Origin of the sequence: Nitrobacter winogradskyi (assembly GCF_006539545.1) — a bacterium.
GTDB classification, from domain to species: Bacteria; Pseudomonadota; Alphaproteobacteria; order Rhizobiales; family Xanthobacteraceae; genus Nitrobacter; species Nitrobacter winogradskyi_A.
This window is the reverse complement of the sequence record NZ_BJNF01000016.1, coordinates 1-57671: the sequence shown is the minus strand read 5'-3', so window position 1 is coordinate 57671 and position 57671 is coordinate 1. Positions and strand designations below refer to the sequence as shown.

The window sequence follows — 57671 nt, the reverse complement described above, 5'->3', positions numbered from 1 at the left end:
CCGCCGATTTTGCCGCCAGGAACGGCAACAAGGCAGGTTTCGTTCAATTGCAATCGGCTTTCGCCGACCGCTTTTTCCTCGTGGCCAATGTCCGCCAGGATTCCAACGACCTGTTCGGCGGCCGCATGACTTACCGGATCGCGCCGGCGGTCATTGTTCCCGTCACCGAAACCAAGCTGAAAGCGAGCTACGGCACGGGCTTCAAGGCGCCCTCGCTGAGCCAGTTGTTCCGGGATTATCCGACCTTCAATTTCTTCGCCAATCCCAACCTGCAACCCGAAGACAGCCGTGGCTACGACGCCGGTTTCGAGCAGCCTTTGTTCAACGATCGCGTGCGTTTCGGCTCGACCTACTTCCGAAACGACATCACCAACCTGATCGACTACAATGCCACGTTCACCTCACTGGTGAACGTGAACAGCGCGACGACCGAAGGCACCGAGACTTTCGTCGCGGCGCAGATCACCGAACGTTTCGGAATCCGCGCGGATTACACCTTCATCCGCGCCGTCAATGCCGCCACCGGCATGCAACTGCTGCGCCGACCCAAGGAGAAATGGAGCGCAACCGCGACCTGGCTTCCGCTCGATGCGTTGACGTTGTCGGCAACTTTGGTCCGCGTCAACGACTGGCTCGATGTCACCCGCGACGGGATGGCATCCGGAATCACCGCGCCCGGCTATACGCTGGTGAATTTGCGCGGCGATTACGCACTCAATGATCAGGTCAAGGTATTCGGGCGGATCGATAATCTCCTGGACTTCCGCTACCAGAATCCGACCGGATTCCTCGCGCCGGGCCTCGCGGTTTTCGGCGGCATCCGGGTGGCCAGTTACGGGGTGCGATAGCTTTCGATTGCCGTTTGGCCGGAGAGAGGCGATTTCCTGAAGCAGGATGAAATCTGATTGGAATCGTCTTGCCCGGCTTTATGCCGGGCATCCACGTCTTGAACCTGGATCTGATCAAAGACACCGATGGCCGGGACCATAGGCGAGCGAAGCGACGCCGTTCTTCGAACGGCTATGCCGGGCCATGACCGAAATAAACACGCCTCGACGATCCCGGCATGATCGGAAAATGCTCTGAATCCACGCAACAAAAGATCCCGCTAATCGATCGGCCGACCGGTCAGGGCAGCAAGCTCGCGTATGAGGCGATCCGACATCTGTCCGGTCACCGGCATCCGGCGCGCCTGCTCGAATTTCCGGATCGCGGTCTGGGTTTCGGTCCCGACCGTTCCTGTCGGCTTCAATTGACCAAAGCCATATTCCGTCAGCGCCCGCTGCACGGCGGCGATGCGGCGATTTGCATTGATGATGTCGGCAACGGGATCGCTATGCGGCCCGGCCTGTTTGACGGGATTGGCGGATGCATCCGCCGCACTCGCGCGCGGTTCGGCCCGTCCCGCCTCATCCGCCTCGACCGGGCGAGGCCGCGGCAACGGATTGCCCTGCTGCACCGCGTTGCCCTGCCGCACCGGAGAAATCGTGACAGCCGATCCGAATATCGGCGACGGATGATGGCCGGCCTGCATGAACATGGCGTTGGCGATGATTGCGCCGGCGGCGGCAAAAGCCATGCTCCCGGCGACCAGATCTTTCGGGCTGTGCATGAGAATGCGCATCGCCAGACCACGCTCCTCGTCAGCCCCGCTCTTTCCGGTTGCCACGCTGCGACGGCGTGGCCGCATCCCATCCTCTCCAACAACTTTTCTAGGCACTCTTCCTCACCCGATAACCCTGGTCCTGCTTGCCGGAGCGGGAGGCCGGCGTCAGCGTCGCGATGTTGTTCGACAGCGGTTCGGCGACGGGCACGAGCGTCAACGGCAACATGACGGTGACCGTGGTCCCCTCTTCCACCTTGCTCTGCACGTCGATCTCGCCCCGGTGCAACGCAACGAGACTCTTGACGATCGACAGTCCGAGTCCGGTCCCTTCATGACGGCGCTGGTAGGTTTTTCCAGCCTGGAAGAAGGGGTCGCCGATCCGCTTGAGATCTTCCTGCGCGATGCCGACGCCGTTGTCCATCACCCGCAGCACCATGCGCGCCGCCTCGACGCGAGCGGAGATCGTGACGCGGCCGCCACGCTCCGTGAACTTGATCGCGTTCGATACCAGATTCAAAACGATCTGCCGGAACGCACGCGGATCGCCGACCATCTGCGGCAGATTCTCCGGAACACGCGTGACCAGTTCGATGCCGTTGTCGCGCGCCTTGAGCGCGAGCAGATTGCTGCCGCTGAGCAGCACCTCGCGCGGCGCGAACGGCTCGGGCAATATCTCGAAACTTCCGGATTCCATTTTCGACATGTCGAGAATGCTGTTGACCACCGATAACAGATGCTGGCCGGAATCGTTGATGAGCTGGGCATATTCCTTGCGGCGCGTGGCATCGAGCGGCAGGGTCGCCTCCTGAACGATCATCTCCGAGAATCCGATGATCGCATTGAGAGGCGTTCGCAGTTCGTGACTCATGGTCGCGAGAAACCGCGTCTTGGCGGCGTCGGCGCGCTCGGCCGCGGTGCGCGCCAGATCCAGCGCGTGCTCCTGCTGCTTCCGGTCGGTAACGTCCCGCATCACCGCGACGACTTCCGGTTCGGCCGGAGAGGACGGCTCAAGCGGCTGACAACGCATCTCCACCCATATGAAATTCCCGGAAGCATGCGCCTCGAAATTCGCATCGGACGCGGCTTCGCGCCTGAGCCTGAATTCGACGCTCTGCGCGCCCTTGCCCAGCGCAGCCGCCGCGAGCGTGGTGAGATAGGCCGGGCGATCAGCAACGTGGACCCGGTCGAACAGACCATGGCCCTGCAACTCCGACACCGGCACGCCGAGCAGAGATTCCGCGGCCGGCGAAATGAACTGCACGGCTCCGTTGCGCCTGTGGCGCGAAATCACATCGCACATGTGGCGCGCCAGCAGGCGATAGCGGTCTTCCTCGACGTTCAGCAGCGAGGCGCTGGTGCGCATCAAGGCTTCGCTGCCGAACGCGACGCCAGCAGCGTAGATCATGGCGGACGCAATGCCGAACGCCATGAAAACGCCATGCGCCGCCGCGCCGGCATCGGGCGGCAGAACATCAAGATAACTCATCGCGATCAGCGCGAGCAGGCATGTCCCCGCAAGCATCGAGGCGAAAGCGACGACGCGGCGGGATGCGGACAGCGCCGCCTCCAGCGGAATCACCACGAGCCACACGGCAGCGAAGGATCCAATCCCGCCGGTCGGAATCGCGATCATCATGACGAGACCGGCGAGCGCGATCGACGACAGCATGTGCGCGCTTTCGTAGCGGCCGGTCCGCGACAGGAAATAGGACAGCAGAATCGGAACGACGAGCCAGGCGAACGCCGTCACTTCCAGCGCCGACGGCGCACCGCGGATAGCCAGATACATCGGAAACGCCGCGAGCGCGGCCAGGCTCCCGAGCAGCCTTGGCGCCATGAAAGTTCGATGCCGCGCCCGCGTCAACGCGTCGTATCGCGCCGACGGATGCAGCAACGCGTCGAGACGGTCCTTGATGATGCTCAATGCATTCACGTCTTCTGCGCTTCAGCTTACGTCGCACTCGACGTGCCGGAACGCCCCCATTTTGTGGGTCCAACGTGTCAGAGCGAACTTAAGCGAACGCTAAGGCGCACCTCGCTTCGTCACGAAACGGCACAGGCGGATGGCTCTTTATCACCTCGCAACGCCTTCTTCGGCGCGGATGGTGAACGCAAGGTTTCCACCATCTCGTACCGACGGTGCAGAGAACCGACGGCGGCGAGCGGTCGTCAACACGCATCAAGCAAAAATTTACGCCGAATCGAATTCGAGCGCCGTTTACGGGATTTTGTTGGCCCGGCGGCGGCGGACAAACGGGGGATTCAGGACCATTTGATACGGAAGGGAACAGATTGCGAAATTCAACGCAACGCGACGAAGATCAAAGACGCATGGGGACGCGACATGTTTTTCCTGCTTCGCATGGCATTCTGGCTCGGGCTCGTGCTCGTGCTGCTGCCGAGGGATGAGGCGCCCGAGGCCAACAAGGCTCCCCGGATCGGAGCTTCCGAGGCTGTATCGGCCGCCACGGCCGCCGTATCGGACATGACTCAATTCTGCACGCGGCAGCCTGCCGCCTGCGAAGTCGGTGGCCAGGCGGCCGCCGTCATCGGCCAGCGCGCGCAAGACGGTGCCAAAAAGCTCTACCGGATCATCACCGACAAGCGCCCTCCCGACCATACGGGGTCGATCGACACCGTCCCGGCGGTCGAAACGGCGGCTTCCGGCGACACGCAGCACGACACCCTGACGCCGGAGGACCTGCAGGCGGAATGGCGTCTCACCACTCCCAACGCCGTTCCGAGGGAACAATTCCCGTAGATCGCCCGGGACCACATCGATTTAATGCGTCCTTGGCCCTATATTAGGGGGCCGGGACACGCTACACACGAGCCGTGATGACGATCGACGAGATCAGGGACAACTTTGAACTCCTGGAAGAGTGGGACGACCGCTACCGGTACGTCATCGAGCTCGGGCGTACCCTTGAGCCCATGAGCGAGGCCGAGCACTCCGCGGCCAACAAGGTGCAGGGCTGCGCCAGTCAGGTCTGGCTGTCGCTCAAGACCAGCCGCGACCCTGACAGCGCCCCGGTGCTGACCTATGTCGGCGACAGCGACGCGCATATCGTGCGAGGGCTGATCGCGATCCTGCTGACGCTTTATTCGGGCAGGAAGCCGCAGGACATTCTGGACACCGACGCCATCGCCGTCTTCGACGAACTCGGCTTCCGCGAACATCTCACGCCGCAACGTTCCAACGGCCTGCGCGCCATGGTCGAGCGCATTCGCAGGGACGCGCGCGAAGCGCTGGCCGCGGCCGCCTGAAACCGATCAGAACCGATTTCCGTTTCGCTTCCGCAATCATGCACAAGCGGAAGCGAGAGGGAATGCGAGGCGCACGCGCGACAAGCAGTCCCGCCTGTTCGAACCGCCTCTAAAGCATGTTTCTTTTGGATGAACTCAACAGCCCGTCATACCCGGCCCTGTGCCGGGCATCCACGTCTTGGAATTTCAGCGAAGAAAGAAGTAAAGACGTGGATGGCCGGGACATGCCCGGCCATGACGGAGCAGAGTGTTTCCGTCAAAATGCAAGCCGCTCTAGCCACTCGTGAACCTTGCATCGCTCGCCAGCCAGGTCCGTACATGGGCACTGGTTTCCCCGCGCGCCTGAATGCCGTAGTGCCTGGCGAGCCTGTCCAGCGCCAGTTGCAGGACCACTTTCGCCGATCTCGAGGGCCAGCCGCGCTCACGCTCGACATCCTCAAGTCCGCGAAGAAAGCAGCAGACATCCATCAGCAGGCCGGAGAATTCCGGTCCGCACGCCTCCAGCGCCAGCCGCACCCGCTGCCGCGCCGCGACGATCAGATCGGTCATCTCGCAGGGGCCAACCCCGGACCCGCGCGGGCGTCCTCCGGTCGGCGCCGACCAGTTCGAGGTCACTCGCGGCGTCAGGTTCCCCCGCGTGAAATCCGCGCGCAGTCTTTCACCGGCCGCGAACTGATCCCGGCTGATCATGGCGCGTCCGTCACGGCCCTTGCGGCGCGCGAGCCAGGCGAGAGGGCTCTCGCTGTCATCGACCATCACGGTCGCAACGCCCGCGTCGGTCATGATCTCGCGCTCGGCCAGCGCGAGATGCTGCGCGCGGAACCGGTCCACGATTTCCGCCGGCCTGCTCTTGGAGCGGCGCGACGATTGCCGGCTGCCGCGATCAGACGCCGGCATCGGACGCTCCTTCGAAGCGTTCATCACAAACCGCGCACATCGCCTCGAGCGCCGCGAGCCGGCGATCAAGTCCGGCATCGTCGCGACTGTCTTCCACGACGCGGCAAGCATGAGAGACCGTGGTGCGATCGCGATCGAAGACACGGCCGATCGCCTCGAAACTCAAAGCGAAACCAACGTGCGCGAGATACATCGCGACCTGTCGGGCATATGCGGCGCGTGGCGCGCCGCGGGTCGGCGCTATCACCACAGCAGCGTCGAGTTCAAACTCCTCGGCGACCAGTCGCGCGATAGTGTGACAGATTCGCGTTGCCGAGGTTGGCGAGCGTCGAACAGACGTCGGTGAAGCGGATGGATGGATCAGAAGCATGGAGCGGCCCCTCTAGGAATATAGTCATATCCTAGAGGCTATTACCTCCCCGGGGATAGCATTTTCATCAAAATTTGACAGTCGAATGCCGCGCCGGGTAACGGTTTTGGATAATAATCCTAACGTTCGGTAGTCAGCGGCCCCTTATTTTCGGCGTCGGCGCTGCTGACCGAGGCCCATGTTCTTGGCCAGCTGCGATCGCGTGACCGCGTAGTTGGGAGCCACCATGGGATAGTCCGCAGGGAGCTTCCATTTGTCCCGATACTGCTCGGGACTCATGTTGTACTGCGTGCGCAGATGGCGCTTGAGCGATTTGAACCGCTTTCCGTCCTCCAGGCAGATCAGGTAGTCGGCGGTCATCGATTTCCTGACCGGAACGGCCGGCTTGGCCGGTTCCACCGGCAATTCGCCGCGGCCGGAAGACACGCGCGTCAGCGCCGCATGCACCTGATTGATAAGGGCGGGAATTTCCGAGGCGGGCGTGGCGTTGTTACTAAGGTAGGCGGACACGATCTCCGCCGTGAGGTCGAGAAAGCTTTTACCGGCTGAATCACTCATGATTTCAATTTTCCGGATCGCAAGGCATCGGCACACTCCGAATGCGATCAGAATCGGCCTTTACGCAACCTGCATGATATGAGCGGATTGCCGGGGGCATGACAAGAACGACACGGACACACACAGAGTTTATTTTGAGCATTTTCCGGCGAAGTGGATGCCGGTTCGCCGCAAGGAAATGCGACCAGACAATAGCTTCTGGAGTATGGTCCGATTCAGCTGATCGGATCATGCTCCTGGAGACGATCCGCCGGAACCCTGATCGAGATGCGCGCGCAATTGATCAATCGACGCAAATCGCACCACTCCTTCCGGGAGTTGGGCATCGATCGCGCCATCTGAATAGAGCGAATAGGCCATTCCGTTGACAACACCCGACCTCAGCACAGTGGTTGGAGAAACAGTGGCCGGAGAAACAGTGGCCGGGGAAACGTTACGATCCGCAGCGCCGGCCAGTTGATCGCCTCTCGTTGCCGGTCTCGATGCCGGCCTGGGCATTTCATGATCGGCAGGATGGACCGCAGGCGCGGACAGGCCGGACCGTTCCGCGCGCCCCTGCTCGCGCTCCCTGACCGTGGATGCAAACAGAAGATTGCGCCGTGGCTTCGGCTGCGAAGGCTGGTCGGAGGATGCCTGGAATTCGGCATCCGGGACGGGAGCAACTGTCGCGCGATCGCGGTCGGCGGGCGCGTGATCGCGCTCGGGCGCTTGCCCCTGCCGGCGTTGCGACAGGACAGAGGGGGCGGCGCGCAGATCACTTCCCGCAGCTGGCGCTAGCCGACCGCCGTCCGCCAACGGTGGACTATCCGCGATTGGCCGGCCCGGTGGAATGGGCACGCGGACATCTTCTGCATGCATGCTACTGTGGTGGACGGTAACCGCTCCGGAGCCGAACCGGTCTCCTGAGCCGAACCGGTCTCCGGAACCGAGTAGGTCCGCGACCTTTTGCAGTTCGCGGACAACGACCGACAGGCTGACCATTATCAGACCGGTACAGGTCACGACCGCGCCCGATACGATCATGGTATCGCCGAAGCTGAACTCCTTGATGGGAATTCCGAAGGCGACCATCACCAGACCGGTCACGAACACACCGAACCCGGCGATCGAAAGTACGCTCATCCAAAGCTCCCCCTGACGAGCGCGCCTGGCCGCCATGCCATCCGCCCCGCCGCCTACCGATCCAGCCGCCATTATCGGCGACACGATGGCGAAGGGGTTAACTTCGGGCGGCGAAAATGGTTCAATTCAGCGGCATCGAAGTCTTTCACCGCATCATGGAAACGCTGAAAGACTCTGTTTTGACGCGTTTTCGAGCGAGGCCCATCCGAACTTGTCTGGCGGCGGATTTGATGTAGGCTCGGCCATCATCCCTCTGCACGTCGACTCCAGCGCCGCCCAATTCCGGGCGGCGTTGTCACATGCAAGATAGCTTCAACGCGGCGCCTCGGCCAGCGCGGCGAGAATCCGGGCCCACGACCGGATTCCCTTGTGAAAACTTTTCAGGTCGTACTTCTCGTTGGGCGAATGGATGTTGTCGTCTTCAAGGCCGAAGCCGACCATCACGGTGTCGAGCCCCAGCGACGTCTTGAAATCGGCAACAATCGGAATCGACGCGCCGCAGCCGATCAACAGCGCTTCCTTATTCCATTCCTCGGTCAAGGCCTGCTTCGCCGCCGCCAGCGGCTTCATATTCCAGTCCAGCGCAATCGCGGGCGCGCCGGCGTGATCGAGAAACGCGACGGAGCAGTCGGCCGGCACCCGCTCCTTCACGAAAGCACGGAAGGCGTCGCGTATCCTGCCGGGCACCTGACCCTCGACGAGGCGGAACGAGATTTTCGCCGACGCCTGCGCGGGAATGACCGTCTTGGAACCTTCTCCCGTATAGCCACCGACAATTCCGTTGATGTCGCAGGTCGGCCGCGACAACAGCTGCTCGATCAGCAGGCGATCCTTTTCACCGGCAGGGATCGAAAGCCCGATCGGCTTCAGGAATCGATCCGGCGTCAGATCGAGTTCAGCCCATTGAGCGCGGATTTGGGGCGGCAAATCCTTCACGTCATCATAGAAACCGGGAATCGCGATGCGGCCGTCATCATCATGGAGATCGCCGAGGATTCGCGTCAGGATCCTGATCGGGTTCTGAGCGCCGCCGCCGAAAAGGCCGGAATGCAGGTCGCGGTTCGCGGCCTTGATGATCACTTCCTCATAGACCAATCCGCGCAGCGACGTGGTGATCGCCGGCGTGTCGGGATCCCACATGCCGGTGTCGCACACCAAGGCAAAATCCGCGGCGAGATCCTTCTTGTTCTGTTCGAGGAACGGCACGAAGTTTTTCGAGCCCACCTCTTCCTCGCCCTCGATCAGGATCGTCACGTCAAGCGGGAGTGAACGGGTCACCGACATCCAGGCGCGGCAGGCCTCGACGAACGTCATCAGCTGGCCCTTGTCGTCTTCCGCGCCGCGCGCCACGATGATCTTGCGCCCGTCCGCATGGCTGGTGACAACCGGATCGAACGGCGGGCGATGCCACAGATCCAGCGGGTCGACCGGCTGAACATCGTAGTGGCCATAAAACAGAACATGCGGCCGTGACCCGGTGTTGCCTTTGCTTTTGGCCACGATCGCGGGATGGCCCGCGGTCGGGCGAACCTCGGAAGCAAAATTCAGCGTCGCGATATCGGCCGCGAGATGATCGGCGGCCGCCTTGCAGTCGCCCACGAACGCTGGATCGGCCGAGATCGATTTGATGCGCAGCAGCGCGAACAGCCGCTCCAGGCTGTTGTCGAAATCCGCATCGATGTGGTCGAGGACGTTTTGCAGTTGCGATGTACCGGACATTCTGTTTCCCCTCGAATTGCGGTCGGACAATCTTTCAGATTCGCGGTTGCGCGGTCGAATGCGGATCGCGCGCCGGCGGCGGATTGAGAATATGCCAGACCAATGCGGCCACCAGCACGAAAGTCGCGGCGATGTTGTTTCCGGCGGCCTGAAGAATCTTCGGAAATACCGGCAGCGACAGCGCCATCAACGCAAATGATGCGCCAAGCGCCAGACGCGAGATCGCCCGCGCCTTGGGCCGGCCATCGAGCGCGGCGCGATGAAACAGAACCGTGATCGGAAAGAACAGCCACACGAAGTAATATTGACGCGCCAGCGGCGAAGCGAGCGTCATCAGGCAGAACAGAATCCCGACCTCCTCGGCGATCGATCTCTGCGTCATGTTCGCCCGCGCGGGAATGATGGCGATGAAGCCCAGCCCTATCGCGGCGAAGACGGCGAGCACGATCCAGTTCGCCGTCCTGTAATCGACATCCGCGACATTCATGTATTGCGCCGGCTTGGCGGGATCGATCTGGTTATAATTGACCGGGCGCACCAGCCGGTGCGTGACCGCGACGATGGACTGATTGACCCAGGACCAGTTCTGGGCGTCACGCTGCCCGAACCCATGCTCCGAGTTCGATCCGATCATTCCACGGTACCATGTGGTCAGTTCCGAGACGTTGCGGTCGAAACCACGGATCGGAGCCGGCGCCAGAAGCAGCAAAACGCCAAGGAACGCGACCATGCTTATCGCGCTTTTCCAATGGCGGCGCCAAAGCAGATACGGCAGCACGGCGACGGGAAAGACCTTGATGGCCGCCGCGAGCGCGAACATGCCTCCCGACAGCCACCCGCTCCCGCGCCACAGGCACCAGAACCCGAACAGCATCATCGCAAGCAGAACGAGGTTGGGCTGCCCGAGATCGAACATGTCAAAGACGAAGGGAAGCGTGACGATTCCCGGCAAGGCCTCAAGCCATGGATCAGGGGTCTTGCCCGACCCCGTCATGGCGTTGGAGAACTGCGCCGTCATCCACCATGCGACGGCATTGAGAAGGCACAGGCCGAGATAAAGCGGAAGCTTTCCGAAGGCGCTCGGCAGGGCGAGCAGAATGGCCGACAGCGGCGGGTAAAGGAATGCAAAGCCGTCGTTCGGCCCCTGCGGATACAGATCGCCGCCGTGCAGGATCTGCTGCCCTGCCCAGTACCACAGCGGATAATCCTTCGTCTTGCCATGACCCCAGATCTCGGGGACAAGAACGTCGGCGGTCAGCAGGATGCAGGCCACGAGAAACAGGACATCCAGCGGGCGCCGGAGCGACGGCCATCTCAGCACGGGCATTTTTCCGTTGTCACGCGGCGGCATCGTCCGCGCGCTCTGCGTTATCAGATGCGCTCCCCGCTGCAAACGGTGTCGCTTGCCTCCGCCGAGGCGCAACCCTGCGGCGGAAGCCCGTAACCGCCCGCGCGCTCACCGCCGCAGCAGTCCTCCCAGCGCGCCGCGCACCAGCGCGCGACCGACCGAACCGCCGACCGAACCGCCGACCGACTTGCCGAGATCGGCGACGATGCCTCCAACCACCTTGTTGGTGACGGAGCGCGTGACGTTGCGCGCGATCACCTGCCCGGTCGACAATCTGCCGCGGGGCGTATTGGTCCCGAATATGCTGCCGACGATCGATCCGATCTGGCCAAGAACGCCGCCGTTCGATCCATCAGCCGCCGCCGCGGTGTCCTCGACCCGTTTCTGAAGCAGCTCGTAAGCCGATTCGGAATCGATCGCGGTGTCGTACTTTCCCTTCACCGGGCTGCGGGCAATGAGTGCCTTGCGTTCCTCGGGAGAGATCGGGCCGATCCGGGCAGACGGAGGCCGTACCATCACCCGCTCGACCACAGCCGGCGTTCCGTTGCCTTCGAGGCACGACACCAGAGCCTCGCCCTTGCCAAGTTCGGTGATGACCCGCGCCGTGTCCAGCTTCGGATTTGGCCGGAACGTTTGCGCCGCCGCGGCGACGGCCTTCTGATCGCGGGGCGTGAATGCGCGCAATGCATGCTGAACCCGGTTGCCGAGTTGAGCGAGCACCTTGTCCGGGACGTCGATCGGATTCTGGGTCACGAAATAAACCCCGACGCCCTTGGAGCGGATCAGCCGCACCACCTGCTCGATCTTGTCCATCAGCGCCTTGGGCGCGTCGTTGAACAGAAGGTGCGCCTCGTCGAAGAAGAACACGAGCTTCGGTTTCGGCGGATCGCCGACCTCCGGCAAGCGTTCGAACAGTTCCGACAACATCCACAGCAGGAACGTCGCATAAAGCCGCGGGTTCTGCATCAGCTTGTCGGCGGCCAGAATGTTGATCATGCCGCGGCCGTCGCGATCGGTGCGCATGAAATCATTCAGATCCAGCGCCGGCTCACCGAAAAACCTGTCGCCGCCTTGATGTTCGAGCACCAGAAGCCGGCGCTGGATCGCTCCCACGCTTTGCCTGGACACATTGCCGTATTGCGTCGTCAGTTCCGCCGCACGTTCGGCAATAAAGGACAGGATGGCGCGAAGATCCTTCATGTCGAGCAGCATCAATCCCTGCTCGTCCGCCACCCGAAAAGCGATGTTGAGCACGCCCTCCTGGGTCTCGTTCAGATCCATCATCCGGGACAACAGCAGCGGACCCATTTCCGACACCGTGGCGCGCACCGGATGGCCCTGCTCACCGAAAACATCCCAGAAAATTGTCGAGAACTGATCGGGCTGGAACTCAAGCCCCATCGTCCCGGCGCGGTCGAGGATGAAGTCCCTGGCTTCGCCCGGTTCTGAAATGCCGGACAGATCGCCTTTGATATCGGCGACGAAAACCGGCACGCCCGCGCGAGAAAATCCTTCCGCCATCACCTGAAGCGATACGGTTTTTCCGGTTCCGGTGGCGCCGGTGACGAGACCGTGTCGATTGGCGAGGCCCAGCGTCAGCCACACCGGCTGCTCACCCTTGCCGATGAAGATGCCCTGATCGGTATCGCCGATCCCGGTCGCGGTCTTCGCCATGAGCGCCTCTTTTTGTGATCCGTCGTCGAACTCTTATTCTACTTCAAGTTCCGCGCCGATTGAAGCCGGCCAAACGCCGCGAGAACGCTCGAAATCTTCCGGCCCGAGCTACACGCGGATCATCGCCACGGAATCATTCTAACCGGCGGCAGACGATCGCGTCTTTTTGACCTGAGTTCAGGCAGGCGAGTCTTGCATCTCGGCAACACTCGCGGTGCGATTGCATGTCAACAGCCGTTTGTCCTGTTTCCTGACTTGTCTTTCGCGTCTCGGGCATATCAAGATGAACGTATAAATAACGAGCCGGCGAGCAACCGGCGGAGGCGGGGTACCATGAACGATCTGGTGGAGCGGCGTGCCGCGACAGCTGGCATCGCTGTCGCGCGAGCGGCCGTCGGTACGATTCCGATCTTTCGCAGCAAGGAAAGACCGGCCGGCGAGGTTCGATCCAAGATTCAGTCCAGGATTGAAGCAATGTTCGGTGCGAAAGCCGGCGCGGAGAACGCGATCGCGGCTTCCCGAAAGCGCATGGGCCGTTCGACGTTCGCCGGCGCGCAAGAAGCATCGCGGTATCCCCGAACGTCATGACATACTCGATCTCCAAGCTTGAAGGGCTGAGCGCCTTCGAGGCCAAGAAGCTGAGGTCGATCGGCATTCGAACAACCGACGCTTACCTTGAAGCGGCGCGCACGTCGAAAGGCCGCAAGGCGCTCTCCGCCAGAACCGGCATCAGCGAACAGCAACTGCTGGAGTGGGCCAACCTCGCCGACTACATGCGCATTCCCGGAATGGGCAACGGCAAGACCAAGCTGCTGCGCGCGGCCGGCGTCACGACGGTACGGGAACTCACGCACCGCAATCCGGCCCGGCTGGCTCAGGCCATGAAAGATGCGAACGCCAGGCGCAAGCTTGTCAGCGCCCTTCCCTCGGAAAAGTCGATCGGCGACCTGATCGCGCACGCGCGAAAGCTTCCGCTCAAGATCACCTATTGAGCTTTCCATCGTTGCAAGCCGGGCTGCCCTGAACAAGCTTTTCGCGCCTTGACAGCATGTCCGGGACCGCGCAAAGCCACCGCATGACATCGGCGGATTCCATGTCCAGCGTTGTGACGGATGATGCGCGTCATCCCGCGCTTGAGGTGCTGCTGTCGCGCCCCTGCCCGGCGGTCATGGGGATCCTGAACATCACCCCCGACTCGTTCTCCGATGGCGGTCAGTTCATGACACCCGACCGGGCCGTGGCGCAGGCGCGCCGCATGATCGCGGACGGGGCCGACATCATCGATATCGGCGCGGAGTCCACCCGCCCCTACGGATCGCAGCCGGTCTCGCGCGACGAGGAAATGCGGCGGCTGGAGCCGGTGTTCGCCGCGGTGGTCGCGCTTGGAATTTCCGTCTCCATCGACAGCATGAAGTCTTCCGTGGTGGAGTGGGCGCTCGGGAACGGCGCCGCGATCGCCAACGACGTGTGGGGATTGCAGCGCGATCCCGACATGGCCCGCGTCGTCGCCGCGCGCAACGCGCCCGTCATCATCATGCATAACCGGGATAAGCCCGGTGGCACGCTCGACATCATGCGGGACATCACAGCGTTCTTCGAACGATCTCTGAAGATCGCGGCGCAGGCCGGCATACCCGCCAGCCGCATCGTCCTCGATCCCGGCATCGGATTCGGCAAAACGCCGGAACAGAGCATGGTCGCGCTGGCCCGGCTCGGCGAATTGCAGACCTTCGGATTGCCGGTTCTCGTGGGCGCGTCCCGCAAGCGCTTCATCAGCACGGTGACGCCATCAGAGCCGCAACAACGGCTCGGCGGCTCGCTCGCCGCGCATCTGATCGCGGCAAGAGGCGGCGCGCGCATCATCCGCACACACGATGTGGCCGAGACGGTGCAGGCGCTGCGGGTGGCGCACGCCATCGAGTCCGCAACACAGCCGGGATCATTTGAACCATGACCGATACGATATTTATCCGCGGCCTCGTGATTCACGCGCAGCACGGCGTCATGGCGCACGAGACCGAGGTCGGCCAGCGCTTCGTGATGGACATCGAACTGTCCACCGACCTGTCCGAATCCTCCCGCACCGATCGTCTCGCCGATACGGTGTCCTATGCCGGCGTGGTGGCGACGGCCAGCGCCGCGTTCAAGAACGCCAACTACAAGCTGCTCGAACGCGCCGCGGGAGCGGTCGCCGATGCGGTGCTGGCGGCTTATCCGCGCGTGAGGACGATCACGATCACCGTCCACAAACCGCACGCCCCGATCCCGGCGATCTTCGACGACGTCGGCATTTCACTCACCCGCGGCAGGGACTAGCCGTCGCGATGGCCAGCGTCCTGATCGCGCTAGGGGGCAACGTCGGAGACGTCAGGCAGACGTTCCGCAAGGCCATCGCCAACATCCGCGGCATGGCGCAGGCCGCGCTGCTCGCCCGTTCGTCCGACTACGCCACGCCGCCATGGGGCGAGCAGAACCAGGCTCGCTTCATCAACGCCTGCATCGAGATCGACACCGGCCTCGACCCCCACGCGCTGCTGTTCACACTACAGAAGATCGAGAAGAAATTCGGCCGCGACCGCGCCGCCGAACAACGCTGGGGACCGCGCACGCTGGATCTCGATCTGATCGCCTATGACGACGCCGTTCTCGACAGGCCGGAGCTGACGCTGCCGCATCCGCGCCTGTTCGAGCGCGCCTTCGTTCTGGTTCCGCTTGCCGAAATCGCGCCGGACCGCGTGATCGCGGGGCGAACGCCCGCCAGGGCGCTGGCCGACATATCAACCGCCGGAATCGAACGCCTCCCCGACCTTCCTGATCGCGCGTAAACGACCGTTTGGCTTGTCCGCCGCCGCGTGGCATTTTGATGATCCGGATTCTGCCGGACACGAGCGAACAATGCCCGCTGCTCCCCATGAACCCATCGATCCGCCGCTCGCAGCCGATTTCGCACCGGCGACAGCGTCAGACTGGCGCAAGCTGGTCGATGGCGTGCTGAAGGGCGCGCCCTTCGAGAGGCTGGTGGGAAAGACCTATGACGGTCTCCGGATCGAACCGGTCTATACGCGCGCAGAAGGCGCCTCCCCGATCGCCGGCCGCGCCGCGGCCACGCCATGGCGGATCATGCAGCGGATCGATCATCCCGATCCCGCGCTGGCCAACACGCAGGCGCTGCACGACCTCGACAACGGCGCCGGCGGCCTGACGCTGGTATTCGCAGGCGCCAATGGCGCGCGCGGTTTCGGACTGCCGCCAACCGCCGAGGCTGTCGCCAAAGTGCTGGACGGCGTCTTCCTCGATGCAGGCATCACCATCGAGTTGCAGACCGGCCCGCGGTGGCGCGAGAGCGCGCTCCAGATCGCGGACGACATCAGGATCAAGGGAGTCGACCCGGCCACCTGCGATATCCGCTTCGGCCTCGATCCGCTCGGCGCCTGCGCTGTATCGGGAGCAAGCCCCGGCGCGCGGGCTGAGATCGTTGCGGCCGTGGCGGATGCCGCGAAGACGCTTGCCGCCAGGGGATTCAAAGGGCCGTTTTTTGTCGCCGACGGCCGCGTGATCCACGACGCCGGCGGATCGGAGGCTCAGGAGCTCGCCTTCGTCCTGGCGTCGGCGGTGGCCTGGCTTCGAGGACTTGAAAGCGCCGACGTCGTTCTCGAAGACGCGCGCGGCATGATCCACGCGCGGCTCAGCGCTGATGCCGACCAGTTCCTGACGCTGGCCAAATTCCGCGCGCTGCGGCTGTTGTGGGCGCGGGTCGAGCAGGCTTGCGGCCTCGCGCCGAAGCCGTTGCTGATCGCCGCCGAAACCGCATGGCGGATGCTGACCCGGCGCGACCCCTACATGAATATGCTGCGCGCCACCGTCGCGGCATTCTCGGCAGGTCTCGGCGGCGCTGACAGCGTCTGCGTGCTTCCGCATACGCAGGCATTGGGCCTGCCGGACGCCTTCGCGCGACGCATGGCGCGCAACACGCAACTCATCCTGCTGGAGGAAGCCAACCTCGCCAAAGTCGCGGATCCGGCGGCAGGCTCGGGCGGCATCGAGACCTTGACGCATGAGCTTTGTCAAAAGAGCTGGGTGCTGTTTCAGGATATCGAGAGAGCGGGCGGAGCGTTCGCCGCGCTCGAACAGAACCTGATCCAGCGCGGCGTCGCCGCGACGCGCGACGCGCGCCAGACCAATGTCGCAAAACGGCGCGACGTGCTCACCGGCATCAGCGAATTTCCTGACCTGCACGAAACGCCGATCGACGTGCTCGACGTCGCGCCTGTGACGCTCGCGCCCTCCGGCAAGACAACAATCAGCTTCGAGGCGCTGACGCCGATGCGGCTGGCCGTCCCCTTCGAACAACTGCGCGATCGTTCCGACGATTGGCTCAAGGCCACCGGCGCGCGGCCGAAGATCCTGCTCGCCACTCTCGGCGCGCCTGCCGACTTCGCCGCGCGCGCGGCCTTTGCCAGAAGTTTTTTCGAGGCCGGGGGCATCGAGGCCGTCGATTTGCTTTCCTCCGGCGCGCGGCGAGGAAATGTTGAAGACGCCGCTCGGCGAGAAGATGAAAACGCGCTCGCCAAAGCCTTCAAGGCATCCGGCGCTCGAATGGTCTGCCTGTGCTCCTCGGATGAGGTCTATGCCGAACAGGCGATGCTCGCAGCGCGGGCCTTTCATGCCGCGGGTGCAGGCCATATCTATCTGGCGGGACGACCGAATGAACTGGAACCTGTGTTGCGCCAGGCAGGCGTACGCGATTTCATCTTCGCGGGGAACGATGCGTTGGCGGTGCTGAACGAGGTCTGGCAGCGACTGGAGCGACCATGACAGAGCAGATGAGCCCGTCGCTGACCGGCGGATGCCAGTGCGGCGCCATTCGTTTCGCACTGACGGCCCCGCCGGTGCGGATCAGCATCTGCCACTGCCGGATGTGCCAGAAAGCGACCGGCGCGCCGTTTGCGTCTTTCGCCGACATCCCGCGCGAGAACTTTCGCTGGACCAGAAGCACGCCGGCGACGTTTCGTTCGTCCTCGATCGCGGAGCGCGCTTTCTGCCCCGCCTGCGGCACGCCATTGAGCTTCAGCCGTATCGGCGGCCCCTGCATCGAGATCATGACCGGCGCTTTCGACCGGCCCGACCTGCTGGTGCCGACAGGACAATACGGAACGGAATCCCGGCTCGGCTGGATTGCGACCATCGTCAACCTGCCGAGCCATACCACGCCCGAAAATTACGGACCGGAGAAGATGGCGACCATCATCAGCCACCAGCACCCGGACCATGACTGAACGATGATGGCCCGCGTTCCGGATTTCGCCGACGTGGCGTTCGAGCGGGTCGCGCCTCCCGTCGCCGACGGCTTCGAACCATCCCCGGAAGTCTGGCTGACCCCGGAAGGCATTCCGGTCAAACCCGCCTATTCGGAAGCCGATCTTGACGGGATCGACTTCCTCGACACATGGCCCGGCATCGCGCCTTACCTGCGCGGCCCCTACCCGACCATGTATGTCAACCAGCCCTGGACCATCCGGCAATATGCGGGCTTCTCGACGGCGGAGGATTCCAACGCCTTCTATCGGCGTAATCTCGCCGCCGGCCAGAAAGGGCTGTCGGTCGCCTTCGACCTCGCCACCCATCGCGGTTACGATTCCGATCACCCGCGCGTTTCGGGCGACGTCGGCATGGCGGGCGTCGCGATCGATTCCATCTACGACATGCGCACGCTGTTCGCCGGCATCCCGCTCGACCGGATCAGCGTATCGATGACCATGAACGGCGCGGTGCTCCCGATCCTCGCCTTGTTCGTCGCGGCTGCCGAGGAACAGGGCGTCCCGGCGGAAAAACTCTCGGGCACCATTCAGAACGACATCCTCAAAGAGTTCATGGTACGCAACACCTACATCTATCCGCCCGCGCCTTCGATGCGGATCGTCTCCGACATCTTCGCCTACGCCTCGCGCAGGATGCCGAAGTACAATTCCATCTCCGTCTCCGGCTACCATATGCAGGAAGCCGGCGCGACGCAGGATCTGGAGCTGGCCTATACGCTGGCCGACGGCGTCGAATATGTCCGCGCGGGCCTCAAGGCAGGCCTGGACATCGACCGCTTCGCGCCGCGGCTGTCGTTCTTCTGGGCGACCGGCATGAACTTCTTCATGGAAGTCGCCAAGATGCGCGCCGCGCGGCTGTTATGGGCCAGGCTCATGAAGCCCTTCGATCCGAAGAATCCGCGATCGCTCTCCCTGCGTACCCATTGCCAGACTTCCGGCTGGTCGCTGACCGCGCAGGACGTTTTCAACAACGTGATCCGCACCGCGATCGAAGCGATGGCGGCGACGCAAGGCCATACACAATCGCTGCACACCAACGCGCTGGACGAGGCGCTGGCGCTGCCGACCGATTTCTCCGCCCGCATCGCCCGCAACACCCAGCTTTTCCTGCAGCAGGAGAGCGGCACTACGCGCATCATCGATCCCTGGGGCGGCTCGCATTACGTCGAACGGCTCACGCACGACCTCGCAACGAAGGCCTGGGGCCATATTCGCGAAGTCGAGGAACTCGGCGGCATGGCCAGGGCGATCGAGGCCGGCGTGCCGAAGCTGCGCATCGAGGAAGCGGCGGCCCGGACGCAGGCCAGGATCGATGCCGGGGCGCAGGTCGTGATCGGCGTCAACAAGTACAAGCCGGAGCATGAGACGCCGATCGACGTGCTCAGGATCGACAACAGCGCCGTCCGCCGCTTGCAGATCGAGAAACTGAAACGATTGCGCGGCGAGCGCAGGCAGGAGGATGTCGATGCCGCGCTGGCGGCGCTGACGCGCTCGGCCGGCGAAGGCAACGGCAACCTGCTGGCGCTCGCGATCGACGCCGCGCGCGCCAAGGCGACCGTCGGCGAAATTTCCGACGCGATGGAGAAGGTGTTCGGCCGGCATCGCGCCGAGATCAGGTCGATCACCGGGGTCTACAAGCGCGAGGTGTCCGCGATGTCCGACAAGGTGGAGAAGCTGCAACGGCTCATCGACGCCTTCGATGAGGCCGAGGGCCGCCGCCCGCGAATTCTCGTCGCCAAGATCGGCCAGGACGGCCACGACCGCGGCCAGAAGGTGATCGCTTCCGCCTTCGCCGATATCGGCTTCGACGTCGATATCGGACCGTTGTTCGCGACAGCGGAGGAAGCCGCGCGGCAGGCGGTCGAAAACGACGTGCACATTCTCGGCGTGTCCTCGCTCGCCGCCGCGCACCTGACCACGGTGCCGGAACTGAAGGCCGCGCTGAAAAAGCAGGGCCGCGACGACATCATGATCATCGTCGGCGGCGTGGTGCCGCCGCAGGACTACGATGCGCTTTATAAAGCCGGCGCGGAGGCGATCTTTCCTCCCGGCACGGTGATCGCGGACGCCGCCGAAGACCTGATCCACAAGCTCAGCGCGCGACTTGGACACGAAGCGACGGTGGAGTAGCGAAGGGGTTTTTCAAATCTCCACAAATGACCGTCATGCCCGCGCTTGTCGCGCGCATCCACGTCTCTATGATCCGGACTCCAGGACGTGGAAGGCCGGGACATAGGCGAGCGAAGCGACGCCGCTCTTCGAACGGCTATGCCCGGCCATGACGAGGATTGCCATGATCATCAGACCCGGTTCTATCGTGAGTGCGCTTCAGAAACTTTCATGTCTCGCGGCAGTGCTGGGACTCGCGGGCATCGCTCCCGCCATCGCAGCCGAACCCAAGCCCGACGCCGCCGTCAAGATGAAATACATCGACGCCAGCGTCACGCTCGAAAAGCAGATCAGGACCAATGCGCCGCTGGCGGAGAACCTGCTCGCGGAAGGCAAGCATTGGATCGAGGAGAACCGCGGGAATGCGGCGAAGGAGTTCAAGGCTTCGCCGGAATTGTTCCGTGACGGTCGCGCCTGGACCTTCGAACGCAGCTACGCCCAAACGTCGAACGTCGGCGGCCGGTACGTCAGCATCGTGCGCACCGACTATGTCTATACCGGCGGCGCGCATCCCAATACGCTCATCGATACGATTCTGTGGAACGATGAGACGAGGAAGCAGATCAGCATCCGTCCGTTCTTCAAGGAAACCGCCGACAACGGCCCGACCCTGAAAGCGCTGCGCGACGCCGCCATCGCCGCCGTGAAGGCCGAGAAGAAGGAACGCGGCATCGAGGATTCCGGCGACATCGACTGGTATCAGGGCATATTGCCAGCGCTGCTGAAGGTCGGAGCCATATCGCTGGCCCCTTCCACCGTGGCCGGAAAGAGTGCCGGCCTGGCGTTTCATTACTCGCCCTACGCAGTCGGTCCCTACGCCGAGGGTTCATATACCGTGTTCGTGCCGTGGGAGACCTTCAAGGCGCATCTGTCGCCGCAGGGCCTTGCGATCTTCGGCGGCGACCGTCCTCCCGATACAAAGCCTGACGCCGAATGAACCGCCCGCTCGTTATCCCGAGCATTGCCGCCGATATTCGCGCTGGCAACCGCGCGGCGCTGGCGCGCGGTATCACCCTGATCGAAAGCCGCCGCGCCGATCACGAGGCTACCGCGCGCGAACTGGTGCAGGAGCTTTTGCCGGCGACCGGCAACGCGATCCGCGTCGGCATCACCGGCTCACCGGGTGTCGGCAAGTCCACCACCATCGATGCGCTCGGCATGGACCTGATCGCGCGTGGCCACAGGATCGCCGTGCTGGCGGTTGATCCTTCCTCCGTGCGCAGCGGCGGCTCGATCCTCGGCGACAAGACGCGGATGGCGCGGCTGGCGGCGGCGGAAGCGGCCTACATCCGGCCCTCGCCCGCCGCCGGAACGCTCGGGGGCGTCGCGGCCAGAACGCGCGAGGCGATGCTTTTGTGCGAGGCGGCGGGTTTCGACGTGATCCTGGTGGAAACCGTGGGAACGGGACAGTCGGAAACCGCCGTGTACGACATGACGGATTTCTTTCTCGCCTTGATGCTGCCCGGCGCCGGTGACGAACTGCAAGGCATCAAGAAAGGTCTGGTCGAACTCGCCGACATGATCGCGGTGAACAAGGCCGACGGCGATAACCTGTCACGCGCCAACCGCGCGGCGGCCGAATATCGCAGCGCGCTTCATATTCTCAGCCCACGCTCCGAAAACTGGTCTCCTCCGGTGCTGACTTACTCGGGGCTGACGGGATCAGGCATCCCGGAGCTTTGGCGGAAGATCGTCGAGCACCGCGCCGCGATGAACAAATCCGGCGAGTTCGCACAACGGCGCAGCCGGCAGCAGGTGAAGTGGATGTGGTCGATGTTCGAGGATCGCATCAAGGCGCGCCTGCGCAACGATCCCGCGATCCGCGCGAAAGTGAAGGCGACCGAGGCCGCGGTCTCCGAGGGCCGCGTCACGCCGGCGCTGGGAGCAAGCCAGATCGCGGAGTTGTTGCGGTGAATTGCACTGTTTCCGCGACCGTCATGCCCGGCCGTAACCGTTCGAAGAACGGCGTCGCTTCGCTCGCCTGTGTGCCGGGCATCCACGCCATTTCTTGTGGCAGGCTTCCAAAGGCACGACGTGGATGGCCGGGACATCTGCACGAAGACGCGCTTCGCGCTTTTGCCCGGACATGACGACGCCCCTCCGCATTCTCGTCACCGGCTTCGGCCCCTTTCCCGGCGCGCCGTTCAATCCGACTGTTCCGCTGGTCAAACGACTCGCCAAGTTGCGCCGGCCCGCGCTGGACGGCGTTACGATCACAACCCACATCTTCGATGTCGCCTATGCGACGGTGGATTCCGAACTGCCGCAGCTCCTTGCAACGCATCGTCCGCACGCGCTCCTGATGTTCGGGCTGGCGGCGCGCACCCGCTGGCTGCGGATCGAGACGCGCACGCGAAACGCGATGACGACGATCTGGCCGGACCTCGACGGCGCGCGGATTCACAAGGGCGTGATCGCGGGCACGGCGGATGCGCGCGCCTTCGGACCGCATGTTTTCAGGCTGCTGCGCGCGGCACGGCTGACCGGCATCGACGCCCGCGCCTCGCGCGATGCCGGCAGCTATCTTTGCAATTATCTCTGCTGGCGCGCCATCGAGGCCGCCGATCAACAGGCGGGCCCGCGCCTCGCCGCGTTCATTCATATTCCGGCGCTGAAGCGCGACGGCTCGGCTGCCGTTCCCGGCGGCATGACGCTGGCGCATCTCGTCGATGCCGGCGAGGCCATGCTCATGGAAATGGTGAAGGCGGCGCGGCAGACGGGGCTATAGAGCTTTCGGGCGCGCCAAGACCCGCCAAATCAAATGGACAGCCATATTCGAAACGGGCACTGTGCCGCGCAACAGAGCATGATCCCGAAGAGTGGAAACCGGTTTTCGGATATGATCGTGCTCAATCGCAAAGAGAGAATGCCAGAGTCTGATTCAACGCGGTTGAACCAGACTCTGGCGGCATCGATAAGGCTGCGTACCGATCCTTCCGAGACACATCGATGACCGACGCCGATATGGACGGATGGGTGTCGCGAGCCCATCAGCCGAGAGGGTTCCCTGAATTCGTCGCCCTCGTCGCCTGCATCATGGCGCTGAACCCGATCGCCACCGACATGATGCTGCCGGCGATGCCGGACGTCCGCGATGCCTACGCCATCGCTCACCCCAATCATGTCCAGGCCGTGATCTCGGTGTATCTGGCCGGCTTCGGCGCGGGCCAGTTCATCATGGGGCCGCTGTCGGACCGGTTCGGCCGCCGCCCGATCCTGATCGGCGGAATGCTGCTCTACAGCGCGGCTGGCCTGTTGTCGGTGGTCGCGTCCTCGTTTGAAACGATGCTGCTGGCGCGCGTGCTGCAGGGCGTCGGAAGTTCCGCCGCCCGCGTCATCGCCACCTCGATCGTGCGCGACTGCTACAGCGGCCGGCGCATGGCGAGCGTGCTGTCGCTGGCGATGATGATCTTCATCTCGGTGCCCGTGCTTGCGCCGTCGATCGGTCAGGCGATTCTGCTGTTCGCGGAATGGCGCGGCATCTTCGTGGTGCTGACCGCCTACGGTCTGCTCGCTTTGCTTTGGTGCGCGCTCCGATTGCCGGAGACCCTGCCGCCCGCCGGGCGCAAGCCGCTGACCGCCGCGAACGTGTTGGATGCCTATCGCCAGACCATTACCAACCGCCAAACCATCGGCTACGCGCTCGCCACCGGCGGCGTGCAGAGCGTGCTGTTCGCCTATGTGTTCTGCTCGCAGCAGATCTTCACCGACATCTACGGCCTCGGCGATTATTTTCCGCTCGCCTTCGGTGCGATCGCCATCGGCATCGCCGCCGCGGGTCTGTTGAACGCGCGCATCGTCGGGCGGTTCGGCATGCGGGTGATCTCGCACGGCGCGCTGACAGGATCGGTTGTGATCTCGATGCTGACGCTGCTCGCGGCGTGGCAGGGATGGCTGTCGTTTCCGGTTTACATCGCGTTTGCGATCGGCACGATGTTCGCGTTCGGGCTGATGTTCTCGAATTTCACCGCGCTCGCGATGGAGCCGCAAGGCCATATCGCCGGAACCGCCTCATCCCTGTTCGGCTCGATCACGACATTGATAGGCAGCGGCGTCGGCGCCATGATCGGGCAGGATTTCGATGGAACTATGCTGCCGTTCACAGCAAGCGCCTTCCTTTGCACCATCGCCGCCTTGGTCGTCGTGATCGTTGTCGAGCGCGGACGGTTGTTCGTGCCGCACAATCCGGCGGTCCCGCCGCCGCGTTAACGCGAAGCGGTATCCATCCCTGGGTCAAGCCCGGGGACATGCCTTGCTCGAAAACGCGATCGACGTAAGATGCTCGCCTGCCTCAAAAGGATCAGCCATCCATGGATATCGACCGCCGCCATATCCTCGGAGCTTCCGCCGCCGGCATCATCGGTGCGCTGGCGATGCCGGCGAATGCACTCCGCGCGGCGGCGCTGACATCGACGCTGGGGCGTGACGCCGCTCATTATGGCGTGCGGCCCAACGCCACCGGCGACCAGACCCGCGCGCTGCAACGGGCGATCAACGAGGCCGCGAGCGTCAACGCGCCGCTCGCGTTGCCGCCCGGCGTCTATCGCACCGGACCGCTGCAACTCGCCAAGGGATCGCAACTCGTCGGCGTGCGCGGCGCGACCACGCTGACCTTCACCGGCGGCGCTTCGCTGCTGGCAGCCGAGGGCGCCGACCACATCGGCCTCAGCAATCTCACCCTCGATGGCGGCGGCATTCCCCTTCCCGATCGGCGCGGCCTGGTCCATTGCCTCGGCGGCCGCGATGTCCGGATTATGGATTGCGCGATCACCGGCAGCGGCGGCAACGGCATCTGGCTCGAAAATGCCGCCGGCGAGATCAGCGGCAATCTCATCGAGAAGATCGAAACGACGGGAATCGTTTCCTTCGATGCGCTCGGGTTGACGGTCGCGCGCAACACCATTCGCGAGACAAGGGATAACGGCGTCGAGATCCTGCGCACCGCCATCGGCGACGACGGCTCGATCGTCACCGGCAACCGGATCGAGAACATCAAGGCCGGCCAGGGCGGCTCCGGCCAGCACGGCAACGCCATCAACGCCTTCCGCGCCGGCAATGTCATCGTCAGCGGCAACCGCATCAGCGACTGCGATTACTCCGCCGTGCGCGGCAACTCGGCATCGAACATTCAGATCACCGGCAACAGCATCAGTAATGTGCGCGAGGTGGCGCTCTATTCCGAATTCGCCTTCGAGGGCGCGGTGATCGCCGGCAACACCGTGGACGGCGCGGCGGTCGGCGTCTCCGTCAGCAACTTCAACGAGGGCGGCCGGCTTGCGGTCGTACAAGGCAACATCATCCGCAACCTGTTGCCGAAACGACCGATCGGCACCGCGCCCGACGACGACGCCGGCATCGGCATCTACATCGAGGCGGATACGTCGGTGACCGGAAACCTCATCGAGAACGCACCGTCGTTCGGCATCATCGCGGGCTGGGGTAAATATCTCCGCGATGTCGCGATCACGGGCAACGTCATCCGTAAAACCTTCATCGGCATCGGAGTTTCGGTCGTGGACGGCGCAGGCACGGCGCTGGTCAACACCAATGTGATTTCGGATGCGCCGCGCGGCGCGGTGGTGGGACTCGACCACGCCAGGCCCGTGACGCCGGATCTTTCCATCGCTGGCGCCGCCAAGTTCACGCAGATCGTCATCGGCGCCAATGCGGTGCGTTGAAACGAGGTTCGCGTTTTCGAGCGAAACATGTCCTCGGCCCGACCCGAGGATGCAATCCGGTTCGCGTGAAGACGAGGCGTCAGAACACAAAGACTCTGACGTGACGTACTCCTTCGCGACGGATCACCCTGTTCTGGCGTATCGAAGGATCGGATAGCGCATCTGAAGGGTTTTCAGATCCGGCAAAACGCCGGTGGGCCGGTCAGCATCCCGCGCATTCTTTCCAGCCGGCGCTTCGTCCTTCGCTCGCAGCGTCGCACACTCTTGCAAGCCGATAACCGTCCGCGGTGCATAAGGTATCGCAGCTCCGGCTGACGACTGCCCGGTGTCAGGAGCGGGAGGGGGTTCCGAGGGCCGATCGAGCCGCGACCAGTCGAATGCACGATTGTCCGGCGTCGCCTCACGCTGGGCCAGCCTGCGCCAGGTTTCGACGACGGTCTTCGCCTCGCGCAGGTTTTCCATGAAGGCGTTTTCGGAATGGTAGCGTCGCCACCTGCCGCTTTCATAAAGCTCGATCAGAAAATCGAGCCGCTGTTCGGCAAGCACACACCAGCGATTCAGGATGTCTTGAGCGAGGTCGGGCGCGCGCCCGGCGTCGTATCGTTGGGTCATGGTTGGGGACAGTCCGCAGGAGGAAAACGGACGCAGACGCAACGAACGAATCAATTCAGGCAATTTCTGGATATTCTGTGGAAAACTTTGGCGAAGTCCAGCACTTTGTGGCGCGAATATGTCCCCACTGTGAAGGCTGGCACTATAGCGTTTTCGAGCGAAGCATGTCCTCGGGCGCGACCCGAAGATGGAATCCGGTTCGCGCGAAGAAAACGCGTCAAATCAAAATCATAGAGCTTCGCTTCTGATTCAACAGAAGCGAAAATGCTCCAGGCGGCAAGGACCGCCGGTTTCGCAGGACATCGAGGGAGGTATCCTGCCGGCTGGTCGACAGGTTTGCGATCCCGCCGATCGAGACAAACCTGACCTGCAACGAAAAACCCCGCCTTTTTGGCGGGGTTTGAAGATTACCATTTCTGGCTACCGAACCAATCGTCGATTTCCTTCTTGGCCTGATCTTTCTGGTATCCGTAGCGCTCCTGGATTTTGCCTTCGAGTTGTTCGCGCTTGCCGTTGATGACATCAAGGTCATCATCAGTCAGCTTGCCCCACTTCTCCTTGATCCCGCCTTTTAGTTGTTTCCAGCTTCCCTCGACACGATTCCAGTCCATTGCAATCTCCTTTTGTTGCCGGGATATAATCCGGAGATGACCCGGTCGTTCCCCAGCAGCGCAAGACGGATAGGACCGTGAGCGGGACCAGCATTGAGGCCATAAAAAAAACCCCGCCGAAGCGGGGTTTGAACTCAGTAACGATAGAAGCGTCGGGGAGCATAGTATCGGGGACCATAGAAGCGACGCGGCGCGTAGTATCCCCGACCATATCCATATCTCGGGCCGAAGCCATATCTCGGAGCGAAGCCGTATCGCGGCCGATAATAACGGCGTCCATAGCCGTAATACTGGACCTGCTCAACGTCAGGCGTGACACCTGCCGGAGCAACAATCGCGGCTGGCGACAAAGGAGCTGCCGAGGCGGTGTGACTACCAAGGACTGCGACGAGTCCGGCCATCACTGCGGCCGCGGCGGCGAGTTTAAGGTTCCAGATGATTCTCAATTTTTCGCTCCTTCTTTCATTCCAAGCGCCTCATTTACCCGAAGCTTCAGTTACGGGCGAAGAGTTCCGTTTGATGAATCCATCAGAACTCCCCTACGGACGACAGGCAGGTTAAATTCGCATTCCGCCACGGCCGAAATTTGGCATTCGAACAATCCATCAATGAGAAGACCCGCCCGGGGGGACAACCGGACGGGTCAAGCCATATGGGCGCTGGGGTGGATGGGCGCTCGCGCCTGATATAGCCTCGGGGAGTTTGGCCTCCCACACTTGTTCTGTCGTCACGCCCCGGAAAAACGTTCAAGACGATCTGAAAATTTTTAAGGGTATGGAAAGGTTGTCTATTTCGCGGACGGATCAGCACCGCGCGACTGCAGACCCGCGGACGCCGGCTGCGGCTCACTGGAAGGCCCGGCGTCACCAGCCGTTTCATCGGCGGTACCGGATACGACAAGCGCCGGATCGGACACCGCGATGGCCGGCATTTCCTTGTCAGCGGCGGGAACAGCGCCGTCCGGGACAGACTGCACGGCGCGATACGCATCCGCCTGACCGGCCCCGAACAGATCGTCACGGCCCGGCGTCCCGAGGTCGCGCGCGCTCGTCATCAGGATGGCCCGGACTTCGCCGGGTTTCAGCGCCGGGCGACGCTCCAGGATCAGCGCGGCGAGACCGCTGATGTAAGCCGCGGAGAACGAAGTCCCCGACGTCATCTGATACTTACGGTCCGGCGCAGGAAGGAAGATATCGACGCCGGGAGCCGCGACCGCGACATGGCTGCCGCGACTGGAGGCCGGGAACAGCCGGTCGTCGACATCGGTCGCGCTGACCGCGATCACACCGGCGTCCGCTGACGGATGGAGCGGCGGCGATTTCGGTCCGGCATTGCCGCTCGCGGCCACCATGACGATGCCCTTCTCCGCGGCGGCGGCAATGCCGCGCGAGACCAGCGCATCCTGCGGACCGGCAAAACTCATATTGATGATCCGCGCACCATGAGCCGCCGCGTGATCAAGACTTTTCAAGATCGTGAACGAGGTGCTCTCGGCCGCACCCTGCGTCACGCCGAACGCACGGATCGCGAGAATCCTCGCGGAAGGAGCGCTCCCCATCAGCCGCGCATGGGCGACGATCGCGCCGGCAATCCCGGTGCCGTGCACGTGCGGCTTGCCCTCGCCATCGAGCGCGTCGAAACTCGCCGCTATCGAGCCGGCGAGTTCAGGATGATCGACGTCGATCGCGGAATCGATCACCGCGACAATGACGCCCTTGCCATGCGCCAGCCTGTGCGCTTCGGGCAGCCGCAGCTTCGCCAGCGCATATTGCGCAGGGTCGCCTTCGGTGACGGCCTCCGTTTTCTGATCTTGCAGAATATAACGGAAGTTCGGCTGCGCTGACCGCACGGCCTCATCGGCGCGCAGTTCGCGTTGCAGATCCTCGACCGGCCGGCGCCCGGTGATGCGGAACAGGCTGACCGTACTGCCGGTCAGCGGAAAATTCTGCGAGACGATTAGCTGCAACCGGTGCCGCCGCGCCAGCGCCGTGAGTTGCGCATCCGGCATCGCATCCGTCTCGGCGACGATCTCGCCGGGCAGATAGTTGCGCGTCACCGCCGCCTGCCCCGCATTGCGACGAGGCCCGCTGTTCTGATCCTGGGGCGGCGGACCATTGCCTCCGAGGTCAGCCACATACGGACGGCGGTTGCAGTCGCCGCTCATCGCGCCATTGCCGCGGGCGCAAGCCGGAAAGGTGTTGTGCGCGTAGCGAATGTAGGAAATGCCTGACGCCGTGACCCCGATAACCGGCTTTCGCGGTTTTCGTTCACGGCTGACTGTCTTGCGGGGCTGGGGACGCGATGGCCGGCTGTTCGCGTCGCCGTCGCGCTCGATGGCACGGTCAGGGACTTCGACATAGGGAGCCCTGCTGGAAGCTCCCGTCGCGCCGAGCATCAGCCCGTACCCCAAACCCAGGCCCAAACCTGATCCCATGCCGCGCCATCCACCGCCGCGGTCAGGCAATCCGGTCATGCCGCCACCCGGCGATGGCATCGGCGCGCGTCCCTGCATACCGAAGCTCGGAGAGCCCCTGAAACCTTGCATATTGCCTTGCGCATGGGCCGGCGAAGCATCGCTTGCGAGCCAGCACAGACCCGTCAGGGCCAAGAGCGCGCCGCTCCATTTCATTCTGCCCGTCATGCGCTGGCGCATCACGCGGTTCTCCATCGTGGTCTTTCTCGTGCCTCAGGGCGGAAACCGGTCACGATCGGAACAAAGTTCACGTCCGCTACTCGGCAGGCACCGCCAGGTTGACGATCCTTTCGCCCTGGAGCTTGCTCAACAGGCCAGGAAGATCCTTGTGCTGATCGAAGCGCAGCCGGAACAGGCCATTGCGGGAGGTCGAAACAACCGTCACCTGATAGCTGTCCAGGAATTCAGCGATATCTGACATGCGGGCGTCCGGCGCGAACCGCACCAGTGCCTGTGGTCCCGATTCCACGCCCAGTCCGCGGGTCAATGGCGCATCCGGCGCGCGATGAGACGCCGTCTGGAACGATCGGCCGCCATCATCCTGCACCAGCATCGCGGCGATCACGCCAGCCTGAAGCACCACCACCAGCGCTCCGACCGCGCCGGCCGCCGCCAGCGTGCGTGGCGAGAGATCACTGAAGAACCGCGATAGACGCGCCAACAGGCCGGCGCGCGCTACCGGAACCCGCGCTGCCGGCTCGGCGTCGATCGCGGCAAACAGCTTGTGCATCGCGCCGGCGGACGGAGCGCCGAGGCTTTCATTAAGTGAAATGGTTTCGGCGTATTCATCCCGGATTACCGCATACTGCTTCGCCAGGCCCGGATCGCCCGCAAGCGCTTCCTCAACCCGGCGTGTGTCACGCGCGCTCAGCGTACCGGCAGCATGCCATGGCAACAGCCCTTCGACATCTCCCGGCCCGCCGTCCGCGACCCTCTTCGCCACTGTCATGGCCATCCTCGTTCTATCCCGGCTGCCTGCAGCAGACCGGCCAGTTTCTTGCGCGCGTAGAACAGTCTTGTCTTCACGGTGTTCTCCGGAATTCCGACAATCTCGGCGACTTCTTCCACGGATTTCTCGTGATAGTAGACGAGATCGACGATCTCCCGGTGCTCCGCTGAAAGCTGCATCAGGCACTTGCGCAACGCGTTTCCCGTATCCTTTTTTTGTACCGTTACCTCCGGGTCATCGGACGGATCCTCGATCTCATTGGCCGTCTCATCGTCCAGTTCGGCATCCTTCCTGCGGCGAAGCGCAGAAAGGGCCTTGAAACGCATGATTGCCAGCAGCCAGGTGGAGACGGCGGATCGGCCTTCGAACTTGCCAGCCTGACGCCATACATCGAGAAAAACCTCGCTGATAAGGTCTTCGGCGATCTGTTCGCTCCGCACGAGCCTCAGTCCAAACCGAAAGACCTTGACGTGATGGCGCCCGTACAGCACCTGCATGGCGAGGCGGTCGCCTTGAGCGATCCGGGCAATCAGAGCTTCATCGGAAGCCGCCTGTGTCGCGCTCATTGGCCGTCTCGTGGAATTGGTCGGGATTGCAGGAAAGAAGGTTCGATTGGCAAAGTAAAATCTTCTCAATTTACAGATATCAGCCGTCCGGCCGTGGCTAGGTTGTGCCCGAATCGGCGGAAAGGGCAAGCGCCAGAGGGGCCTGGAGAGGGCCACATCACAAGAGGCTGTCCGAATCCGGGACCAAAATCTGCAACCCGTTCCGACAGGCGGAAATTTCCGTTTGGAAATAATGCATTAAACATATTCGACGCGCCGGGGACCAGAATACCCCGGACTTTAAGGCTTTCGCCGTAAATTCCTGCGCTGCTAGCCATCCACATTGATTCCGCCGCGTTCGGCGGGCCGCAATCTCCGGATCAGGACGACCGGACATCACTGCGGACACCAGCACAGAGCCACTCCAGGACAGAGCCATGGCTTCCAAATCGGCAGGATCGGCGGGGCTGCTCGATGAGCTCCAGACTGTTCTCATCCATGGCACGATCGCGCGGCGGGTCGAAACGCTGCGACGGGTCACCGACCTGTTCGTAAACAGCACGGTCGATTATTCCGACGAGCAGATCACGCTCTTCGATGACGTTTTCAACTGCCTGATCCTCCATATCGAGAGTTCGGCGAAAGCGCTGCTTGCCAGGCGTCTTGCTCCTGTTCCCAAGGCTCCGCCGCAGATCATTCGCGTCCTCGCCTTCGACGACCTGATCGAAGTCGCCGCCCCGGTGCTGTCGCAATCCGAGCGGCTCGGCGATGATGCGCTGATCGAGAACGTCCGCAGCAAAAGTCAGGCTCATTTGCTGGCGATCTCCACGCGCAGGGTCTTGAGCGCCGCGGTCACCGACGCGCTGATCGAGCGGGGCAACGACGACGTTGTCAAAAGCACCGTCAACAATCCCGGCGCGGAATTTTCCGAACTCGGCTTCACGCGGCTGGTCGAACGCGCCGAAGGCGACGATGACATCACGACCTGCGTCGGAATGCGGCCGTCGATCCCGCGGCATCATTATTTGAAACTGATCGCCCAGGCCTCCGCCACGGTACGGGCGCGTCTCGCAGCGGCTCACCCCCAGCAGGCAAGCGACGTTTCGGCCGTGGTCAGCGAGGCGGCGCGGCGCGCGCGCTCGGCGCCAGAGGCCATCGGCAGGGAAACCACGATCGCACACGGACTGGTCAGATCGCTGTACGAAGACGGACGGCTGGACGAGCAGGAAGTCGCCTCGTTCGCGGAAGCCAGAAAATTCGACGAAACCAATGCCGCCATTGCCTGCCTCGCCAACGTTTCGATCGCAATCGCCGAAAAAATGATGGTCGAATCCGAGACCGAAGGCGTCCTTATCCTGGCCAAGGTCGGCGGCCTTTCGTGGGCGACGGTGAAAACCATCATCGACATGCGCCGCGAGCTGACGCAGGTCGACGTGACGGATATCGACGCCGCGAAGCAGACTTATGAACGTCTGCGCCAGTCCACGGCGCAGCAGGTGCTGCGGTTCCATCGAACGCAGCAAACAGCCACTGCTGGCGGCGGCTAGACGGGTCGCCATCGCGTCATTTTGACGGATGACCGCAGTTTCGCCGTTATGGTCGAAAAATTCCCTTTTTCTGCCCCGGTCTGGCCACTCCCGCCGTCTCTGTTGCCGATCAGGGACCGACAAACGGGGAGATCGTCATGAGCATCGGAGCCAGCGGGCGCTCGGCGTTGATCATCGCAGCAGGGCTTCTACTGGGATTCGCGGGGCCAATGGGTACGACCGACAGCGCGGCGGAACCGGCCGGCCTGGCCGCCGCCCCTCAGGCGGAACAAGTGGGGGCACCGGTCAAGCTCGGTAAATTCTCAAAGCATCGCACGCACAAGCGGCACGCCGCACGCACGCGAAAATCGGTCAAATCCGATCCCAAAACCAGTGCGAAAGCGCAGGAAACAACCTCCTCCGCAGCCCCGGACAGCAACAAGCCCATACCGCTGCCGCCGACGATCGCCAACGCAAACGCCAGCGTCGAGATGCCCGCTGGCGCCGAAGAGTTGTCACGAAACGATTCCCCAAAGACCGAGGCAAGCGCGCTTGCCAACAGCGCCGGCGAGATGCTGGCCGTCAATCAGGAAGATGGCGCGCCGCCTGCCGACAATACCTCCTCCCCTGCGGCTCGCGTTGATATTGTTTCCTCCGATGAGATCAATGAAATCGACCGCACGGTGGCCGAGAACCATCAGGTTGCACCGAGCCTGGCATTGGCCTCGGTTGACGTCACACCGCCCGCTCATAACGCCGATACCGGTCAGACGGCAGCGAACGACAGCTCAACCTGGAACCAGACCTCCTTGATCGGCAAGATCTTCATCGCCTTCGGCGGCCTGCTGATGATCGGCTCCGCCGCCCGGATGTTCATGGCCTGATACCCTGCACACGGCCGCTGATCGCGTGAAGAAAACGCGTCAAATCGAAATCCGGGCGTCCCGCTTCTGTTGACGCCAGAAGCGAAAAGGTTTCAACCGCTTCCCGCGGGAACGGTCCACGTGGCCTTGCGGCGCGAGTGGACCGCGGGCACATTGTCGTCGATCGCCGCGTGCTCCTCACGACCGGCCAGAGCGTTTTCAAGCGAAGCATGTCCTCAGGCTTGAGCCCTAAGGATGGAATCCGGTTCGCGTAAAGAAAACGTGTCAGATCAAAATAACAGAGCCCGCTTCTAATTCCATCAGAAGCGGAAAGGCTCTACTACAAAGCGGGACCGACCATGCGCACGTTCGAGCACATCATCGTCGAGAGCAAGGACCAGGTCGGCGTCATCCGATTGAACCGCCCGAAAATGCTCAACGCACTATCTTTCGCGGTGCTTCGCGAGATCGCCGCCGCCGTCGATGAGTTTGAGGCCGATGACGAAATCGGATGCATCCTGCTCACCGGCAACGAGAAGGCGTTCGCCGCCGGAGCCGACATCAAGGAGATGCAACCGAAAAGCTTCATCGATATGCTCAACGAGGACTTCAAGGCCATCGGCGGCGACCGTATCGCCACCTGCCGCAAGCCGACGATCGCGGCGGTCAGCGGCTACGCGCTCGGCGGCGGCTGCGAACTGGCCATGATGTGCGACATCATCATCGCCTCCGACACCGCGACATTCGGCCAACCCGAAATCACGCTCGGCACCATTCCCGGCATCGGCGGCACGCAGCGCCTGACCCGCGCCATCGGCAAGGCCAAGGCGATGGACCTCTGCCTCACCGGGCGGATGATGGATGCTGCCGAAGCGGAGCGCTCGGGCCTCGTCAGTCGCGTCGTCCCCGTCGACAAGCTGATGGACGAGGCGATGGCTGCCGCGAAAAAGATCGCCTCGATGTCGCGCCCTGCCGCGGCGATGGCGAAGAACGCCGTGAACCGCGCCTTCGAAACCACGCTGTCGGAAGGCATGAACGTCGAGCGCGATCTGTTTCGTTCGACCTTCGCGCTGGAAGATCGCGCCGAAGGCATGGCGGCGTTCATCGAGAAGCGCAAGCCGAACAACAGGAACCGATGACCTATCGTTACCGCTCGGCGCGAGGCGACCGCGGCGCTGTGTTTTACGTCCTGCTCTCCTTCAGCGCGCCATTGAGCAGCGCACGGTAGAGCCTGTCTGAAAACGTCGTCGGATGATCGAGTCCCATGCGGGCGAGCGCGGGCTGAAACGACGCATCGCCGGGACGCAATCCCTTCATCAGCAAACCCATGATCGAAAGCGGCGAGCGCGATGCGTCGCGCAAGGTTTCAAGCGCAGGGATCAGCCGCTGCTCGACCTCGGTGAAGTCGCTGCCGAAGGGAAACCGCGGCAGCAGCCCGGCCGCGTGCGCAGGTCTCAACGCGGCCTTGATCCGATCGGCGAAATTCTCGCGATGAGCGGCCGGTATCTCATGGCTTTTCGGTAACTTGCCGGCGTCCTTGGCCTGACGCATCAGTTCGGCCTGAAAACGCGAATCCGCCACGTTGAGCATCGCCGCGATCACGCCGGCATCGGATTTTCCGCGCAGGTCCGCCACCCCGTATTCGGTGACGACGATATCGCGCAAGTGACGCGGAATAGTGGCATGACCGTAGGCCCAGCGGATGTTCGACACCACGCCGCCTTTGTCCCGCCTGGTCGACTCCAGCGTGAGGATCGAGCGAGCGCCTTCAAGCGCGAAGGCCTGCGCCACGAAATTGTACTGACCTCCGACTCCACTCACCACCTGACCGTTCTCGAGACCGTCGGAAACCGCAGCCCCCATCAGGGTCGCCATCATCGTATTGTTGACGAAACGAGCATCAACGCGGGCGTGGCGCTTGTCGGCCTCATCGCCATAAAGTTCATTGGTGAAAGACACCGCCGTCATCTGAATGCGGGATAGTTCGTCCGGCGCCATCTCGCGCAAGGCGCGGTAGAACGATTGCGACCCGAGGAAGAACGCGCCGTGCAGCACCGCGCCGCCGACCTCGCGCTTCAACACGCCCGCCTTGATCAGCCCGAGAAACGCCTCGAACACCATTTCGCTGACGCCATAAAGGCCGGTCGCGAACGGCGCGGTCTCCGCCATGGTCCTGTCCGGGGCAAGCCGCGTAGCGATCTCACGAAAGCGCGCGTTGTCGCGGTGACGAAGGATCAGGCTTTGCGCCAGCGCGTCGCTGGTCTGGCCAATGCCGATCTGCAGGCTGCCGCCATCCCTGATCAATCCGGCCGTGTGCAGGCCGATGGCATATTTGGTGTCGGATACCGGCTCTGACGGCGGCGCGAATAACGGGAAGTCGGTGGCGGGACTGTCAAGGACGGCGCTGAACTCGCTGGCCGGCAAATCGCCCGCCCCCGGCATGAACGGCAATTGCGAATTGACCTGCCCCACCAGCTTGAACGACGCACGGCCGGCGGCGCGGGCACGCAGGAGATCGAGCGTGGTATCGGTGTTGCCACTCAGGCTGTAGCGCGTCTCGCCGTCGACGACGCGCTTCGCCACCAGTTGCGTGATGACGTTGAGGCCGTGGTCGAGGATATAGGACGCGGCGTGAGTATAATTGGCGGCGACGTAGTGTTGCTGGGCATAGGCGTTGCGCAGCCACTTTCCGGCCAGGAAGAAAAATTCGATGACCTTGATGTTCGGCGGCAGTTCACCCTTATGCAATGCGGAAGCGTAGTCGAGATCCGGCCAATCGCCGAACAGCCTGTCGATCACCGGCGACATGAACCTCCGCTCCAGCTCGTTCGACGGGCGCGGCTTCTCCAGCGTCAGCGCCGAGAAGAACGTAAGGTCGAGACCGCTATCGGCCACCGCCCGGCGATACAGCGCATTGACGATGTGATTGGCCTTGCCGAGCCCAAGCGGCAGTCCCACCATCAGGTGGGGACCGGTCTCGCGGATGATGTCATCGACGATCGCGGCGGGATCGGTGTAAATCCTGGGCATCAGGTCATTGTCCGCACATCCGTCATGTTATAGCGTTTTCGAGCGAAGTGGATACCGGTTCGCGTGAAGAAAACGCGTTAAATCAAGGTTATAGAGCCTCGCTTCTGATTCTATCAGAAGCGAGAAGGCTCTGGATACGCCTTCATGCTTCCATGTTCCGGTAACGGCCCGCAACCATCCAATGTGGTTACGCTCTCAATCCCTCGATAGCACCAGCCGGTCACGGCGGCGCGCTCTCACGCCCTTGGCTTCCAGCCCGGCGACGATGGCGCTGCCGTGCGCCGTGTCCTGCGCCTCGATCACCAGCTCGACCTCGGTCATGTTGGCGGACAGCGCGCTGAACAGACGCTGATGCTGCACCTCGACGATGTTGCCGCGGAGCTCGGCGATGATGCATGCGAGTTCAGCCAGCGCGCCCGGCTTGTCGGAAATCTCCACCACGAGATCGATCAGCCGGCCGTCGCGCACCAGCCCTCGCATCAGCACATTGGCGAGCGTCCGCGTATCGATGTTGCCGCCGGAGACGATCAAGCCGACCTTGCGCCCGACGAACCGTCCGGGATCGCTCATCAGCGCGGCGAGCGCAGTCGCGCCCGCGCCTTCCGTCACGGTCTTCTCGATTTCCAGCATCTGGATGACAGCCTTCTCGATCATGCGCTCCGCCACCGTCACCACCTCGATGCCGTGCTCGCGCAGGATCGCCAGCGGCAGCGCGCCGACATCGCGCACCGCGATGCCTTCGGCGATGGTCGCACCGCCGACCGAGACCGGACGCCCGGCAAGATGCTGCACCACGGCGGCGTAGGATTCCACCTCGACGCCGATGACCTCGACCTTCGACGTATGATCCGCTGCCGCGATCGCGCAACCCGCGACGAGTCCGCCGCCGCCAACCGGCGTGAGAATACAGTCGAGCGCCGGCTGATCCTCCAGCATCTCAAGCGCCACCGTGCCCTGCCCGGCGATGACCGCCGGATCATTGTAAGGGTGAACAAAGACAAGATTCTCATCGGCGGCCAGTTGCCGGGCAAAGGCGGCGGATTCCGCCAGGATCTCGCCCTCGAGCCGCACCCGCGCGCCGAGCTTCCTGGTTCGCGACACCTTCACGAAAGGCGTTGATTTCGGCATCACGATCGTGGCGGCGATTCCGAGATTGTGAGCGTGATAGGCGACGCCCTGGGCGTGGTTGCCGGCGGACATGGCAATGACGCCGCGCTTCGCCTCGTCTGGTGACAGCGTGAGCAGCTTGTTGGCGGCGCCGCGCTCCTTGAAAGAGGCGACGAACTGCTGATTTTCCAGCTTGAGCCAGACCTCGGCCCCGGTGATTTCCGATAGCGTGCGCGAATGAACCAGCGGCGTGCGAACGACGCGTCCGGCGAGCCGGGCGGCGGCGGCCTGCAGATCCGCCGCTCCGATGGATTTGCCCTGCTCCGCGTCGCTCATGCTGGTTCTCCGTAACTGGCGTCTGAACGAGGGTCGCTCAATCCGCCGCAAGAAAGAAATATGAATCGGTACAATGCGCTCTTGCGACAGAGAGACGGCTTTTTCAATGAAAATCCCGCGAGCGCGGCAGGATGCGCACATCGCGGGGGTGACGGACGCGTTGCGCCGAATGGGCGGGCTGATCACGTCGATCGTCACTGAACGGTTCGGCCGGTGCGGCGGGTTGCGGCAGCGGGTGACGGGAAACCAGCGCGTCGTTCGCCAGATGCATCAGCTCGGTTGAGCGATCGGTCAGCTTGCTTGCGACAAGGTGCACGACCTGCTCCGGGCTGCTCTGGATGAGGCCCTCCACCTCGATCAGCCGCGCGCCCATCACCTCCTTGCGGTAACGCTCCATGATCTTCGGCCACACCACGATATTGGCAATTCCGGTCTCGTCCTCCAGCGTCATGAAGACGACGCCGTTGGCGCTGCCCGGCCGCTGCCGCACCAGCACCACGCCCGCGCATCTGACGCGCCGCCTGCTATTGGCATGGCAAACCTCGGCGCAACTCGTCACGCCCTCGTTTGATAATGTCCCGCGCAAAAATTCCATCGGATGGCCCTTCAGCGACAACCGCACGGTTTGATAATCGGCAACCACCTGCTCGGATAGCGGCATCGGAGGCAGAGGCGCGGCATGTTCGTCAGGCAACTCGCGCGCGATGGCGCTTTCGAACAATGGCAGCGGCACGTCATCCGGCAGGCGGCGCACCGCCCATAGCGCCGCGCGGCGGTCGAGCCCGAGCGAGCGAAAGGCGTCGGCATCGGCCAGCAGGATCAGCGCACGCTTCGGCAGTTTCGTGGCGCGGGCAAAGTCCTCAATGGAAGCGAAGGGCCTGTGTTGACGTGCGGCCACGATCCGCTCGCCCCAGTCGTCCTCTTCCTTACCTCGCCCCGCTTGCGGGGAGAGGTCGATCGCGAAGCGATCGGGTGAAGAGTCGATGTGAAACCCGCCCCTCACCCCACCCCTCTCCCCGCACGCGGGGAGAGGGAGCTTGTTCCCTCCGAGGGCCAGGGAGGGAGTTAAGCCGCAGGCACGCTCCTTGAGATGCCTCTCCTCTCCAACGCCGCCCCGCGAAGGGAGAAAGAATGATGCATCATCGGCCGGCTGCTGCCTGCCCCGCTCCTCATCCTTATCAACCCACTTGAATCCGTCGATCTGGCGGAAGCCGAGACGCACGACGCAATATCTGCCTGGGCGTTCCTCCAGCGTGTTCTGCGAATGGCTGAACGAGACATCGATCGGCCGCACCTCGACGCCGTTCTTGCGGGCATCGCCGACGATCTGCGCCGGCGCGTAAAAGCCCATCGGCTGCGAATTCAAAAGACCGCAGCAGAACGCATCCGGATGGAAACACTTCAGCCATGCGGACACATAGACAAGCTGCGCAAAACTCGCCGCGTGGCTTTCGGGAAAACCATAGGATCCGAATCCCTTGATCTGCTCGAAACAGTTTTTCGCGAATATCGGATCGTAACCGCGCGCGATCATGCTGCCGACCATCTTGGCTTCGAATCTTCCGATGGTGCCGACATGACGGAACGTCGCCATGGCGCGACGCAGGCCGTTGGCCTCCTCGGAGGTGAATTTCGCGGCCTCGATGGCGATGCGCATGGCCTGCTCCTGAAACAGCGGCACGCCGAGCGTCTTGTGCAGCACGTTGCGCAATTCGTTTCTGTCGCCGTTCTTCGGATAGGGATAGTCGATCTTCTCCGGATCCATGGCCCGCCGCTTCAGATAAGGATGCACCATGTCGCCCTGGATCGGACCGGGGCGAACGATGGCGACCTCGATGACGAGATCGTAGAACGTGCGTGGTCTCAAGCGCGGCAGCATGTTCATCTGCGCGCGGCTTTCGACCTGGAACACGCCGAGGGACTCGCCGCGGCACAGCATGTCGTAGACCGGCTTTTCGTCCTGCGTAATCGTCGCAAGCTCCCACCGCTCTCCCTTGTGCTCCGCTATCAGATCAAAACATTTGCGAATGCAGGTCAGCATTCCCAGCGCCAGCACATCGACCTTCATCATCCGGAGCGCATCGACATCGTCCTTGTCCCACTCGATGAAGGTGCGGTCGTCCATCGCGGCGTTTCCGATCGGCACATAGGTGTCGAGCCGGTCCTGGGTCAGCACGTAGCCGCCGACATGCTGCGACAGATGGCGCGGAAACCCGATCAGCTCGGCGGCGAGCGCGACGGCGCGGCGCACCATCGGGTTCTGCGGATCAAATCCCGCCTGCCTGATCTGCGCGTCGCTGACCTCATCGCCCCAGCTTCCCCACACCGTGTCGGCAAGCGCCGCCGTGACATCCTCGGTCAGGCCCAACGCCTTGCCGACATCACGGATGGCGCTGCGCGGCCGATAATGAATGACGGTGGCGATAATCGCGGCGCGATGACGGCCATAGCGACGATAGACATATTGCATCACCTCCTCGCGGCGCGAATGCTCGAAATCGACGTCGATATCGGGCGGCTCCAGCCGCTCCCTGGAGATAAAGCGCTCGAACAGCAGGTCGACCTTGGTGGGGTCGACGGAGGTGATGCCGAGCACGTAGCACACCGCCGAATTCGCAGCCGATCCACGGCCCTGGCACAGAATGTCCTGATCTCGCGCCCACCGCACGATGTCGTGCACGGTGAGAAAGTAATGCGCGTATTTGAGCCGCCGGATCAAACGCAATTCCTTGTGCAGGACTTTCCTGGTCCTGGGCGGAATGCGCACCTGAAAATACTTGTGAGCACCCGCCCACGTCAGATCCTCAAGGTGCCGTTGCGCGCTTTTGCCCGGCGGCACAGGCTCGTCCGGATACTGATATCTAAGTTGATCGAGAGTGAAATCGATGCGCGATGCGAACCTGACCGTCTCGGAAATCGCTTCCGGCAGATCACGAAACAGCTTCTCCATCTCGCACGCCGTTTTCAGATGGCGCTCGGCGTTGAGTTGAAGCCTTCGGCCGATGACATCGACCGTGGTCTTTTCGCGAATGCAGGTGAGAACATCCTGCAACGGACGGCGTGCGGGATGATGATACAGCACTTCGTTGGTCGCAAGCAGCGGGACACGGACGGTGGCCGCGATCCTTTGCAATCGCAACAGGCGGCGGCGATCGTCGCCGCGATAGAGCAGGCTTGCCGCGAGCCAGACGCCGTCCGCGCGCGACTGCCTCAACCGGTTCAGCACTTCCATGACTCTCGTCGCTTCAAGGCGATGCGGCAAGGCCAGCACAAGCAACTGCCCTTCGGAAAAATCCAAAAGATCATCCAGCTTCAGACGGCATTCGCCCTTCGCTGCGGCCAGCTTGCCGCGGGTCAGCAACTGACAGAGCCGGCCGTAGGCATTCCGGTCCCGAGGATAGATGAGAATGTCAGGCGCACCATCAATGAAGACGAGGCGCGATCCGATCAGCAGCCGCGGTTTACAACGAACTTCGGGATTTCTCAGCTCCGTGTAGGCGCGCACCACGCCCGCCAGCGTGTTGCGGTCGGCAATGCCTATGACAGGCAACCGAAGCTCGCTGGCTCGATGCACATACTCCTGCGGATGCGACGCGCCATGAAGGAACGAGAAGTTAGTGGCGATGCCGATTTCGGCATAGGATGGAGTATCGCGCGGCGGCCTCATGCGAACATCCCATGCAAAAACCAGCGGAACGTTTGAACTTCACGCCCGTAAATTCCTTCGCGATAAAGCCAATAACGTACGCCTCCCTTATCCTCGGCACGAAAATAATCACGCGTCAGCGCACTGCCATCGGCGCGCGCGACTGCAACCTCGCCTTGCGGCGGATGCAGGCGCATGAATTCATCGTCGGGTTCGGACGACAAGGCCTGCTCGCAGCGATTCCACCATTCCATGGCGATGCGTTCGGGCCCTTCGACGTGTGCCATGAGACACTGACGATGGCGCCATTTGAACTGCGCCGGCGGGCCATCTGGAAACATCGCCGTCACCTCTATCGGTTCCGGCCGCGCAAACATCCGCAACGGCCGCAACGGCGGCTCGCTTCCGATGCGTGCGGGCCACTCGGCGCGCATGGCCGCCACGAGATGCTGTTGCGCCGGCAATGAGAGCGCTCCGCGTTCGGGAATATGAGTATCCTGCGGCAGGTGAACGACGACGCGATGGCTGCCGATGCGCGCGGCAATGCGGTCTATCAGCGCCGCCACTTCGTCATTGTCCTGAACGCGCGCATCGAGGTCGCGCTGCTCGTGCACGACGGATTCGGTTCGCACGGCGGACAGCCGCACCAGATCGAAGCCAAAACCAGGATCGAGCGGGTCGGCCAGCGCATCCAGCCGCTCACGAAACAGGCGATCGACGATCTCGCCCTGCGTGACGGGACGGCCGGTTTCCACCGTGATGACGCGCACCGCGCCGTCGGTGCGGAAAAAACCCGCTTCCAGATGCCGCCCGCCCTTTCCCTGTTTCTCCATCGCGGCGATCAGCGTGCGCGCAAGACCCGCCAGCGTCATCGCGATCGCGCTGTCGGTGGCGATCGGCTCGGCGAACCGCTTCTCGACGATATAATCCGGCGGCGGCCTGCGTGGGTTGATGGGCGCGTCGCGCTGCCCCAGCGTCTGTTCCAGGAGCGCCGTGAAAGCTGCGCCAAAACGCGCGGAGATCTCATGGCGTCCGCGTACGGCGACATCGCCGATGGTTTTCAAACCGGCGCGGCGCAACCCGCGCGTGATCTCATCATCCGCCCCCAGCGTGAACACCGGCAGCGGCGCGACGGTCTCCAGTTCCTCGCCAGGCGCGACGATCCGGCCATGAACATAGCGCGTCAGCGCCCGCGCACAGGCCGGCGTGCCGGCGATGGCCGCGCCGACGGCAAAGCCCTGTCGCGTCAGCGCGCCGCACAGCGCGTTCATCAGCGCCGCCTCGCCGCCGAACAGATGCGCGCAGCCGGTGATGTCCAGCAGCAGGCCGTGCGGCGGATCGAGCGCCACCAGCGGCGTGAAGCGGTCGCACCAGTCGGCGATGCCGTTCAATGTCCGCGCGTCCGCGGTCTCGTCAGCATCGAACACGTCGATGTCGGGACAGATCGCGCGGGCATTGGCCAGCGGCAGGCCAATCGTCAGGCCGAGGCGCGCGGCCGCGTCATTGAGCGCGGAAATGACCAGCGCGTTATTTTGTTTGGCGACGATGACGCAGGACCGGCCATTATCCCGCTCGCCTGAGCGGAACGACTCGCGCCGGATGCGGTCGGCCGGCAGGCGCGGCAGCCACAGGCTGAGGATGCGCCTGCGGGCCGAAGCCGGAGACGTCGCGGAAAAGGCACTCATCACATTTCCATTCCATGATCCACTGACCGGTCTGGCCATGACGATTACGCACAAGCCGGGTTTCGAAGACGGGCGCGCCCCATGCCTGCCAGGCCGCGCACGGCCGGCTTGCCGCCGGGCGCACGATCCACCGTGTCTCCGCCGTCGAAGGCAGCGGCGTCGCCGCCACCCGCAGCAGCAACCCGGTGACGCCGGAATGACGCGCGGCCAGCGTCAGCCTGCGGCTGGCGACGAGATCGAACCGACGCGTCTCGCCCCATATCTCCATCACCACGGCGCCGAGCGCATCGCAGGCCAGCGCGTCGGATACCGTCCGCAGCGCGCTCTCCGCATCGGGTACGTGGACCATCACCAGAAGACGCGGATCAAGACCGAGTTCGCGCCATCCGCACATCGACAACGCGCCGGATTCGCATGCGGCAAAATCCTGCCGCACCCAAAGCAGCGGCCGGCTCGCACATATCCGCCGCGCAAGACCCGCGATGAACCCGCTCGCCGCCGCGCTGTGCCGTCCTTCCGCGAACACCTCGTGCACGGCGCCGCGCGAGAGCCCGCCCTGCAACACCGCATCCATCTCCGCGTGGTCGAGCGCCGCCCTGCCTGACATTGCACCGCCATGACAGGTCTCGATCCGCGCGATGCGGTCACGCAGGCGCGCAAGCTTTCCCGCACTGCTTCCGGTTCCAGGCATGATCAAAAATCCGTCCGTGACATCAGAACCCGTGACAAGCTTTAATGTTCACTATATGTTCTAGTTAATGTCGGCCATGGCCAAGAGTCAACCGGGACTTTCCGGCGACGCTTTCGCCCGAGATCACCAACCTCGTTTTTGGTTGTGATGCCAAAGGATCGGAAAGCATGAACCTGCAACGCAAGCTGGAAATCCTGGCTGACGCCGCCAAATACGATGCTTCCTGCGCCTCCAGCGGCACGGAGCTGCGGGACAGCCGCGACGGCAAAGGTCTCGGCTCGACCGCTCCCGGCATGGGCATCTGCCATTCCTATGCGCCGGACGGGCGCTGCATTTCGCTGCTGAAGGTGCTGCTGACCAACGCCTGCAACTACGACTGCCTCTATTGCGTCAACCGTGCGTCATCGAACGTGCCGCGCGCCCGCTTCACCATCGACGAAGTGGTCAGGCTGACCATCGACTTCTATCGCCGCAATTATATCGAAGGACTGTTTCTCTCTTCCGGCATCATCCGCAGCGCGGACTACACCATGGAGCAGGTGGTCGCTGTCGCGCGTAAACTACGCGAGGAGCATCGCTTTCGCGGCTATATCCATCTCAAGACCATTCCCGAGGCGAATGATGACTTGATCACGGAGGCCGGCAAATATGCCGATCGCCTCTCCATCAACATCGAGATGCCGGAGGAGGACAGCCTCGCGAAGCTCGCGCCCGAGAAGGATGTGCGCGCCATCCGCCGCACCATGGGACGGTTGCGGCTGAAGCTGGATGAAGCGAAGGAGGCAAAGAAGGCCGACGCCACAGCGCGCGTGAGAGCGCCACGCTTCGCGCCGGCCGGCCAGACGACGCAGATGATCGTCGGCGCCGATGCCGCATCGGATCAAACGATTTTGAGTACAAGCGCCAACCTCTATGGCTCCTATAGCCTCAAGCGCGTCTATTACTCCGCCTTCAGCCCTATCCCCGATGCAAGCCGCGCCCTGCCCCTGAGCGCTCCGCCTCTCATGCGCGAGCATCGGCTGTATCAGGCCGATTGGCTGATGCGTTTCTATGGCTTTGACATCAGCGAGATCGTCGATGCCACGAACCCGATGCTGCCGCTCGATATCGATCCGAAACTCGCCTGGGCGCTGCGCCACCGCGATCGCTTTCCGCTCGACATCAACCGCGCCAGCCGGGAGGAGCTGTTACGGGTGCCGGGTTTTGGAGCCAAAGCCGTGGAGCGCATTCTCTCCGCGCGACGTTACACCTCGATCCGCGCAGCGGACCTTTCGCGCCTGCACGTCCCCCGAAACAAGGCATTGCCCTTCATCGTTCTTGCCGATCATCGGCCGTCGCCGAAGGTGCTGGAGAGCATGACGCTGGCGAAGCAGTTGAAGCCGAAAGCCATGCAACTAGGGTTCGGATTTTGACCCGCCACATCATCCTCGACAGCGAAACCGATTTCGACGGTTGGCGCCGCGCCGCCCGTGCGCTCGCGCTCAACAATGTCGCCCCACACGATGTAGTCTGGCGCACGTCCGGCAACGAGCCGGACCTGTTCACACCCGCCGCCGCGGTTCTGCCCGACGGACCGCTTGTCAGCACCTTTAATGTACCGGCGCAGTTCATCGAACTCTCGCAGGCGTCGATCCTGCATCGCGATCCCCAGCGGTTTGCCCTGCTCTATCGCCTGCTGTGGCGACTACGGATGAATCACGATCTGCTCGATATCGCCACCGACCAGGATGTCATCAGAATAAGAGACATGGTCAGGGCGGTCCGTCGCGACGAACACAAGATGCACGCCTTCGTGCGGTTTCGCGAGATCGGCCGTGAACGGGACACCCATTTCATCGCTTGGTTCGAGCCCGAGCATCACATCGTCGAACTCGCCGCTCCATTTTTCATGCGGCGTTTCGCGGACATGAACTGGTCGATTCTGACGCCGGATATCTGTGCGCACTGGAACGATGACCGGCTGTCGTTCACGCCGGGCGTCAGCCGCGACGAGGCGCCGACCGAAGACCGGCTCGAAAAAGTCTGGCGCAGCTATTACGCCAGCATCTTCAATCCGGCCCGCCTCAAGGTGAAGGCGATGCAGACCGAAATGCCGAAGAAATATTGGCCGAACCTGCCCGAGGCTTCGTTGGTTAAATCCCTGATCGCGAACGCAGGCCGCGTCTCGAGCGAGATGATCGCGGCCGAGGCCACCGCGCCCAGGAAGCCGCAGCAGCGGGAGCAGCCGATGGCACGCCAGCCATCAGCCCATGACAGCCTCTCAAGCCTCCGCGAAAAGGCCGCCGACTGCCGTGCCTGCCCCCTCTGGAAGGATGCGACGCAGACCGTGTTCGGCGAGGGACCGGCGCACGCACAGGTCATGCTGGTGGGCGAGCAGCCCGGCGACAAGGAAGACCTCGCGGGAAAGCCGTTCGTCGGCCCGGCGGGACAGATGCTTGACCGCGCACTCAAGGAAGCCGGAATCGACCGCACGAAAGTTTACGTCACCAATGCGGTGAAGCACTTCAAGTTCGTGCCGCGCGGCAAGATCAGGCTGCACCAGAAGCCGAACACGGCGGAAATCAGGGCGTGCCGCCCATGGTATGAGCGCGAACTGGCGGTGGTCAATCCGGCGCTGGTGGTGGCGATGGGCTCAACCGCCGCGCAAAGCGTGTTCGGAAAGATCACACCGATTAATAAATCACGCGGACGGCTGATCGACATGAAGGACGGGCGCAAGGCGCTGGTGACGGTGCATCCGTCCTATCTGCTGCGGCTGCCGGACGAGGACGCCAGAGCCCGCGAATATGAGCGCTTCGTCGACGATCTGAAAATCGCCGCGACACAAATGCAACGCGACCGGGCGGCGTGAAAGACAGGGCCTCATCACCAGCGACACCACGGATCAAGGATCCGCCAGAGCATCGCCGCTTCTGATGGAATCAGAAGCGAGACTTGAGTTTGTTATTTTGACGCGTTTTCTTGACGCGAACAGGTCATCCACTTTACTCGAAAACGCTATCAGCGCCTGTCTCAAATGTGTTGAATCAGACTCGTCGTTTATCTTTTTATTTGAACATGATCTTTTCCGAGAATCGGTTTCCACCTCGCGCTGGCGCTGCCGTGAAGTAACTGGCCCATAATGCCTCCCGAAATGTGGGATCAGTTTCGCTGATTCCCCCACACTCCGGGGACTGAACACCTTCGTGAAGGTGTTGGGTGCGGCGATTCGCGGAATCCTTCAGGCAACGTTCTATGCTGCACCGCATCATTTCGACCTGCCAATACTGGCAGGGTGAAGATCATCCCGCCCAGGGTCGTGTACGGCGGCCAGAAGTCTTTACGGCTTCTTCGGCGAACATTCAAAATCTGTTCCATAATTGAAAATTATGCGACTGAACTGCGCAGCTCCGCTCAGACCATTGTAACAACGAATGAGAAGGCAACCACCTTGACCAAAACCTGAAACCCAAACCATACATGAAGGCGGGTCATTTCTCGGCGAAAACCCTGGGTCAGATCTCAGCAGAAATCAACAGACCGACCGGATATCGATGATGAAAATCTGTCTGCTCTCGTACGATACGCCACACCTGAAAACCGCCCAAGTGCTGATAGGCCTTCATAACAGAGCGTTCCGTAGTGTCGACCTGCTTCTGATGCCGTTCACGCCCCGACCGGAGCGGTCGGTGGCATTTCGGCATAGGCCCTTCCAGTTCGAAGGTCCCGATCCTCGCTCCCTCGCAGCCTTCAGCGGCGGCCGTGTGCTGGATTATGCGAATTGGCGCGGCATCCTCACTGACTACGATTGGTTCATCGTCTGCGGCTCCAACCTGATAGAGGCCGACTTCGCCAATTCGGGGCGCATCCTCAACGTGCACGCGGGTCTCATCCCCTCCGTCCGGGGGCTGGACTCGTTCAAGTGGGCGATCCTCAATGGCAACCCCCTCGGCAACACTCTACACCGGATCGACGACCAAGCCGACGCGGGAGAGATCGTCTTCCAGTTACCTACACCGATCTTTCCCGAGGACGATCTCCAGACTCTCGCCCAAAGGCATTACGAAAACGAGATCTGGATGTTAACCCATTTCGATCTCCTGCTTCAAAAGCCTTCTATTCTCGATCTTCCCCAACTTCCTGCTACGAAGCGTATGCCTCTGGAAACGGAAGCGGAGATGCTGCGGACTTTCGATACCTACAAAGACCGGCACGCGTCTCGTGTCGTCCACTAGTTCGCGCACGCCATTGATGGAAGCCTGCTGGCGGGGTGACATTGCCGAAGTCGAGCGGCTCATTCGCGAAGGGGCCGACGTCAACGCCGGAAACTCGAATGGCACGACGCCCTTGATGTACGCGAAGACCCATGCCTTCAGCACGGGGGAAACGCGTTTGATCCGGCTTCTCCTCGCTTCCGGCGCCGATCCCTCCCGCCGCGACAAGGCGGGCAAGACGGCTGCGGACTACACGCGCGAAAGGTGCCGGCTCGTTCTCCAGCTTCTGAGAAATGAGCCGTCTCAAGCCGATAGTGTCTAGATGCCGCAATAGGCCGGCGCTCCTCGCATATGCAACGGCTTGAAGGTGAAAGACGGTAAAACCTCGTAGCCATCACAGCGGAGAGATGTCATCTGCGGTTTGGTACGCTCAGCGTTCACGATCCTTCTCGGTCCTGATGCAATCGCGCCGACGATCGGATGTCCCTGGACCAATGGCCAGTTGAGCGAATGAACCGCACCCTCAAGGAGACGACTGTCCAGCGCTATCCCTATGAGGATCACCAGCAGCTTTGCGATCACCTCGCTGCGTTCCTCGATGCCTACAACTTCGCCAAGCAATTATTGCCTCACATCATATGAGGCCATCTGCAAAGCTTGGGCGGACAACCCCAGGCGATTTAGATACGATCTACCCCCTCACTTCGGGGCTAAACGCCTCCGCTTATGCCGCCAGCATGGTCTCGACCAGCCTGATCCAGTACGACGAGCCATATGCGATGGCGTCGTCGTTGAAGTTGTAGGCGGGATGATGCAGGCCCGCGCTGTCGCCATTGCCGATGAAGATGAAAGCGCCGGGCCGGGCTTCCAGCATATAGGCGAAATCCTCCCCGCCCATCATCGGCGGCGTCCCGTGAACATTGCCGTCGCCAGCAATCTCTTTCGCGATCCTGATCGCGGTTTCCGTCTGCTCAGGGTGATTCACCGTGACCGGATAACCGCGCTGGAATTTGACATCGATGCGGGCGCCGGTTGTCAGCGCCACGCCGGCGGCGACCTCCCGAATCCGCTTCTCCATCTGGTCGCGCACGTCGGCTTTCAGGGTGCGGACGGTTCCGCGCAACTCGACCGTCTGGGGGATGACGTTGCGGGTACTGCCGGCGCGGAACTCGCATATGGAAATCACAGCCGATTCCAGCGGATCGACATTGCGCGATACGATCGATTGCAGGGCCATGACAAGCTGCGAGCCGGCCAGCACCGGGTCGATACACAGATGCGGACGCGCGGCGTGGCCGCCGTGACCCTCGATCCTGAAATCGACGCTGTCGGTCGCGGCCATGATCGGCCCCGGCCGGATCGCGAAGGCCCCGAGCGGGACGCCGGGGAGGTTATGCATGCCATAGACCTGATCGATCCTGAAACGATCCATCAGCCCGTCCTTGATCATCGCCGCGGCTCCCGCACCGCCCTCTTCCGCCGGCTGAAAGATCACGATCGCCTCGCCGGCGAAATTCCGCGTTTCCGCGAGATAGCGCGCGGCGCCAAGCAACATCGCGGTGTGGCCGTCATGACCGCAGGCATGCATCCTGCCGGCCGCCGCCGAGGCGTAAGGCAGGTTGGTTTCCTCCTGGATCGGCAGCGCGTCCATGTCGGCGCGCAGACCGATCACCTTGATCTCCCCGCCGGCCGGGCGTCTGCCCTTGATGACGCCGACGACGCCGGTCCTGCCTAGACCGGTTACGATCTCGTCACAGCCGAACTCCCGCAAGCGGTCGGCCACAAACGCGGCGGTGCGGGGAACGTCGTAGAGCAACTCCGGGTGGGCGTGGATATCCCTGCGCCAGCCGGCGATATCGGATTGCAGATCGGCAACGCGGTTGACGACAGGCATCTTTGAGTTTCCGGGCCGGGTTGCAAGGATCTCCCGGCGCATTTGATTGCACCCGTTCAGCAGACGATAACGGCGTCACGCCGACTTGCGGACGGCATTATCCATCAGGGTCTTGCCGAGCGACCAGATCGCACCTGGAACCTGATGGCTTGCGGCAATGACGCTGTCAAACGAGGTTTCGATCCACTTGCAGTCTTCATCATTGATGACGAGCGGCGGCAGCAGCTTGATCGTATGGCTGCCGTGACCGGCGACCTGGGTGAGGATCTTGTGATCCTTGAACAACGGAACGGTGATAAGCTGGCAGAACAGACCCTTGTTGGCGGTTTCCAGCAGATTCCAGGACGCTCTCAGGCGCAGCGATTTCGGCGGCCCGAACTCGACGCCGATCATCAGGCCCTTGCCGCGCACCTCCTTCAGAAGTTCATAGCCGGGGACCATGCGGTTGAGCGCCAGTTGCAACTCCGCGCCGCGCCGCGCCGCGTTCTCGATCAGATTCTCGGCTTTCAGCACTTCAAGCGTGGCAATGCCGGCCGCCATCGCGAGATCGTTTTTGGCGAATGTCGAACCGTGCACGACGGCACGATCCATCCGGTTGAATACTTTATCAAAGATGTGCTTGCGGGTCAGCACCACGCCGATCGGCACATGACCGCCGGACAACGCCTTGGCCAGCAACACCATGTCCGGCTCGACGTTCCAGTGCTCGACGGCCAGAAATCGTCCGGTCCGGCCGACGCCGGTTTGAATTTCATCCGCCACGAACAGCGTGCCATATTTGCGACACAACGCGGCGGCTCCCGGCAGGAACTCATCGGTGGGCATATTGACGCCCTTGCCCTGGATCGGCTCGACGATGAGGGCGGCGATCTGACGCGACGACAGCGCCTGCTCCAGCGCGGCGAGATCGTTGAAGGGGATCACCTTGCAATCCGGCAGCAGGGGGTCGAATCCACCGCGGAAATTCTTGTCGTCCGTCAGCGAGAGCGCACCGTAGGTCAGGCCATGGTAACCGTGATCGCAATACACGATACCGGTCCGCCCGGTGGCGACGCGCGCGAATTTGATGGCGGCCTCGACGCTTTCCGCTCCGGAATTCGCAAAAAACACCTTGTCGAGATAAGGAATATGATCGAGCAGCCGCTCGGCCAGAACGCCGGCCAGCGTGGAGACATCCATCTGCACGAGATTGGGAAGGTCACTGTCGAGGATGCTTTTCAGGGCATGCCGCAACACCGGATGGTTCCGGCCGATCGCAAAAACGCCAAACCCGCTCAGTAGATCAAGATAACGCGCGCCATCGCGATCGACCAGATACTGACCCTGCCCGCTTTGGAAACCAACGTCATAGCCGATGGTCTTCAGAACCCTGACAAGCTGTTCATTGAGATGGCGGACGTGCATCGCGCTGCGTTGCGACTGCCGCTCCACAAACATCTCGGAAACGTCTAGATTTGGATATAGCATTCGCTACATAGTTCGGTTGATGGCCGCTTCGTCAACTGAAAAACGTGAATACGGCATTCGACTTTGTCACTGATCCCCAATCCTCTATCCTCAGCACAGGCTTGAAAATATGCTCCAGCGCTCGAGACATCCCATGCGTATTTTAGATTATTGCAGGACTTCCGCCGTGACTTCCCTTGTCGCAGCAACCGTGATGACGGTGAGTTCCGGTGTCGCCGGAGCGGCTGATCCCACCGGTGACTGGCGCGTTGCCGAGGGAGTCGCCAACATTCGCGTCGCCGAATGTAACGGCTCGATGTGGGGCGTGGTCGCGTGGGAGAAAAAGCCTGGCGGCGTCGATCAGAACAATCCGGACGCCGCCAAAAGGAGCCGGCCGACGCTGGGAATGCCGATCCTTCTGGATATGAAAAAGAAGGCCGACAAGGATGCGTGGGAGGGCCAGGTCTACAACGCAAAGGACGGCAAGACATACGAGTCGACGATCAAGCTTGCATCGCCCGATCAACTCGAGATCGAAGGTTGCGTCCTCGGCTTTCTTTGCGGCGGCGAGACGTGGACCCGCGTCGGCCCACCGATTTCGAGCAGTGCGTCCAACGGCCCTGGCGCGACTGCCTCAAAGACAGGCACAGCCAAGACCGCTCAATCGAAGCCACACAAAACCTCTTCCAAGAACAAGGCAGCAACCACCGGCACGGCATCGGATGATCCTGTCGGCGACATCTGCCTACTTCCCGACATCGCGGGGGCGACCCATTAACGCGGGCTGAAACAGAAGCACCGCGGCAAGTGTGGTGATAAGCGACAACGCCAGCAGCTTACCCATGCTTGCCGTGCCCGGATGACTCGACAACCACAGGCTCCCGAAAGCGGTCGCGGTTGTCAGAGCGCTGAAGAAGATCGCCCGTGTCAGGCTTGATTGCAGCAGGTTCGTTCTGCCGGATCGCCAGGCCGTGACATAATAGATCTTGAACGCCACGCCGACGCCGAGCAGCAAGGGCAGCGCCACGATGTTGGCGAAGTTGAGCGGGAGTCCGATCAACACGCAGATCTCCAGCGTGACGGCTCCAGCCACCAGCAGCGGCACCAGCGTCAGCAGCACATCGGTAATCCGGCGCAGCGCCAGCCAGAGCAGGATGCTGATGGAGACCAGAGCCCATAGCCCAGCCTCGATGAACGCCTTGACGATGGTGTCGCCGGACTTGAGGATCGATACCGGCCCGCCGATCGCGTTGGGCGCGGCGGCAAGCACGGCGCTGGCAAATTTTCGCAGCGTTTCATTGTCGTCCGGATCCCCGCGCGGCAACACTTCGACGCGGGTAATGCCGTCCTCGGTCTTCCAGAGATTCATGAAATCCGGCGGCAGGGATTCAAGCGTGACAGGTTCCGCCTTCAGCAGATTGCGAAGCTGATCGAACATGATCTTAAGCGGCTCGACGAACGCGGCTTGCGCCTTCTCGCGCGTGGCCTGGTTCGAATCGGCCAACCGGGTCAGATCGTCAGCCAGCCGTTTCGCGGCCGTAGCCCCCGCCCCCTGATGAGTACCGGCCGCCTTCCGCAAGCTATCGGCGGTGGCCTTCAGCGCGTCGGTATTCTCCTTGTCCGAGGGTGGCGGATCGATCGAATCCGGATTGAGCGCGGGATCAAGAATTTTGGCGCCTCGCGCGATCAGCTTGAGCTTCGCAGGCTGGTCATCTGGCACAAAGCTATCGAGCGACCGTGTGCTTGCGACTTCAGGCACCTCGGCGAGCCGGGCCTCGACCTGCCTCGCCTCCTGCTCGGACTTGACCATCACGTTGATGGCGTTCGCGCCTGTATCGGGATCTCTTCGCAAATCCAGATACGTCGCGATCGACTCGACCTTTGCACTCCTGAGGTGGATCGGATTGAAATCGAACCGCAGGAAGTAAAGCGCAGGCGCGCCGAGAATGACGACCGCAATCGTGCCGCCGACGATCGCCACGCGATGGTCTTCGAGAAAACGATCGAGCGGAGCCAGAAACGCGTAGCCGACCGGCTCTTTCTCGCCCGGCGGATTCAGAATGCGCAGCAAGGCCGGAAGAACGGTGATGCTTGCGAAAAACGCGATCATCATGCCCACGCCGGCGATCTTGCCGAGTTCCGAAACACCCTTGTAATCCGTCGGCAGGAACGACAGGAAGCCCGCCGCTGTCGCCAGCGCCGCCAGCGATAGCGGGACCGAGGAACGCTTCGCCGCCACCACCAGCGCCCTTTCCAGATCGTCGGACTTGAAACGCTCGGAACGGTAGCGGACGCTGTACTGGATGCCGAAATCAACGCCGAGGCCGACAAACAGCACGGCAAAGGCGATCGACAGCAGCGTGAGCGATGTCACCATCATAAGGCCGACCGCCGTCGTGATCGCCAATCCGATGAACAGCGTTGCGGACACCGCGAGGATGATTTTCGGCGAGCGCAACGCCAGCCAGAGGATCACCAGCACGATCAGCACCGTCCCCACGCCGTTGACGATCGCCCCCTCCTGCACGGTGGCGAATTCCTCGTTGGCGATCGGAACCGGGCCGGTCAGCCGGACGCGCGCCCCGAACTTGCCGGCAATATCCAGATCGGAGGCGGTGTTGCGGATCGCATCGGTAGCATCCTTGCCCGGCTCCAGCGCGTTGAAATCGAGGTATGGCTTGATCTGGATCAGCGAGCGGCGATCGGAATCCGGCAGCGGCTTGTCGCTCGCAAGCTGACGCCAGGAGAAGGTGGCGCTTCCCTTGGTCAGCACGTCCTCGACGCTCTCGGCGATCCGCGAGAACGGCCTCGCCGTGCTGTCGAGTTCGAACTGACCCCGCTTCAAGCCGACCAGTGCCGTTTCGAGAGCGGCGGTCAGCCCGCGCAAGCTTGGATCGCCGGCCATGATCTCGACCAGCGGCGCGGCCTCGCCGAACTGGCCGGTCAGCTGCTTGACCTCCTCCGTGGGGAGGAACAACAGGCCGTTGCGCTCGAAAAACGACCCTCCGCCCAGCAGCTGAACCGATTCAAAATGGCGATGGTTCTCGGCGAGTTTCGCGGCCAGCATGGCGCCAGCGGCGCTGGCAAACTCCGCCGTGGGAGCCTCCACGACCGCAAGGATCAGCCTTTCCCGATCGAACGCCTTCTCGAACGCGATGTCGCGCTGCCGCCAATCCAGGTCAGGTGATATTAACCTATTGATATCCGTATTTATTTCGAAATTCTTCACGGAATAGAAGACGGCGCCGGCGGCCAGGACGGTCGCAATCAATGCAGTAGCCCAGGCAAATCGCGTGCAAGCCTTAACGATTGAAACAACAGTACTTGTCAGCACATTCTTTCTTTCTGCTACCGTATACGGATACGCACCATCAGCGGTTTTTCCGCCTGATCTGAGCCTTATCGCTTGTGACTGAATCAGAAGCGAAACTCCAGATCGTTGTTTTGACGCGTTTTCTTCACGCGAAGCGTTACCTGCTTCGCTTGGAAAACGCTGTAATGAACTTTTTATGCTATTTCAGAGACATGGATAAGGTGCGTAACACCCGCGGAAGGGTTTGGTTCGGGAGATTGCCGATGGTTCAAGCGCCTTGATATAGTCGACTCCACGAACGGCAAGTGACGAATGAGTGAGGCCATTCAGGCAGGTTAACCCTATATCATAATACCGGGGATTTTGTTCCGGGATCGGCCGCAGGCTGGGAGTCTGCGGCATCGGGGCGTTTTGTTCTGCCGCAAATGCCATATATGTCATAGCTTTGAAACCCGGAAATGGCGGCTCGCAGATTATACGTCTGTGACATTTCTTGAAGGCGCGCGCGATTTTGAGAAGACTACCCGGTTCTATATGGAGTTACAGCATAATGCATAAGGTGCAAATTGACTGATCCTCGTCCGATTGAAGTTCTGCTGGCACAGCCGCGCGGATTCTGCGCAGGCGTTGTCCGCGCGATCGAGACTGTCGAACGCGCGCTGGAGAAGTACGGTCCCCCAGTGTATGTCCGCCACGAGATCGTACACAACAAATACGTCGTCGAAAGCCTGAAAAACAAAGGGGCGATTTTCGTCGAGGATCTGTCGGAGGTCCCGCCGGAGGCGGTGACCGTATTCAGTGCGCACGGCGTGGCGCAAAGCGTGGAAGAAGAGGCCGCCGCCCGCGGTCTTCCCGTGCTCAACGCCACCTGCCCGCTCGTCACCAAGGTTCACAACCAGGGCAAACGCTACACGTCCAAGGGTCGGACCCTGATCCTGATCGGCCATGCCGGCCATCCCGAGGTCGAGGGAACCATGGGACAGGTTCCGGGCCCCGTCCTGCTTGTTCAGAATGTCGACGACGTCGCGGCCCTGACGCTGCCTGCCGATACGCCTGTGGCCTATATCACGCAGACGACGCTGAGCGTCGACGACACCAAGGATATCATCCTCGCCCTCCAGCAGCGTTTTACTGATATTCAAGGTCCCGACACGCGGGATATCTGCTATGCAACGCAGAATCGCCAATCCGCGGTAAGAGACCTGAGCAAGCTGGTGGACGTCATTCTGGTGGTCGGCGCAGCCAATAGTTCCAATTCAAACCGGCTGCGGGAAATTGGCACCGAGGTCGGCGTCGCCAGTTATCTCATCGCGGACGGCAGCGAACTCAACGCTAAGTGGCTGGAAGGGGCGAAAGCGGTGGGCGTTACGGCGGGCGCTTCGGCTCCGGAAGTCCTGGTCGACGACGTCATCGCGGCCTTGAAGCGCATCAGGCCGGTCGCTGTCTCGGTCCTGCCGGGACGCGAAGAGAACATTGAATTCCGGCTTCCCTCTGAACTCACCTCAGCTTGATCCCCTTCAGATTTTCAGCTGTTAACTCCCGAAAGAACACTCGATTATGGCAATACCGTTTTTCAAAGAACTGAAGATCAGCGGGTATCTGATCAAGCAGAAGCTGATGGGCCGCAAGCGCTATCCGCTTGTGCTGATGCTGGAGCCCCTCTTCCGCTGCAATCTCGGCTGCGCCGGATGCGGCAAGATCGACTACCCCGATGCGATCCTGAACCGTCGCATGAGCGCTCAGGAATGCTGGGACGCCGCCGAGGAATGCGGGGCGCCGATGGTCGCCATTCCGGGCGGCGAACCGCTGATCCACAAGGAGATCGGCGAGATCGTGCGCGGACTGGTCGCGCGCAAGAAGTTCGTCTCGCTCTGCACTAACGCGCTCCTGCTGGAGAAAAAGCTCGATCTGTTCGAGCCCTCGCCCTATCTGTTTTTCTCCGTCCATCTCGACGGCCTGCGCGAGCACCACGACAAGTCGGTATGCCAGGAGGGCGTGTTCGATCGCGCGGTCTCCGCCATCAAGGCGGCGAAGGCACGGGGTTTCACCGTCAACGTCAACGCCACCATCTTCGATAACTATCCGGCCGAAGAGATCGCAAAGTTCCTCGACTTCACGACCGAGCTTGGCGTCGGCGTCTCGATGTCGCCGGGTTACGCCTATGAGCGCGCGCCCGATCAGGAGCACTTCCTGAACCGCACCAAGACCAAAAAGCTGTTTCGTGATGTCTTCGCGCTCGGCAAGGGAAAAAAGTGGAGTTTCATGCACTCCAGCCTGTTCCTCGACTTCCTCGCCGGCAATCAGGAATATCATTGCACGCCATGGGGAATGCCGGCGCGCAACATTTTCGGTTGGCAGAAGCCCTGCTACCTGCTCGGCGAAGGCTATACCAAAACCTTCAAGGAACTCATGGAGACCACCGATTGGGACTCCTACGGGACCGGCAAGTATGAAAAGTGCGCCAATTGCATGGCGCACTGCGGATACGAGCCGACCGCCGCCACCGCCGCTTTGAACAATCCGCTCAAGACCATGTGGGTGGCATTGCGCGGGGTCCGGACCAGGGGTCCGATGGCGCCCGAGATCGATCTCGGCACGCAGCGTCCCGCGCAATACATCTTCGCCGAACAGGTTCAGAAGAAGCTGTCGGAAATCCGCAAGGATGAAGCTGCCGCCGCCGCTGCCAAACAGGCGGCAAAGGAGCAGAAGGCCTCTACCGCAGCGTGACACCTTCCGAGACAGGCCGCAGCCCGGCAGGCTCACAGCAGTAACGCCGCTGTGAGCTTTCCGGAGTTCGCCGGTCTGGTCTCAACCGAGCAAGCAGAGAGCCTCGCTTCTGACGGAAACAGTAGCGGGGCTCTTGGGTTTTGATCTGACGCGTGTTCTTAACATGAGCCCGTATCCCCGACCCTCGGGTCAGGTTGCGAAGTCGCGGTTTCCCTGGAAGCCACATGCGGCCGCAAAATGCGTCAGCGAGTTCGCCAACACGGGAATACGCTTCAACCTATAGCGTTTTCGAGCGAAG

General features: G+C 62.4%; 49 protein-coding genes and 1 pseudogene (1 of these 50 running past the window's edge). 27 read left to right on the top strand and 23 right to left on the bottom strand.

Translation table 11 applies throughout. From position 1 onward, the window contains the following. On the top strand, positions 1-848 hold the end of the coding sequence (locus NWI01_RS03225) for a TonB-dependent receptor plug domain-containing protein (RefSeq protein WP_141382504.1). Its footprint begins 1231 nt before the window's first position; the window shows 848 of its 2079 coding nt (coding positions 1232-2079); its start codon lies beyond the left edge, outside the window; its stop codon occupies positions 846-848. A gap of 260 nt (positions 849-1108) precedes the next feature. Here NWI01_RS03225 and NWI01_RS03220 read toward each other — a convergent pair whose 3' ends face one another. Both NWI01_RS03220 and NWI01_RS03215 read right to left on the bottom strand, forming a co-directional pair. Further along, a complete protein-coding gene (locus tag NWI01_RS03220) occupies positions 1109-1690 on the bottom strand; it encodes a peptidoglycan-binding domain-containing protein (RefSeq protein WP_141382503.1) in 582 nt (193 codons plus the stop codon). Positions 1691-1712: 22 nt separating this feature from the next. Then, entirely contained in the window at positions 1713-3530 is a 1818-nt protein-coding gene (locus NWI01_RS03215; RefSeq protein ID WP_141382502.1) for a PAS domain-containing sensor histidine kinase, read from the bottom strand. A gap of 420 nt (positions 3531-3950) precedes the next feature. Here NWI01_RS03215 and NWI01_RS03210 point away from each other — a divergent pair, with 420 nt between their 5' ends. Together NWI01_RS03210 and NWI01_RS03205 are read left to right on the top strand one after the other, a co-directional pair. Further along, entirely contained in the window at positions 3951-4367 is a 417-nt protein-coding gene (locus NWI01_RS03210) for a DUF5330 domain-containing protein (protein ID WP_141382591.1), read from the top strand. 77 nt (positions 4368-4444) lie between these two features. After that, positions 4445-4873 carry a SufE family protein gene (locus tag NWI01_RS03205; protein ID WP_141382501.1) on the top strand — a complete coding sequence of 143 codons (429 nt, stop codon included), beginning with the start codon at positions 4445-4447 and terminating at the stop codon, positions 4871-4873. Positions 4874-5146: 273 nt separating this feature from the next. On the opposite strand, the gene NWI01_RS03200 is transcribed toward NWI01_RS03205, so the two are convergent. From NWI01_RS03200 to NWI01_RS03170, 7 genes are all read right to left on the bottom strand, one after another. Continuing rightward, complete coding sequence (locus tag NWI01_RS03200; RefSeq protein ID WP_141382500.1) at positions 5147-5770, bottom strand: DUF6456 domain-containing protein; 624 nt, start codon at positions 5768-5770, stop codon at positions 5147-5149. Then, positions 5757-6140, bottom strand: a complete 384-nt coding sequence (locus tag NWI01_RS03195) for a helix-turn-helix domain-containing protein (RefSeq protein WP_141382499.1) — start codon at positions 6138-6140, stop codon at positions 5757-5759. Before NWI01_RS03195 ends, NWI01_RS03200 begins: the two co-directional genes overlap by 14 nt. Before the next feature lie 144 nt (positions 6141-6284). Next, on the bottom strand, positions 6285-6698 hold the full coding sequence (locus tag NWI01_RS03190) for a MucR family transcriptional regulator (protein ID WP_141382498.1): 414 nt from the start codon (positions 6696-6698) through the stop codon (positions 6285-6287). Positions 6699-6926: 228 nt separating this feature from the next. Next, positions 6927-7820 carry a hypothetical protein gene (locus NWI01_RS03185; protein ID WP_141382497.1) on the bottom strand — a complete coding sequence of 298 codons (894 nt, stop codon included), beginning with the start codon at positions 7818-7820 and terminating at the stop codon, positions 6927-6929. Between the two features lie 312 nt (positions 7821-8132). Next, positions 8133-9539, bottom strand: coding sequence for a M20/M25/M40 family metallo-hydrolase (locus NWI01_RS03180; RefSeq protein WP_141382496.1), 1407 nt, complete (start codon positions 9537-9539; stop codon positions 8133-8135). 34 nt (positions 9540-9573) lie between these two features. Then, the gene (locus NWI01_RS03175; RefSeq protein ID WP_141382590.1) at positions 9574-10866 is read right to left on the bottom strand and encodes a glycosyltransferase family 87 protein; all 1293 of its coding nucleotides are present in this window, start codon (positions 10864-10866) and stop codon (positions 9574-9576) included. Positions 10867-10995: 129 nt separating this feature from the next. Next, entirely contained in the window at positions 10996-12561 is a 1566-nt protein-coding gene (locus NWI01_RS03170; protein ID WP_141382495.1) for a helicase HerA-like C-terminal domain-containing protein, read from the bottom strand. A gap of 333 nt (positions 12562-12894) precedes the next feature. Between NWI01_RS03170 and NWI01_RS03165 the strand changes: the two genes are divergently transcribed. From NWI01_RS03165 to NWI01_RS03105, 13 genes are all read left to right on the top strand, one after another. Then, on the top strand, positions 12895-13149 hold the full coding sequence (locus tag NWI01_RS03165) for a hypothetical protein (RefSeq protein WP_141382494.1): 255 nt from the start codon (positions 12895-12897) through the stop codon (positions 13147-13149). Beyond that, positions 13146-13553 carry a DUF4332 domain-containing protein gene (locus NWI01_RS03160; protein ID WP_141382493.1) on the top strand — a complete coding sequence of 136 codons (408 nt, stop codon included), beginning with the start codon at positions 13146-13148 and terminating at the stop codon, positions 13551-13553. The genes NWI01_RS03165 and NWI01_RS03160 overlap by 4 nt, the downstream gene beginning before the upstream one ends. An 83-nt stretch (positions 13554-13636) precedes the next feature. Continuing rightward, positions 13637-14515 (top strand): dihydropteroate synthase, encoded by an 879-nt coding sequence (gene folP, locus NWI01_RS03155; RefSeq protein ID WP_141382492.1) that lies wholly within the window; start codon positions 13637-13639, stop codon positions 14513-14515. Further along, positions 14512-14877, top strand: a complete 366-nt coding sequence (gene folB / locus NWI01_RS03150; protein ID WP_141382491.1) for a dihydroneopterin aldolase — start codon at positions 14512-14514, stop codon at positions 14875-14877. Before folP ends, folB begins: the two co-directional genes overlap by 4 nt. A gap of 8 nt (positions 14878-14885) precedes the next feature. Then, positions 14886-15386 carry a 2-amino-4-hydroxy-6-hydroxymethyldihydropteridine diphosphokinase gene (gene folK / locus NWI01_RS03145; protein WP_141382490.1) on the top strand — a complete coding sequence of 167 codons (501 nt, stop codon included), beginning with the start codon at positions 14886-14888 and terminating at the stop codon, positions 15384-15386. Positions 15387-15456: 70 nt separating this feature from the next. Further along, a complete protein-coding gene (locus tag NWI01_RS03140) occupies positions 15457-17376 on the top strand; it encodes a methylmalonyl-CoA mutase subunit beta (protein ID WP_141382489.1) in 1920 nt (639 codons plus the stop codon). Beyond that, positions 17373-17837: a GFA family protein gene (locus NWI01_RS03135; RefSeq protein WP_141382488.1), complete on the top strand. Its 465-nt coding sequence runs from the start codon at positions 17373-17375 to the stop codon at positions 17835-17837. The genes NWI01_RS03140 and NWI01_RS03135 overlap by 4 nt, the downstream gene beginning before the upstream one ends. Positions 17838-17843: 6 nt before the next feature. Beyond that, entirely contained in the window at positions 17844-20009 is a 2166-nt protein-coding gene (scpA, locus tag NWI01_RS03130) for a methylmalonyl-CoA mutase (RefSeq protein ID WP_141382589.1), read from the top strand. A 163-nt stretch (positions 20010-20172) separates the two neighbouring features. Then, positions 20173-20985, top strand: a complete 813-nt coding sequence (locus NWI01_RS03125) for a DUF3298 and DUF4163 domain-containing protein (RefSeq protein ID WP_141382487.1) — start codon at positions 20173-20175, stop codon at positions 20983-20985. Beyond that, positions 20982-21962: a methylmalonyl Co-A mutase-associated GTPase MeaB gene (gene meaB / locus NWI01_RS03120; protein ID WP_141382486.1), complete on the top strand. Its 981-nt coding sequence runs from the start codon at positions 20982-20984 to the stop codon at positions 21960-21962. The genes NWI01_RS03125 and meaB overlap by 4 nt, the downstream gene beginning before the upstream one ends. A gap of 172 nt (positions 21963-22134) precedes the next feature. Continuing rightward, positions 22135-22776, top strand: coding sequence for a pyroglutamyl-peptidase I (locus tag NWI01_RS03115; protein WP_141382485.1), 642 nt, complete (start codon positions 22135-22137; stop codon positions 22774-22776). Between the two features lie 221 nt (positions 22777-22997). Further along, complete coding sequence (locus NWI01_RS03110; RefSeq protein ID WP_141382484.1) at positions 22998-24257, top strand: multidrug effflux MFS transporter; 1260 nt, start codon at positions 22998-23000, stop codon at positions 24255-24257. Between the two features lie 101 nt (positions 24258-24358). Beyond that, positions 24359-25726, top strand: a complete 1368-nt coding sequence (locus NWI01_RS03105) for a TIGR03808 family TAT-translocated repetitive protein (RefSeq protein WP_141382483.1) — start codon at positions 24359-24361, stop codon at positions 25724-25726. A gap of 123 nt (positions 25727-25849) precedes the next feature. On the opposite strand, the gene NWI01_RS03100 is transcribed toward NWI01_RS03105, so the two are convergent. The 6 genes from NWI01_RS03100 to NWI01_RS03070 form a co-directional block, all read right to left on the bottom strand. Continuing rightward, a complete protein-coding gene (locus NWI01_RS03100) occupies positions 25850-26338 on the bottom strand; it encodes a TIGR03809 family protein (protein WP_141382482.1) in 489 nt (162 codons plus the stop codon). A 407-nt stretch (positions 26339-26745) separates the two neighbouring features. Further along, the gene (locus tag NWI01_RS03090) at positions 26746-26949 is read right to left on the bottom strand and encodes a CsbD family protein (protein ID WP_141382481.1); all 204 of its coding nucleotides are present in this window, start codon (positions 26947-26949) and stop codon (positions 26746-26748) included. Positions 26950-27083: 134 nt separating this feature from the next. Continuing rightward, on the bottom strand, positions 27084-27395 hold the full coding sequence (locus NWI01_RS03085; RefSeq protein ID WP_244613624.1) for a hypothetical protein: 312 nt from the start codon (positions 27393-27395) through the stop codon (positions 27084-27086). A 341-nt stretch (positions 27396-27736) separates the two neighbouring features. After that, positions 27737-29602 (bottom strand): S8 family serine peptidase, encoded by a 1866-nt coding sequence (locus tag NWI01_RS03080; RefSeq protein ID WP_141382587.1) that lies wholly within the window; start codon positions 29600-29602, stop codon positions 27737-27739. Positions 29603-29678: 76 nt separating this feature from the next. Beyond that, positions 29679-30371: a hypothetical protein gene (locus NWI01_RS03075; protein WP_141382480.1), complete on the bottom strand. Its 693-nt coding sequence runs from the start codon at positions 30369-30371 to the stop codon at positions 29679-29681. Continuing rightward, on the bottom strand, positions 30368-30937 hold the full coding sequence (locus NWI01_RS03070; protein ID WP_141382479.1) for a sigma-70 family RNA polymerase sigma factor: 570 nt from the start codon (positions 30935-30937) through the stop codon (positions 30368-30370). Before NWI01_RS03070 ends, NWI01_RS03075 begins: the two co-directional genes overlap by 4 nt. Positions 30938-31353: 416 nt before the next feature. Here NWI01_RS03070 and NWI01_RS03065 point away from each other — a divergent pair, with 416 nt between their 5' ends. From NWI01_RS03065 to NWI01_RS03055, 3 genes are all read left to right on the top strand, one after another. Further along, positions 31354-32463, top strand: coding sequence for a DUF2336 domain-containing protein (locus tag NWI01_RS03065; RefSeq protein WP_141382478.1), 1110 nt, complete (start codon positions 31354-31356; stop codon positions 32461-32463). A 167-nt stretch (positions 32464-32630) separates the two neighbouring features. Next, positions 32631-33326, top strand: a complete 696-nt coding sequence (locus NWI01_RS03060; protein ID WP_244613623.1) for a hypothetical protein — start codon at positions 32631-32633, stop codon at positions 33324-33326. Between the two features lie 338 nt (positions 33327-33664). Then, entirely contained in the window at positions 33665-34444 is a 780-nt protein-coding gene (locus NWI01_RS03055) for an enoyl-CoA hydratase (protein ID WP_141382476.1), read from the top strand. 43 nt (positions 34445-34487) lie between these two features. Here NWI01_RS03055 and NWI01_RS03050 read toward each other — a convergent pair whose 3' ends face one another. The 5 genes from NWI01_RS03050 to NWI01_RS03030 form a co-directional block, all read right to left on the bottom strand. Beyond that, positions 34488-36335: an acetyl-CoA hydrolase/transferase C-terminal domain-containing protein gene (locus tag NWI01_RS03050; RefSeq protein WP_141382475.1), complete on the bottom strand. Its 1848-nt coding sequence runs from the start codon at positions 36333-36335 to the stop codon at positions 34488-34490. A gap of 195 nt (positions 36336-36530) precedes the next feature. Next, positions 36531-37778: a threonine ammonia-lyase gene (locus NWI01_RS03045; protein ID WP_141382474.1), complete on the bottom strand. Its 1248-nt coding sequence runs from the start codon at positions 37776-37778 to the stop codon at positions 36531-36533. A gap of 103 nt (positions 37779-37881) precedes the next feature. Further along, positions 37882-41445, bottom strand: coding sequence for an error-prone DNA polymerase (locus NWI01_RS03040; RefSeq protein ID WP_141382473.1), 3564 nt, complete (start codon positions 41443-41445; stop codon positions 37882-37884). Next, positions 41442-42971 carry a Y-family DNA polymerase gene (locus tag NWI01_RS03035; RefSeq protein WP_283809237.1) on the bottom strand — a complete coding sequence of 510 codons (1530 nt, stop codon included), beginning with the start codon at positions 42969-42971 and terminating at the stop codon, positions 41442-41444. The genes NWI01_RS03040 and NWI01_RS03035 overlap by 4 nt, the downstream gene beginning before the upstream one ends. Before the next feature lie 16 nt (positions 42972-42987). Continuing rightward, a complete protein-coding gene (locus NWI01_RS03030; RefSeq protein ID WP_244613622.1) occupies positions 42988-43800 on the bottom strand; it encodes an ImuA family protein in 813 nt (270 codons plus the stop codon). Positions 43801-43967: 167 nt separating this feature from the next. Between NWI01_RS03030 and NWI01_RS03025 the strand changes: the two genes are divergently transcribed. From NWI01_RS03025 to NWI01_RS19510, 5 genes and pseudogenes are all read left to right on the top strand, one after another. Next, positions 43968-45212, top strand: coding sequence for a putative DNA modification/repair radical SAM protein (locus tag NWI01_RS03025; protein WP_141382471.1), 1245 nt, complete (start codon positions 43968-43970; stop codon positions 45210-45212). After that, positions 45209-46651 carry a UdgX family uracil-DNA binding protein gene (locus NWI01_RS03020; protein ID WP_141382470.1) on the top strand — a complete coding sequence of 481 codons (1443 nt, stop codon included), beginning with the start codon at positions 45209-45211 and terminating at the stop codon, positions 46649-46651. The genes NWI01_RS03025 and NWI01_RS03020 overlap by 4 nt, the downstream gene beginning before the upstream one ends. A 682-nt stretch (positions 46652-47333) precedes the next feature. Beyond that, entirely contained in the window at positions 47334-48014 is a 681-nt protein-coding gene (locus NWI01_RS03015) for a formyltransferase family protein (protein ID WP_141382469.1), read from the top strand. After that, the gene (locus tag NWI01_RS03010; RefSeq protein WP_141382468.1) at positions 48001-48315 is read left to right on the top strand and encodes an ankyrin repeat domain-containing protein; all 315 of its coding nucleotides are present in this window, start codon (positions 48001-48003) and stop codon (positions 48313-48315) included. The genes NWI01_RS03015 and NWI01_RS03010 overlap by 14 nt, the downstream gene beginning before the upstream one ends. A 162-nt stretch (positions 48316-48477) precedes the next feature. Beyond that, positions 48478-48675: pseudogene (locus NWI01_RS19510) on the top strand (integrase core domain-containing protein); the annotation flags it as partial. Between the two features lie 42 nt (positions 48676-48717). Here NWI01_RS19510 and NWI01_RS03000 read toward each other — a convergent pair. Continuing rightward, positions 48718-49887: a M20 aminoacylase family protein gene (locus NWI01_RS03000; RefSeq protein ID WP_141382467.1), complete on the bottom strand. Its 1170-nt coding sequence runs from the start codon at positions 49885-49887 to the stop codon at positions 48718-48720. 75 nt (positions 49888-49962) lie between these two features. Next, positions 49963-51354, bottom strand: coding sequence for an aminobacteriohopanetriol synthase HpnO (gene hpnO, locus NWI01_RS02995; protein ID WP_141382466.1), 1392 nt, complete (start codon positions 51352-51354; stop codon positions 49963-49965). Positions 51355-51547: 193 nt separating this feature from the next. Here hpnO and NWI01_RS02990 point away from each other — a divergent pair, with 193 nt between their 5' ends. Then, a complete protein-coding gene (locus NWI01_RS02990; RefSeq protein ID WP_244613626.1) occupies positions 51548-52111 on the top strand; it encodes a DUF2147 domain-containing protein in 564 nt (187 codons plus the stop codon). Here NWI01_RS02990 and hpnN read toward each other — a convergent pair. Next, a complete protein-coding gene (gene hpnN, locus NWI01_RS02985) occupies positions 52079-54667 on the bottom strand; it encodes a hopanoid transporter HpnN (protein ID WP_141382464.1) in 2589 nt (862 codons plus the stop codon). The two genes, NWI01_RS02990 and hpnN, sit on opposite strands and share 33 nt — an antisense overlap. Positions 54668-55230: 563 nt before the next feature. Between hpnN and ispH the strand changes: the two genes are divergently transcribed. Further along, a complete protein-coding gene (gene ispH, locus NWI01_RS02980) occupies positions 55231-56157 on the top strand; it encodes a 4-hydroxy-3-methylbut-2-enyl diphosphate reductase (protein ID WP_141382586.1) in 927 nt (308 codons plus the stop codon). A gap of 46 nt (positions 56158-56203) precedes the next feature. Further along, positions 56204-57373, top strand: a complete 1170-nt coding sequence (gene hpnH, locus NWI01_RS02975) for an adenosyl-hopene transferase HpnH (protein ID WP_141382463.1) — start codon at positions 56204-56206, stop codon at positions 57371-57373. Positions 57374-57671: the final 298 nt, after the last annotated feature.

Coding starts and splice junctions, on each gene's coding strand:
- NWI01_RS03220 (WP_141382503.1), bottom strand. CDS start 1,690: ATGCGGCCACGCCGTCGCAGCGTGGCAACCGGAAAGAGCGGGGCTGAC.
- NWI01_RS03210 (WP_141382591.1), top strand. CDS start 3,951: ATGTTTTTCCTGCTTCGCATGGCATTCTGGCTCGGGCTCGTGCTCGTG.
- NWI01_RS03205 (WP_141382501.1), top strand. CDS start 4,445: ATGACGATCGACGAGATCAGGGACAACTTTGAACTCCTGGAAGAGTGG.
- NWI01_RS03200 (WP_141382500.1), bottom strand. CDS start 5,770: ATGCCGGCGTCTGATCGCGGCAGCCGGCAATCGTCGCGCCGCTCCAAG.
- NWI01_RS03195 (WP_141382499.1), bottom strand. CDS start 6,140: ATGCTTCTGATCCATCCATCCGCTTCACCGACGTCTGTTCGACGCTCG.
- NWI01_RS03190 (WP_141382498.1), bottom strand. CDS start 6,698: ATGAGTGATTCAGCCGGTAAAAGCTTTCTCGACCTCACGGCGGAGATC.
- NWI01_RS03185 (WP_141382497.1), bottom strand. CDS start 7,820: ATGAGCGTACTTTCGATCGCCGGGTTCGGTGTGTTCGTGACCGGTCTG.
- NWI01_RS03180 (WP_141382496.1), bottom strand. CDS start 9,539: ATGTCCGGTACATCGCAACTGCAAAACGTCCTCGACCACATCGATGCG.
- NWI01_RS03175 (WP_141382590.1), bottom strand. CDS start 10,866: ATGCCCGTGCTGAGATGGCCGTCGCTCCGGCGCCCGCTGGATGTCCTG.
- NWI01_RS03170 (WP_141382495.1), bottom strand. CDS start 12,561: ATGGCGAAGACCGCGACCGGGATCGGCGATACCGATCAGGGCATCTTC.
- NWI01_RS03165 (WP_141382494.1), top strand. CDS start 12,895: ATGAACGATCTGGTGGAGCGGCGTGCCGCGACAGCTGGCATCGCTGTC.
- NWI01_RS03160 (WP_141382493.1), top strand. CDS start 13,146: ATGACATACTCGATCTCCAAGCTTGAAGGGCTGAGCGCCTTCGAGGCC.
- folP (WP_141382492.1), top strand. CDS start 13,637: ATGACATCGGCGGATTCCATGTCCAGCGTTGTGACGGATGATGCGCGT.
- folB (WP_141382491.1), top strand. CDS start 14,512: ATGACCGATACGATATTTATCCGCGGCCTCGTGATTCACGCGCAGCAC.
- folK (WP_141382490.1), top strand. CDS start 14,886: ATGGCCAGCGTCCTGATCGCGCTAGGGGGCAACGTCGGAGACGTCAGG.
- NWI01_RS03140 (WP_141382489.1), top strand. CDS start 15,457: ATGCCCGCTGCTCCCCATGAACCCATCGATCCGCCGCTCGCAGCCGAT.
- NWI01_RS03135 (WP_141382488.1), top strand. CDS start 17,373: ATGACAGAGCAGATGAGCCCGTCGCTGACCGGCGGATGCCAGTGCGGC.
- scpA (WP_141382589.1), top strand. CDS start 17,844: ATGGCCCGCGTTCCGGATTTCGCCGACGTGGCGTTCGAGCGGGTCGCG.
- NWI01_RS03125 (WP_141382487.1), top strand. CDS start 20,173: ATGATCATCAGACCCGGTTCTATCGTGAGTGCGCTTCAGAAACTTTCA.
- meaB (WP_141382486.1), top strand. CDS start 20,982: ATGAACCGCCCGCTCGTTATCCCGAGCATTGCCGCCGATATTCGCGCT.
- NWI01_RS03115 (WP_141382485.1), top strand. CDS start 22,135: ATGACGACGCCCCTCCGCATTCTCGTCACCGGCTTCGGCCCCTTTCCC.
- NWI01_RS03110 (WP_141382484.1), top strand. CDS start 22,998: ATGACCGACGCCGATATGGACGGATGGGTGTCGCGAGCCCATCAGCCG.
- NWI01_RS03105 (WP_141382483.1), top strand. CDS start 24,359: ATGGATATCGACCGCCGCCATATCCTCGGAGCTTCCGCCGCCGGCATC.
- NWI01_RS03100 (WP_141382482.1), bottom strand. CDS start 26,338: ATGACCCAACGATACGACGCCGGGCGCGCGCCCGACCTCGCTCAAGAC.
- NWI01_RS03090 (WP_141382481.1), bottom strand. CDS start 26,949: ATGGACTGGAATCGTGTCGAGGGAAGCTGGAAACAACTAAAAGGCGGG.
- NWI01_RS03080 (WP_141382587.1), bottom strand. CDS start 29,602: ATGCGCCAGCGCATGACGGGCAGAATGAAATGGAGCGGCGCGCTCTTG.
- NWI01_RS03075 (WP_141382480.1), bottom strand. CDS start 30,371: ATGACAGTGGCGAAGAGGGTCGCGGACGGCGGGCCGGGAGATGTCGAA.
- NWI01_RS03070 (WP_141382479.1), bottom strand. CDS start 30,937: ATGAGCGCGACACAGGCGGCTTCCGATGAAGCTCTGATTGCCCGGATC.
- NWI01_RS03065 (WP_141382478.1), top strand. CDS start 31,354: ATGGCTTCCAAATCGGCAGGATCGGCGGGGCTGCTCGATGAGCTCCAG.
- NWI01_RS03055 (WP_141382476.1), top strand. CDS start 33,665: ATGCGCACGTTCGAGCACATCATCGTCGAGAGCAAGGACCAGGTCGGC.
- NWI01_RS03050 (WP_141382475.1), bottom strand. CDS start 36,335: ATGCCCAGGATTTACACCGATCCCGCCGCGATCGTCGATGACATCATC.
- NWI01_RS03045 (WP_141382474.1), bottom strand. CDS start 37,778: ATGAGCGACGCGGAGCAGGGCAAATCCATCGGAGCGGCGGATCTGCAG.
- NWI01_RS03040 (WP_141382473.1), bottom strand. CDS start 41,445: ATGAGGCCGCCGCGCGATACTCCATCCTATGCCGAAATCGGCATCGCC.
- NWI01_RS03030 (WP_244613622.1), bottom strand. CDS start 43,800: ATGCCTGGAACCGGAAGCAGTGCGGGAAAGCTTGCGCGCCTGCGTGAC.
- NWI01_RS03025 (WP_141382471.1), top strand. CDS start 43,968: ATGAACCTGCAACGCAAGCTGGAAATCCTGGCTGACGCCGCCAAATAC.
- NWI01_RS03015 (WP_141382469.1), top strand. CDS start 47,334: ATGATGAAAATCTGTCTGCTCTCGTACGATACGCCACACCTGAAAACC.
- NWI01_RS03000 (WP_141382467.1), bottom strand. CDS start 49,887: ATGCCTGTCGTCAACCGCGTTGCCGATCTGCAATCCGATATCGCCGGC.
- hpnO (WP_141382466.1), bottom strand. CDS start 51,354: ATGCTATATCCAAATCTAGACGTTTCCGAGATGTTTGTGGAGCGGCAG.
- NWI01_RS02990 (WP_244613626.1), top strand. CDS start 51,548: ATGACGGTGAGTTCCGGTGTCGCCGGAGCGGCTGATCCCACCGGTGAC.
- hpnH (WP_141382463.1), top strand. CDS start 56,204: ATGGCAATACCGTTTTTCAAAGAACTGAAGATCAGCGGGTATCTGATC.